This window comes from Gemmatimonas sp. (assembly GCF_031426495.1).
Classification (GTDB): domain Bacteria; phylum Gemmatimonadota; class Gemmatimonadetes; order Gemmatimonadales; family Gemmatimonadaceae; genus Gemmatimonas.
Genome location: NZ_JANPLK010000083.1, coordinates 57,672 through 113,535 on the forward strand (window position 1 = coordinate 57,672; position 55,864 = coordinate 113,535).

Consider the following 55,864-nt stretch of genomic DNA (forward strand, 5'->3'; position numbering starts at 1 on the left):
GCCGCGATCGAGAGCTTCAAGGCACGCGACGCGGAACTGCGCGACATCGTGCTGACCACGCTGGGCACGAAGCCCGTCGAGCAGCTCACCGACATGGCCACGCGCGAACAGTTCAAGGTCGAAATCATAAAGGCGGTGGACGAGCGCTTCGGCAAGAAGTCGGTGAAGCGCATCTACTTCCCGCAGTTCGTCGTTCAGTAAGTCACGCCGCGCCGACCACACGATGAGCTCCGAAACTCTCAGCCAGCATGACATCGACCGCCTCCTCGGTGGCGGCTCCCGCCAGTCGCCGACGGCGGCAGCGGCGATGGACGTGCAGGTGTACGACTTCCGTCGTCCGCACCGCGTCTCCAAGGAACGCCTTCGCACCCTCGAAGCGATGTACGAGCGCCTGGTGAAGGGCCTGGAAGCGTGGCTCATCTCGCGTGTGCGCGGACAGATCGAAGTCCGACTACAAAGCGTCGAGCAGTTCTCGTTCGGTGAGTTCACGCTCTCGCTGCCGATGCCCTGCTCGTCATTCATTTTCGACATCACGGGCACGGGGCAGAAGGGCGTCATCGACGTCGGCCCCGAGTTCAGCACCTACATCATTGATCGCCTGTTCGGTGGCGAGGGCACGGGCAGCGCGCTCACGCGTGCGCTGACCCCCATCGAGCGGATGGCCGTCCGGTCAGTCGCCGACAAGGTCAGCGGACTCCTGCAGGAGATCTGGCAGGACCATGTCGCGATGGATCTCAACATCACGGGCTTCGAGTCGTCGCCCGAAATCCTGCAGGTCGTCAACCGCGAAGACCCCGTACTCGTGGCGAACGTCGAGTTCACCACCGGCAACGTGAGCAGCCTGCTCCTGATCTGCCTGCCCTTCTCGGTGCTCGACAAGTTCTTCACGTCGAGTGGACAGCAACGCAATGCGCTGCTCACCACCAGCGATCAGGAACGCGAGACCACGCGCCTTCGCAGCGAGACCGCGCTCCGCGCCACGAAGGTGCCGCTCACGGCGCGCCTTCCTGACTTCCAGCTCTCGATGCGTGACATCGCCGGCATTACCGAAGGCACCATCATCCCCACCGGCATTCCGACCGACGCGCGCGTCATTGTGCGCGCCGGCACGCAGGAACGCTTCATCGGCCATCCGGGCCGCGTAAGCGGAAATCTCGCGGTGCGCATCCTCGATGCCGTACCCAGCGCCACGACCTCAGACCCACGGACGACCTCCGCATGAACCCCGCCGAAATCGACGCGCTCGTCGCCAGCGCGCAGGCCGCCAAGGCGGCTGGTCAGCCCATCTCGTCGCTCATGGACGAATCAGCCACGCCCTCCGCGGCGCCGGTGCGCGCACCGCAGCTCACCGAGTTCGAGCAGACGATGATGAGCACCACGGAGGTGCCGATCGGCATGCTCCTGGATCTCACCCTCCCCGTCTCCATCGAACTGGGTCGCACCTCGATGACGGTGCAGGAAATTCTGCGCCTCGGTCGTGGCTCCGTGATTCAGCTCGACCGACTCGCCGGTGAGCCCATCGACATCTATGTCGGCGACCGCCGCTTCGCGGAAGGCGAAGTCGTGGTGCTCGGCGAACACTTCGGCGTGCGCATCACGCGCGTGCTGGCCAATCCGGCCGCCTCCAGCGCTGCCAACGCCGCGTAAGACCTGACATGCTGACCGCTGCACTCGGTGTCGTCGCTGCTCTCGCCTTCGTCCTCGGACTTGGCGCCGTCTGTCTCTGGGCGCTCAAGCGCTTCGGAGCCGGCGCCCTCGCCTCGAAAACGCGTGTGCCGTTGGAAGTCGTGCAGCGCATTCCGCTGGGCCCGAAGACGGGGCTCGCCGTGGTGCGCGTGGGAGAACGGGTGATGGCGCTCTCGGTCGGCGAAGGTGGTGTCCGTCAGCTGTTCGAACTCGATGAAGTCGACCGCCAGCGCGTGATTGCGACCAGCACGTTGCCGGTGCCGATGGTCTCCAGCGCGGCTGCTTCCGCGTCGTTCTCCATGCCGACCGCACTGCCTTCGGCCTTGCCGGGCATGTTCGGCGCGATGTTCCGCCGCTCACTCAACGCCACGAATGTGCAGGCCGCGATGTCGGAGGCGGATGCCGAGCACCTTGGCGCGTTCTTGGTGCCCAGTGCGCCGCGCGTCGCCGTGTTGCCGTTCTCGTCGGCCGAGCCGAGCGAAGTCCCCGCATTTCTGACGGCCGCCGTGACCACGCGCCGCGGAGAGGCGATCACGTATACGCCGCAGTCGGCGACGTCTTCCACGCAGCAGGCCGATCGCGACTTCCGGGCGATGCTCGGCATTTCGTTGGGCGGCGCGACGCGTCTCGCGACCTTCGCCGCCGCGATGTTCCTGCTCGGCGCCACGTCGCTGAGCGCGCAGGCCGCAACCCAGAGTACGCCGCCGCGGCCGGCCACGCCGGCAGCCGCGGCGGCCGCGCCCACGCCACTCCAAGCACCGGCACTGCCGGGTGCCCCCGCGACGACGACCACGCTGGCCGCGCCGACGGCACCGGGTGCGCCCGACTTTTCGCTGCCGGCCTCGCTGCAGAGCGTGACGCAGGACCTCGTGCAAAAGGCCGCGGCGGCAGAAGCGGCCACCAAGCCCGCCGCCGCAAAGCCCAAGAGCCGCAATTCGCGCCTGGGCGCAACGCCAGGCGCCGACAACGGGGCCGTGCTGACGGCGCAGGCCGCCGCGTCGCGCCGTCCGATGTCACAGATGGTGGACGACTCGGCCCGCGACGCGAGCGGACGCGCCAACACCGCGTCACCGGCGCCGGTCGGCACCGACGATGCGATCATGCGCATGATGCCGCAGATGGATGTGAAGCTCGGCGGCGACGGCGAGACCGGTGGCCTGCGCCTGAACGGCACCGTCGGCATCGTGGTCATGATGGGGCTGCTCACGCTGCTCCCCACCCTGCTGCTCATGATGACGGGCTTCACCCGCATCCTGATCGTGCTGCACTTCCTGAAGCAGGCGATGGGTACGCAGAGTGCGCCGCCGGCGCACCTGCTGGCCGGCATGGCGCTGCTGCTGACGGGCTTCGTGATGACGCCCACGCTCACGCAAGTGAATCGCCAGGCTATTGAGCCTTGGCTCGAAGGCAAGATGACGCAGGTCGAGATGATGAAGACCGGCGTGAAGCCGATGCGCGAGTTCATGCTGCGTCAGACCCGCGAATCGGATCTCAAGACGTTCGTCGAAATGAGCCGGATGCCGCGCCCGAACACCGTGGACGATGTGCCGCTGCACGTCTTGATGTCGGCCTTCGTGGCCAGCGAACTGCGTACGGCCTTCCAAATCGGATTCGCCATTTATCTGCCGTTCATCATCATCGATGCCGTCGTCGCCTCGGTGCTCATGAGTATGGGCATGATGATGCTGCCACCAGCGATGATCTCACTGCCCTTCAAGTTGTTGCTCTTCGTGCTGGTCGATGGATGGACGCTCACCATCACGAGCCTCGTGCAGAGCTTCAAGTAGTCGCCGTCGGGAACGCGTCGGCGATTCCCTGATCGTTGCGGTCTCTAACGAAGAAATCATCTCAATGATCGGACCGTCCGTCCGAATGCGCTCAAGTGAGTAGGCCACTGCTCCGTGATTCGGAGATGTCCAGGATTGTACAGAAGCGAGACAACGAAAATCGGGGCGACGCTGCCTCCACACCGCAAGCGACACGAGCCGGAGTGGGCCGTGTCTTTCGCTGTGTGCGCCCCATCAAGGGCACCTGCGGCTTTCTCCGCGACGGATCGCTCGGTGTGTCCCCCGATCTCACATCTGCGCGACTGCGACTGAATCACGTGATTCGCGGCATGCTCATTCACATCGAAGCGCCCGGCCGCGCGACACGCTGCCGGAGACCTGCTCTCTCGGCCTGCCCGTCGTGGTGGAAGGCGCCGATTACCGCTTCCGTTTCCCCGGCTCCGCGCCGGTGCGCCGGTCCACGTTCAAGGCCGATGACGAGCTGATCGTGGTGACGGTGATGGCGCGGGCTTAGCGGAGGTTGGTCAGCCGGCACTGAAACGGCAAACACCCTAGTAAGCAGGGAGGAGGGTATCTGGAGGCAGGAGGGAGGGAAACGCGCGCAGTTCCTCCACCCTGCCCCCTGATACCCTCCCCCCTGCTTACTAGGGAGTTCGCCGTTCGCGATCCCGCGGCAACTCGTGCCGCTATCCGCCGCTCCTGCACTCGGCAAATCTTGCCGAACCACCGTACTCGGTCAAAGCAACCGATTCATCATCAAGCGGTAAACCTAATGAATACAATGCGTTAGCCAACTCTGTGATCCGGATCGCCGTTGGTACGGCCCCTGCTTTAACTGAAGCTCGACAGTTCTCTTTTCTCGAGCCGACCCGGATGTCTCACCAACTCGTCATCGACTTGTCCCGCCAAGCAATCATGACCGCGCTCATGATTGCCGCCCCGATGCTGCTCATCGCCCTCGGCGTGGGTCTCGTCGTGTCGATCATCCAGTCGGTCACCCAGATCCAGGAACAGACCCTGGCCTTCGTTCCGAAGCTCGTCCTCGTGGGCGGTGCCTTCATCGTCGGCATGCCGTGGCTGCTCCAGATCCTGATCCGCTACACCACCGAACTCTTTCGCGGCATCCCCGCGATGGTCGGCTGAGCCGGATCGATTTCGTGAATCCTTCGACGGGCCTCTTCGGCCTCCCCGACTTCTTCGCTCCCGGCGTCGCGACAGCCTTCGTGCTGACCGCGCTCCGCGTGGGCGGGCTGTTGCTCGTCGCCCCGGCGTGGTCGGCCAAGAGCTTCCCCATGAAGCTCCGCACCGCCGTCCTCGTCGTGTTCGCCACGCTGCTCATTCCGAGCGCCTCCGCCACCGCCGATCTCACCGCGCTCCGCATCACGCCGGTGACGTTCCTGAGCGAAACCATCATCGGCTTCGTGATCGGCTTCGCCGCCGCGATCATCGTGGCCGGCGCCGAGTTCGCGGGTGAGCTGATGACCAACTCGATCGGTCTGTCGGGCATGGCGATTCTCGATCCCGTCAACAACACGCAGGGCGCCATCCTCGGCACCTTCATGCAGATGCTGGCCGTCACGCTGCTCCTCACCGGCGGCGGTCATCTCATCATGCTGCAGGCCGTCGCGCAGAGCTTCGTCTCGATGCCGCTCGGCGCGCCGCTCGATCTGCCCAGCGGCATGCTGGCCGTCACCATGGCCGGCACCACGATCTTCGCGACCGGCGTGCAGTTCGCGGCGCCGGTAATCGCCGCCATTCTCGTAGCCAACATCGCGCTGGCGATCCTCGGACGCGCCGCGCCGCAGTTGCAGGTCATGAGCCTTGCCTTCCCGCTGCAGATCGGGATCGGCCTGCTCACCTTCGCCGGTTCGATCGGCCTCGTCGTCCACGCGCTCGCCGACTGGACGCCGGCCTACGCCACGACGCTCGACACTTTTGCGCGGGCGGTGCACGTCGCCCCTGCGCCGACGACGGGGCGTTGATCCATGTCTGATTCAGATTCCGGCGAAAAGACAGAAGCGCCCTCTGGTAAAAAGCTCGACGACGCGCGCAACAAAGGCCAGATCGCCAAGAGCCCTGAGCTCACCACCGCCGCCTTCCTCCTGGGCTCCACGCTCACGATGACGATGGCCGGACCGCCGCTCTGGCAGTTCCTGCTCGATACGATGGGCAACACGCTCGCCAACGCGGGCAACCTCGAGCGCGGCGGGGCGTCAGCCATTCCATTTCTGCAGGCCATCGGTTTCCGCACCATCGTCGCGATGGTCGGCATGATGGCGGCCCTCGCCGTGATCGCGATTGCGGTGCAAGCGATGCAGACCGGCGGCTTGCTCACCACCGAAACCCTGACGCCGAAGTTCAGCCGCATCAATCCGATGAACAATCTCGGACGGCTCCTCGGCAAGCAGTCGATCGTCGAACTCGTGAAGGCGCTACTGAAGCTCAGCATCGTGGCGTGGGCCGTGTACTCCACGCTGGCCGATGCTTGGCCCGACGTGCAGGGTCTCGCGCTCGACAAGTCGCCCGCTGCACTTATGCAGGTCGTAGGAAAGTACGCCATCGCGCTGCTCAAGAACGCCGGCTTGATGTTCCTCGTGCTCGCCCTCGCCGACTTCGCGTGGCAGAAGTACAGCACCACTGAGTCGTTGAAGATGACGAAGCAGGAAGTGAAGGAAGAAGCGAAGTCGCAGGAAGGCAATCAGGAAGTAAAAGGACGCCGCCGGCAGATCGGTCGCGAGCGCATCCGTCGCCAGATGTTCGCCGAAGTCCCCAAGGCCGATGTCGTCATCGTGAACCCGGTGCACATCGCCATCGCCATCAAGTACGACCCCAACGTCGCTCCCGCGCCGTACGTGGTCGCGATCGGCCAGCGCAAGATCGCCCTGCGCATCAAGGAACTCGCCTTCAAGCACAACGTGCCTGTGATCGAAAACATTCCCCTCGCCCGCGCGCTCATCGTCGTGGCCAAGGTGGGCACCGTCATTCCCGTCGAGATGTATCTGGCCGTCGCCGAAGTGCTCGCCTTCGTGATGCGTCAGCGTGAACGGTTCGGCGCCTCGTGGCGTGGAACGGCCGCCGCATGAGGAACGCCTAAGTGACCAGCGCAGCTCTCCCCATTTCGCTCCCGGTAGAACCCGGCAAGAAGGCGGAAGTCGCCCTCGCCCTCGCGGTCGTGCTCATTCTGGCACTGATCGTGGTGCCCTTGCCACCGCTCATGCTGGACCTGTTTCTCGCCGCCAGCATTGGTTTGTCGCTGGTGGTGTTGCTGGTGTCGTTGTACACCACCGATCCGCTCGACTTCAGCAGCTTTCCCGCGCTGCTGTTGCTACTCACGCTCTTCCGCATCGGCCTCAACGTCTCGTCCACGCGTCTCATTCTCACAGAGGCGCACGCGGGCAAGGTGATCGAAGCGTTCGGCAACTTCGTGATCGGCGGCAACTACGCCGTCGGTATCGTGATCTTCCTGCTCCTGATCGGCATCAACTTCATCGTCATCACGAAGGGTGCCGGCCGTATCGCCGAAGTCGGCGCGCGCTTCGCACTCGACGCGATGCCCGGCAAGCAGATGGCGATCGACGCCGACCTCTCGGCCGGCCTTATCGACGAGAAAGAAGCCCGCACCCGCCGCGACGTGATCTCGCGCACCGCCGACTTCTACGGCGCGATGGACGGCGCCTCGAAGTACGTGAAGGGCGACGCGATCCTCGGCATTCTCGTGGTCGCCGTGAATATCATCGGCGGCATCTTCATTGGCGTGATCCAGAAGGGCATGCCGCTCGAAAAGGCCGCCAGCACCTACACGCTCCTGACGGTCGGCGACGGCCTCGTGTCGCAGGTGCCGGCGCTGATCATCAGCACGGCCGCGGGTCTCATGGTCACCAGCGCCGCCGGGAACGAGCGCATGGGCACCGTGCTCAGCAAGCAGCTCGGCGCGCATCCGCGCGCCATGTGGATGGTGGCCGGTGTGCTGTCATCATTCGCGTTGATTCCCGGCCTGCCGATGTTCCCCTTCCTCGCCTTGGCCGGCGGCGCGGCGTTGCTCGCCAAGATGTCGGAGAAGGCGGTCAAGACGCGCAACGAACTCGCCCAGTTCTCCGCCGCGCCGATCGAAGAAATCGAAGCGCCGGCGCCGAACGATCCCATGCGCGACCTGCTGCAGATCGACCCCATCGAACTCGAAGTTGGCTACTCGCTCATCCCGCTCGTGGACGAAAGCCAGGGTGGCGATCTCCTCGAACGCATCGGACTGCTGCGCAAGCAGGCGGCCCTCGAACTCGGCATTCTGGTGCCGGCCATTCGTATTCGCGACGACATCCGTCTGCCGGCCAACGAGTACGTGATCAAGCTGCGCGGCTCCGAAGTCGCGCGCGGCGAAGTGCTCCCGCGCTTCGTCATGGCGCTCAACACCGGTGGTGTGGTCGAAGAGATCCAGGGCATGGATACCGTCGATCCGTCGTTCGGCATGCCCGCCAAGTGGGTCTCGATGGGGCAGCGTTCCGACGCCGAAGCGCGCGGCTACGTGGTCGTCGAACCGACCACGGTGGTGGCCACGCACCTGCTGGAGACGCTCAAGAACAGCGCGGCCGATCTGCTCGGTCGTCAGGAAGTGCAGGAAATGGTCGAGACGCTCAAGAAGTCGCATCCGGCGCTCGTCGAAGAGATCATCCCGAACAAGGTCTCGCTCAGCGTACTGCATCGTGTGCTGCAGCGGCTCCTCCGCGAGCGGGTACCGATTCGCGATCTCGTCACGATCCTCGAAGCGATCGGCGACGGCGCGGATGCCACCAAGGATCCCGAAGCGCTTACCGAAGTGGTGCGCAAGTCGCTCACCAACGTCATTGCCCGCCTGTTCGCCGATCAGAGTGGTGTCGTTCGCGGTATCACCATCGGCGGTCGGCTCGAGTCGGCGCTGCTCGGTCTCTTCTCGCCGCGCTCGTCGAACGTCAACGCGCCGGTGCTCACACCGGAATCGCTGGCCGGCCTGCTGCGCGATCTTAATCAGATGGCCAGCACCTACTCGGTGGATGGCCGTCCGCTCCCGCTTATCACGCCGCCGTCGCTGCGTGTGGGCGTGCGCCGCCTGATCGAACCTGTGTTGCCCAGCCTCCCGGTGGTCTCCCTCGCCGAGCTCCCCGCGCAGATCACGCTGAGCAGTGTTGCCACCTGGGAGATGAACTGATGCACTTCAACACGGCCGAACGTTTTCGTGGCGTCGACCTCTCGCGCGTGGCCGATCGGGCCCGTCGCACGCTCGGCGACGATGTGATGATTCTCCATACGCGCACCGTGCGTGACGGTGGGGTGCCGATGGTCGAAGTCATGGCCGCGCCGTCCACCGCGATCGATCGTGTGCGCGCGCGCCTCGAGCCCACGCCGTTCCCAACCAACATGCGCCAGGCCGACGGTCGTCCGTATTGCATCGCGTTGGTCGGTCCGACGGGCGCCGGCAAGACGACGACCGCGGCCAAGCTCGCTGTGCGCCGTGGTATGTTCGGCGCGGCGCGTCCGGGCCTGCTCACGATCGATACCTATCGCGTGGGTGGCATGGAGCAGCTGGCCACGTATGCCGACCTCGCCGACGTGCCGTTCGAAGTCGTGTATGACGCGCGTGAAGTGGACGCCGCCATGAAGCGTCTCTCGGGCGCCTGCGATGTGATCATCATCGACACGCCGGGCCGCAGTCCGGCATCGGCCGAGCTCACCGAGCGCTGGCGTTCGCTGCTCGACGCGCTCGATCCCGACGAAGTGCATCTCGTGATTCCGGCGTCGTTGCGCGCCGACCTCGCGGTCGACATCGGCCGCGCCTATCGCGCCACCCGCAATCACTGCGGTGCCACGCACCTCATTCTCTCCAAGGTCGACGAAGTGCCGCGTGAATCGGGCATCAGCGATCTCGCGCTGTCACTCGAAATGCCGACGCGGTGGGTCACCGACGGACAGGACGTGCCCAGCGATCTCAAGCCCGGTGTGCCGCGGTTGCTGCGCGCCTGGGGACTCTCCGCTGATGCGGAGCCGGACTGGATGCCCGCATGAGCGGCTATCAACTCATGTCGCCGCCGCGTGGAACCGCGAGTGTGTCGCAGGTCGACGCACTGCTGGGCCGCGGCCCGCGCCACAGCACGCAGCAGGGTGGTGCGCCGAGTGGTGCGACGACGCTGCTGGTGGCCAGTGGCCGCGGTGGCAGTGGCACGTCGCTGGTATCGGCCTTGCTGGCCGTTGCAGCAGCCGGTGATGGTCGGCGCGTGTTATTGATCGACGCCGATGATTTTGTCGGACCGCTCGCGCTCACGTTGGGCGTGCAGGCCCGCGCGTCCTGGCAGGATCTGCGCGGCGGCCGCGTGTCGCCGACCGACGTGGCGACGCCGGTCAGCACCACGCTGACCCTCGTGGCCGGCGGCGCGGCGCGCCTCGCCGCCGACGGTCTCGCGCTGTCCGCCGCCGAACGTCGCGCCTGCATGCGCCGGCTCGGCGTTCTGGCTGATGGAATGGACCTCGTCGTCATCGACTGTGGGGCGCGCATCGACACCGTGCTGGCGGCGATCACGCCGCACGCCGACGAACGCCTCATCGCCGTTTCCGCCGGCAGTGATCCGGTAGGCCTTGCCTCGACCTACGCGCTCTGCAAAGCGGTGCACTCCCGTCACGGTGCCCTTCCGATGGACGTACTCGTCAATCGACATGAAGGGAGCGAAGCCGCTCGTTGCTTCGACGCCATCGACGCCGGTGCCCGTCAGTTTCTCGGAGTTTCACTGCGCCTTGCCGGCGCTGTTCCAGCTGATCCGACGCTCGATGCCGCGCTACGCGCGGGAATGCCTTTCCCGCATGCGGCCGCCGGTTCTCCGGCTGCGATTGCTGCTCACGAAGTCGTGATGCGCGCGCTGGCGACTGCTTCACTCTCCCGTTCTGGTACTTGACCGTGACTCTCGTTTCTACGCAAGGCTCTGCCACCATGCACACCAAGCTTTGGCAGTCATACCAGGCCGGCAACCAGACGGCGCGCGATCGACTTCTCGAGGAGCATCTCGGTCTCGTTCATCATGTGGCCCGTCAAGTGTCGCGCACGCTCGCCGTCCGCGCCGATTTCGATGAGCTGGTCAGCGCCGGGACGATCGGCCTGATGACGGCGCTCGAAGGCTTCGACTTCTCGCGCGGTCTCGCCTTCAGCACCTTCGCCGCCCCCCGCATTCGCGGTGCGATTCTGGACGAACTCCGCAAGCAGGATCATGTGCCGCGCTCGATCCGTCGCAAGACGCGTGAAATCTCAGCTGGCCGCGAGTCGTTTCAGCGCACGCATGGCCGTGCCCCCGACGACAAGGAACTGGCGCAGCATTTGAACGTGGACATGGACACGCTCTGGCGCTGGCAGGCCGACGTGGAAGGCGCGCATCACATCCCGCTCGACCGTACGCCGGGCGAGCGCGAGAACACGGCACCGGTGCCGGCCGAAACGCTCAGCAGCGGCGGCGACAGCGATGTCGAGGACAGCCTCACGCACGAACAGGAAGTGTCTCACCTCAAGGATGCGATCATGCATCTCAAGGAGCAGGAGCGCGTGGTGTTGTCGCTGTACTACTTCGAAGAGCTCAAGCTGCACGAGATCGCGAAGGTGCTCGAATTGACCGAGTCGCGCGTGTCGCAGATTCGCTCGAAGGCGCTCAGCAAGCTGCGCGTCGAGCTCACCCCGCTCCGTGAGAACGTGGCATGAGCGCGTTTAGCGGCAGCGCGCTCCGTGAGTCGATGCAGATGGTCGGCATCGGGCTCGGCGTCACGGTGATCGGCCTGATCGTTGGTGCCGTCGTCGTGTCGCCCGCCGTTTCTCACGAACAGCGTCTGCTCGGCATCGGCTCCCTCTTCGGTATCGCCGCCGTGGTCCTCGCCGCCCGGCTTGTGATCCGCGGCCTCCGCGCCCGCCCTACCAAGACCACCCGGCAGGCCCGCCACACCCCGGCCCCGACGATCACGCTGCGCGGCGGCAAGTCGTCGCGCACCCCGCGTGCCGTCGCCGCCCTCGCCGCCGCCGGCGCTGACCCCACCGAGATCGCCTGGAAAACCGGCCTTCCCGTGGATGCCGTGTCCATGCTGCTCGAGATCTCCGGCTCGCGCATGTCGGCGGTCTGAGCGACTGCCGCTGAACCAACAAAAGCAACAGCTACAGCGGGAACACGGAATGGACGGATGACACGAATGACACAGATAAGCACAAGCGATTTTTTCTTATCTGTGTAATCGGTGAAATCCGTTCCCTCCGTGTTCCCGCTGTTGCTTTTCGCTTTTCCGGCGCCGTCTCACCACCGCCCCCCTACGGCAACAACCGCCGAGGGCTCCGAACCACCCGGGCACGAGCGGCAGCTATTGCCGCCCTCCGGTCTCCCCGGTGACCGAGAACGGCACCTCGCGAAAGCATTCAAGCCCAAGTATCACAACAACTTAACAGAATTACCCCGGTCGGGCAATTCGTGGCCCGACCGTTGCTTTTTACCCTGGTGAGTTCGTGTACCCTTTCCAAACCACGACCATGCCCGGACCCGTTCGAACCAATGGAATGAGCAGTGCCGCCGCCGCCATGCAGATGCTGGAGCGGAAGCAGCAGGTGCTCGCCAACAACCTCGCCAACGCCTCCACCCGCGGATTCAAAGCGGAGACGGCGTTCGCCCGGCTGATGGACAACCAGCTCGCCAAGACCGACACCGCTCTCGATCTCACAGCGGGATCGCTGACCGAGACGCACAACAGTCTCGATCTCGCCGTCGAAGGGGACGGGTTCTTCGTCACCAACACCCCCAACGGCGAGCGCTTCGTCCGCAACGGCAGCTTCCGGCTCGATTCGGACCGCCAGCTCGTGGATGAACGCGGCAATGCGGTGCTCGGTGAAGAGGGGCCCATCGTACTGCCCACCGGCACCGTCGAGATCGGAGCGGACGGCACCGTCAAAGTGAATGGACGGGTACTGCAGCGACTGCGGCTCGAGCGCGTGGCCGATGGCGCGCAGCTCCTGCACGAAGGTGGCACCCAGTTCGTACCCGATGCCTCGCGCCAGACGATCCCGCCGGCCGAACGCACCGTGAAACAGGGATTCCTCGAGGAATCCAACGTCAACACGATGTCGGCGATGACCGACATGCTCGCCGTGCTGCACCGCTACGGTGCCGCTCAGAAGGCGCTTTCGACCATCGATGCCGCGCGCGGGACGTCCGTGAACGACCTCGCCAAGCCCGTTTAAGGAGAATAGGACATGGATCCGGCACTTCGCGCCGCCGCTACCGGCATGATGGCGCAGCAGACTCGCACTGAAGTCATCGCCAATAACCTCGCCAACGTGAACACGCCCGGCTTCAAGCGGAGCCGGGCACACTTCGAGGACCTGCTGTACCAGACCGTGCAGGATCAGGCCATCCTCGGCGAGACCGCGACCAACACCACCGCCGCCATTCAGGTCGGACGTGGTACGCGACTCTCCGGCGTGCAGCGCATGCACGAACAGGGACCGCTCGAACAGACCAACCGCAATCTCGACGTCGCGATCGAAGGCGAAGGCTTCTTCCAGGTACAGCTGCCGAACGGCGAAACCGCCTACACGCGCGACGGCAGCTTCCAGATCTCCGATCAGGGACAGCTCGTCACGAGTGCCGGCTACGGATTACAGCCGCCGATTCAGATCCCGATCGACTCGGCCGAGCTCACGATCTCCAACACCGGCATCGTCTCCGTGCGTCGCGGCAACGACATCGAACCGACCGAACTCGGTCGCATCGAGATCGCGCGCTTTGCGAATCCCTCGGGACTCATGTCGCTCGGTCAGAACTTGCTCGCGCCCACCGCCGCCTCGGGACAGCCCGTGGTCGGCTTCCCGAACGACGAAGGCATGGGACGCCTGCAGCAGGGCAGTCTGGAAGGCAGCAACGTCGAAATCGTGACCGAAATGGTCGAGATGATCGCCGCCATGCGCGCCTATGAGATCAACTCGAAGGCCATCAAGACGGCCGACGAGATGGGTCAGATCGCCAACAACATCACCCGATAGTCCGCCTCATGAAACTCGTGTTCATGCGACTCCTGGTCTCGATGTTCATGCTCGCCGGCGCGGTCTCCGTGCTCGGCGCGCAGGAACGCACGATCACGGTCTCGGTGGCGGCGCGTGCTCTCGCTCGCGGCGACACGCTGCAGGCCGGCGACATCGCGACCATGGACACGACGATCGTGTGGCGCTGGAACTCCGTTGCCCCGGATACCACGCGCGCGCTGCCCGGCTGGGTCACGCGCCGCAACATCGCCTTGGGCGAAGTGTTGCGCGCACCGGCCGTGATGCCGCCGCCCGTGATCACCAGCGGTACACGCGTCACGGCGATCTGGCAGGATGGCCCGCTGCGCGTGGTCGTCACCGGCATCGCGACCAACACCGCCGCCATCGGAGCACCGGTCGGCGTTCGCATCGATCCCACACGCAGGCTCGACGGCATTGCTGCCGGGCCCAATACCGTTCGCCTCCGTTGAAGACCCATCAGGTGAGGACCGTCTCTATGCATCCCACGCGTTTGCTCGTCACCACGAGCGTCGCTGTTGCTCTCGCCCTCTCGGCACATCAGCTGTTTGCGCAAGCCGCGCCGGTCACCGCGAGCGCCACCACCGTGCCACCCGTCGCGCCGATCAAGCCGCGTGAATCGTGGACCGCCGATCGTCGCAACTTCGCCGTCGGCGACATCATCACGATTCTCATCGACGACTACACGATCTCGACGGCGGTGAAGGAGAATTCCGCCTCCGACAACCGCACGCGCGGCTTGTCGGTGAACGCCAAGCTGCCCACCAGCTCCAAGCAGGTCGGCATCGATTCGCGCAACAGCGCCGATCAACAGCAGCGTGGCTCGGCGCGCCGTGAGAATCGCTTCCAGAACGAAATGAGCGTGCGCATCGTCGCGGTGGGGCCGAATGGTCTGCTGCAACTCAAAGGCACGAAGAAGATCGACATCGACAAGGCGCTGCAGGACATCGTCTTCACGGGCTGGGTGCGCGCGCAGGACGTGTCCACATCCAACGTGATCGAATCGAGCCGCGTGGCTGATGCGCAGCTGGGATACGCCTCGCCGGGACCGCTCGGCAAGCCGAAGCAAGGCATCATCACGAAGGTGCTCGGAGCGCTCTGGCCATGACCACGATGCAAGTACGCCACCTCGGTTTCAAGATCGTCCGCACCATGCTCGTCACTGCCGGCTTGCTGTTGTTGCCGGTCATGGCCCGCGCGCAGAACGACATCAAGATTCGTGATCTCACGAGTGCCGAGGGTGCGCTCCCGGTGCGCCTGGTGGGCTACGGACTCGCCGTCGGACTCGATGGCACCGGTGACCGCGCTATCGGCGGACAGACCGCCGGCCCCACGATTCAGAGCGTTATCAACATCCTGCGTCGCTTCAACATCGAAGTGCCGGCCGATCTCATTCGTATGCGCAACGTCGCGGCCGTGCTGGTGACCGCTGAAGTGTCGCCGTATCTGCGCGCTGGTGGCCGCTTCGAAGTGAACGTCGCCTCCATGGGTGATGCGCGCTCGCTGCGTGGTGGCACGCTCTACATGACGCCGCTCGTGGCCGATGCCAGTGGCGCGCCACTCGCGTCGGCGCAGGGTTCGCTGTTGGTGAGTGATGGCGGTGCGGCCACGCGCTACATGCCGTCGCATGAAACGTCGGCGCGCATTCCTACGGGTGGCGTGCTCGAAGCCGATCTCCCGCGCCCGGCCATCGTCGCCACCTCGCGCTTGCTGCTGCGCGAACCCGATCTTGGTACGGCCACGCGCATCGCCATCGCCATCAACGCCACGTACGGCGATAAGACCGCCACCGTGGAAGACGAAGGCTCGGTGATCGTGACGCTGCCTGATTCCGTGCAGAAGCCGACCGCGCTGGCCCGCATTCGTGATCTCGCCGTCAAGCCGGAGTCGCGTCCGCGCATCATCATCGACGGCAAGGACGGCACCGTGGTGGCCGGCGGCGAGATGATCGTCGGCTCGGCAACCGTGAGTCACGGCGCCATCACCCTGGCCATTGGTACCGAAACGGCCAACGACACCACGGCGATTCCGGGCAGTGTCCGCCTGCCGGCTGGTATTCCCGTGCAGCGTGTGGCGTCGGCCCTGCATGCCGTGCGGACGCCACCGAATGAGATCGCCGCCATCTTTGCCGCCCTCCGCGAAGTGGGCGCTATCACCGCCGAGGTCATCGTTCGATGATCGACCGCATCAATGCCCGTAGCATGCAGAGCGCGAGCGCGCCCGCGGCCCCACTGTCCGCGAAGGATCAGCGGGACGCCACGCTCATGAAGTCCGCCAGTCAGCTCGAAGGCATGTTCGTCCAGCAACTTTACAAGGCGATGCGCGAGACCGTTCCGCAGCAGGAAGGAATCGTTTCAGGTGGGGCCGGAGAGGACATCTTCACCGGACTCCTGGATCAGCACCTTGCTGCCGAGACTCCCAAGCAGTGGGAGCATGGGATCGCGCAGGCGCTCTACCGACAGCTGCGTCACGGCCTCCCCGCTGACGCACCCCAGGACTCCGTGACCACTCCTGATTCAAACACCCGCTGATGTCGACGATGACACTCTTCCCACAAGAACCCGCACCCCGCCTCGGCGTACCGACCGGGGCACTGCTGGATGCGCTGCACGATGCGCTGATCAGCGAGCGTAAGCTGCTCGATGATCTCATCGGGCAGATGCGGCGCCAGCGCGCGTCGGTCGCGGCGGATGACATCGAAGGCGTGGATGAAAGCACCTTTGCCACGCACCGCATTCTCGCCACGCTCGGTCAGGCGCGTACGCGTCGCCGGCAGCTCAACATCCTGCTGGGCGGGTCCGAAGACTGCACGTTGCGCGAACTCGAAGACATGCTCGGCGACCAGGTCGACACGCGACTGCGCGATGCGCGGTTGCGTCTTACGCAGGCCGCCGATCTCCTCACTCGCGAAGTGGGCATGAACCGCAAGCTGCTTCGCGAAGCGCTGACCAATACTGACCAGCATGTGCGCACCCTCGTGGGCGCCCCTGCCCTGCCCACCACATATGCCACCGAAGGGTTGGCCGCGCCCACCAGCGGTGCGCCTCGTGGTGTGCTCGTGAACCGGACCGCCTGACATGTCCTCCGGCCTGTTGAGCATTGCGCGCACAGCGCTTCTCACGCACCAATCCGCGCTCCAGACGATCTCGCAGAACATCGCGAACGCGGAGACGCCGGGCTATTCGCGCCAGGAAGCGATACTCGCCGCCAACGTGCCGGTTCGCATGCCGTACGGCAACGTCGGCACCGGCGTACATGTGGAAACGATCATCCGCAAGCGCGACCTGCTGCTCGACGATAGCTACCGCTCAGCCAGCACGCTGGCCGGCGGTGCCGAAATGCGTCGTGATCTCCTGGGTCAGGTGGAAAGCGTGTTCGGCGAACCGAGCGACGCCGGCATGGCCAGTGCGCTCGACGCGTTCTGGGGCTCGTGGAGCGACCTCTCCGCGTCGCCGAGCAGCCTGTCGGCGCGATCGGTCGTGCAGCAGCGTGGTCGCCAGGTGGCGCAGCTGTTCAACGAGTACGACACGCAGCTCACGCAGCAGCGCACGTCGACGCTGGAGCGACTGCAGAATACCGTGAGCACGATCAACTCGATCGCCACGCAGGTGGCTGAGTTAAACACGCGCATCATCACGTCGGAGAGCAACGGCAACACCAACAACGACTTGCGCGATCTGCGCGACATGAAGCTCGACGAGCTCTCGAAGATCGCCGGCACGCGGGTTATTCCGCAGCTCGACGGCGGTGTGTCGGTACTCATCGGCAATTCCACGCTGGTGCAGGGGGATACGGCGCGTCCGCTTTCGCTGAAGCTGGAGATGCCGGATCCCATGCCGGCCACGCCGCTCACCGATGTGAACGTGCGGATTCAGCTCGGCAACTCACCCGACCGCCTCGCGCCCTTGGCTGGCGAGCTCAAGTCGATGGTCGACGTGTTGAATGTCGATATTCCCGAGGCGCGCAGCCGCTTGGATGCCATGGCCGCGCAGTTCACGACCGCTGTGAACAACGTGCACACCACCGGCTACTCGTTCACCGGCAATACGGTGCCGGGTACCGCCGCCGGCAACTTCTTTGCCGCGGGCACCGTCACCAACCCGGTCACTGCGGCGACGATCCGGGTCGACAGCGCCATTCTGAACGACCCGCTCAAGATCGCCGCCAGCGGCAACGCGAACGGTCCGACCGACAACAGCGTGGCGCAGGGGCTGGCTGGCCTGCGGATCGTCGATGATACGGTCAACTGGACGTCGAGCACCGGTGCCACCGAGTCGGGCTCATTCTTAAGCTTCTTCCGCAGCATGGTCACGCGAATCGGCATTGATTCCGCCGCCGCGACCGACAATGCCACCGTGTACCGCAGTCTGGCCGATCAGGCCGACGCCCGCCGCCAGTCGGTCAGTGGCGTGAGTACCGACGAGGAACTGGTGAACATGATGCGCGTGCAGCAGTCTTATCAGGCGGCCACGAAGATGATCAAAGTGGCCGATGATATGATGCAAACGCTTCTCTCACTGGTCTGATACGCGATGCTCATCCTCGGACGTCGCGAAGGCGACTCGATCATCATTGACGGCGGGATTCGGATCGTCGTCGTGTCCTGCGACCGCGGCGGCGTCCGCATCGGCATCGATGCGCCCAGCCACGTCAAGATTCTGCGCGGCGAGATTGCCGATCAGGTCAAGTCGGAGAACGAGCGGGCGGCCGCCCCGGTGGCCACGGCATGGCTGGCCGCGCTTGGCGCGCCGACGAGTGCGCCGGCACCCGAGCCGGACGCCTGATGTCTGCGGGCGCGTTAGCCGATGCGGCGCGAGGCCTTCAAGGTGGGCAGCTCGATGAGGCAGCCGTAGGGATAGGCGTGTCCGTGTCCGTTGCTCCGCGCCAACAGCCAGCTGATCGCGCCCGCGTCGAGCGCCAGCGCATCGGCGTCGCCCTCACCAGTGCTGCCGTCGGTGGACACCTCGATGCGCACGACATCGCCTTCGGTGGAGAGCGCCATGCGGACACTCGCCCGCGCGGTGCCGTCGCGGCCCGTTGCCACGCGACAGGCTGCCGTCATGGCCACACACAGCGCGTGCTGCAACGCCAATGGATCGGCTCGCACCGGCTGCACGTCGTCGGCGACCACCACGGTACAGCCCACGTCCCGGTATTCGGGATGGTGCTCGAACAGCGCCAGGGCAGCGCGCACACTGTCGCCGGGCATCAGGGGCTCGAGATCGGCGTCGTCACGTCGCGGCAGCTGTCGCAACTGCTCCAGCAATCCGTCCAAGCGGTCGGCATCCATGCGCAATCCGGTGAGCACGCGCTCGTCGGGAACACGCGTCGAATCGAAGAGCGCGGCGATGGCCGAGACCGTCGCCACGCGATTGCTGAACGCATGTGCCAACCCGCGAAGCAAATCGTCATGTACCGAGAGCCAGCGCGCCGCCCCCACGTCGCTGCTCACGTCTGATCTTTCCACTCGCACTCCAGGATCTGCCGCGTGTTTGTCATCATAGGCCTGGTCATCGTGATGGGCTCCGTCATCGGTGGCTATTTGATGCACCATGGCGAGTTCGCCGTGCTCATCCAGCCCAACGAGTTTCTCATTCTCGGTGGTGCGGGACTTGGCTCCATGATCATTGCCAATCCGCCCGCGGTCCTGAAGGGTGTGGTGTCGCAGGCGCTTGGCCTGCTCAAGCCGAATCCGTTCGGTGCCACGGCCTATGCCGAACTGCTGCAGGTACTCTACGAGATCTTCCAGAAGGCCCGCAAGGATGGACTGGTCGGTCTTGAGTCGCACATCGAAAATCCCGAGTCCAGCGACATCTTCCAGAAGTATCCGTCGTTCATGGGCAACCACCACGCGGTGTCGCTGTTGTGCGATACGCTCAAGGTGCTCCTCACCGGCACCGTGGAAGACCATAATCTGGCCGAGATCCTCGACGTCGACCTCGAGAAGCATCATCACGAGGCGATGCTGGTGCCCAGCGCCGTGACCGCCGTCGGCGACGCCATGCCGGGTTTCGGTATCGTGGCCGCCGTCCTCGGCGTGATCATCACGATGGGCTCGATCGGTGGCGCCGCCTCCGAAATCGGTGAGAAGGTCGCCGCCGCGCTCGTCGGAACGTTTCTCGGCATTCTGCTCGCGTACGGCGTGTTCGGTCCGATCGCCAAGGCGATGGAGAATCGCATCGCCGCCGAACATGACTACATGCTCTGCGTGCGCACCGCGCTGCTGTCGTTCGCTCGAGGCGACGCACCGATGACCGCCGTGGAATTTGCCCGCCGCAACGTCGAACCGCACGAGCGCCCGAGCTTCACCGAGCTCGAAGAGCTGACGCGCAAGAAGGCCGCGTAATACCATGGCTCCGCGCGGTGGCAAGAAGATCATCATCGTCAAGAAGAAGGTCGCCGGACACGGCGGCCATCACGGCGGCTCATGGAAGGTGGCGTACGCCGACTTCGTGACCGCCATGATGGCGTTCTTCATGGTGATGTGGATTCTTGGCATGGACGACAAGACGAAGCAGGCCATCGAGGGCTACTTCGCCAATCCCGTCGGCTACAAGAAGGGCTACGGCGCCGGTTCGAGTCCGCTCTCCACTGGCACCGCGCCCACCAACGTGCAGAAGACGCCGCTGCGCATGATCGTGCGCAGCACCGAGCAGCGCACGTTCGAGCAGCTCAAGAACGCGATCCTCGAAAAGGTCGCCGCGAACGATTCGCTGAAGTCACTCAAGGCCCTGGTCGACGTGCAGGTCACGAACGACGGCCTGCGCATCGAGCTCGTGGAAACAGGTGCCGGCGACGTGTATTTCCCGACCGGCTCGGCCAAGATGAAATCGCCGACGATGCTCGCCCTGCAGCTGATCGGCACCGAGCTCGCCACGCTGCAGCACCCCGTGATTCTCGAAGGCCATACCGACGCCGCGCAATTTGGCGCCGCCGGTGGCACCTACGGGAACTGGGAGCTCTCCGCCGATCGCGCCAACGCCGCCCGCCGCGTCCTCGAAGGCGTCGGATTGAACGAAGGGCGCATCGTGGAAGTGCGCGGCTACGCCGCCACCAAGCCGCGTATCCTCGATGATCCGCTTTCGGCTGCCAATCGGCGTATCTCGATCCTGCTGCCGTTCAGCGTGGTACCAGATGGGGCCGCGGACGCCGCGACGATGGCGCAGTACAAGACGGACTCGATGCGGGCGAATATTTCGAAGAGGGTTGCGCGGTAAGGGCGAAGTAGGGAGTACGGGGTCGGGAGTATGGGGTCCGTACTCCGTACTCCGTACTCCATACCCCTTACTCCATACCCCGTACCCCGTACCTCTTACTCCGCCGTTGTTGTAAGCCGTTGCGTAGCCCACAAAGCGGCATCGGCGTACAGCCCCGCGAGCTCGGCCCGCAGCGCGATCGCCACGCTGTCATCGGCATCGACCTCGGCCCACTCACCGCGTTCGTACGCGTCGGCGAGGCGCAGAACCGGCGCATGCGGTCCGGTACCTTTGAGTAGCGCGTCGCGCACATCCACGCTGACCGGGAGCCGCTCCAGCACGGAGTCCATCGGCAGACCGAGCAGCGCGTCCATGCGCGAGAGCAGTCCCACCAGGAAGCGCGCCGACGGGTCGCCGGAGAGTCCGTGCGCGGTCACCGTTTCGCAGAAGCGGCCGCGCACGAGGGCGTTCACCACGGCCTCGTGGGCCACCGGGCTCTGGGCGCCGACGGTGGCGATGAGCATGATGAGCATCCAGCGCGACAATGCCTCACGGCCGATGAGACGGATCGCGTAGGGAATCGAATCGACTGAGCGGGCCCCGAACGAGGCCGAGTTCACGATGCGCAGCAGCGAGAGCGAGAGCGACGGATGGCTGCGGAACGCTTCCTCGAGCGCGGAGTCCGTGACATCGGGCTCGTTGAGCAGGGCCATGATGTTGAACACCGTGGCGTGCTGCACGTTGACGGCGCGTCCGTCGAGTGTTTCCGGGCGACTGAACACATAGCCCTGAAAGAGCACGCACCCCATCGTCTCGCAGGCGTGCAGCATCTCGGCCGTTTCCACCCGCTCGGCGAGCACCGTGAGCCCCCGCGCGTTGAGCCGCGCCACCGTGGGGGCGAGTTCCTCGGCAGTTTTCCCGAGGACATCCAACTTCACGATACTGGCAAACGGCAGGAGCGGGTCGAGCGACGGGCGCGAGTCATAGTCGTCGAGCGCCAGCCGATACCCTTCCGCCACGGCACGCTCGCAGGCGTCGACTACCGCCGCGTCGCCGTCGATCGTTTCGAGCAGTTCCAGCACCACCGCCGTCGGGTCGAAGATCTTGTAAAGTTCGCCCAGCAGGTGTTCTCGGGTAATGTTCACGAACGCCGTAGTGCCCGCGGTCAGCCGATCGAGGCCGATCGACAGCAGGGCGTGCAACGCCGTATCGCCGCACATGTGCGATTCCGACAGGCCAGTCGCCTGCGTGGCATCCCGGTGCGCCCGATACAACAGCTCATACGCCACCCGTCGTCGATTGGTATCGAAGATTGGCTGGCGCGCAATGAACACGTGTTGCGCCGTTGGTGGCGGCGTCACGTCGACTTCGGTGTAACTCATACGGGACCCGGGTTCGTCATCATACCATCGACTATCGTCGTGATCATGCGGCAACTTCAATCCGAACGGCCAGCAGGGATAAAGCGTTTCGTCGTGCGGCACAGTATCGCACGGTGTCTGACTTTATCAATGTTTGTGATGGCCGGATGTCGCGATCGTGATGCACAGACGTCGGCCGTCGACTCGCTGCTGGCCCGGGATCTCACGCTAGCCGCCGGCGACGCGCCGGTCCGGCCGCTTCCCGCCCAGATCGGTGACACCGCTCTTGCTACCCCGAGCGCTCCCGCTCGGACCACGCCGCAAACAGTTCCCCAAGCAGTTCGCCCTTCTTCGCGCCCTTCGCGTGCTCCGCGACCTTCGCGTCAAGCGGTAGAGCCCGCCTCGGCACCAGCGCCCGTCGCCGAGGCACTATCCACGTCACCAGCCACGACACCGGCCGCAACCCCAGGCCCGACCCGCGGTCTCGCCTCCGGCACCGCACTTTCCGGAAAGACCAACGCCGCCATCTGCTCGCTGGCCAATCGCCCCGGCGATCGCATTGTGGCTGAGCTCGCCGAGGCGGTGAACGGACCCGACGGCGCGTCGCTCCCGGTGGGTACGCCGATCCTGGTGGAGATGGCGCCGCCCGCCGCCGACGGCCGCTTCGTGTTCCGCGTGCGCAGCGTGCAGGTGAACGGGGAACTCGTGCCCGTGCAGGGCACCGTGCGGGTGGGCGACGATGTGGCCATCACCGAGCGCCAGGTCTCGAAGGGCGGCGACAAGGGCAAGGTCATCACCGGCGCCATCATCGGCGCCATCGCCGGACGCGTGCTCGGCGGCGGCACCCGCGGTACTGTCATCGGAGCTGCCGGCGGTGCCGCCGCGGGAACCATTGCCGCCGCCCGCAATTCACAGACGGAGCGCTGTCTTCCCGCTGGCGCGTCTCTCACCGTCACGCTCTCCGCACCACTCGTTTTTCCGTAGAATTCTGAAGAGTACGCCGTACTCCTTACCCCGTACCCCGTACTCCCTACTGTTTGTTCATGATTGACGTCATCGAGTACACCAAGCTGTATGGCGACACTGTGGCCGTGCAGTCGCTGTCATTCCGCGTGGCTCCGGGCGATGTGCTCGGTCTGGTCGGCCCCAACGGCGCCGGCAAGACTACCACGTTGCGCGCCCTCGCCGGCATTCTGCAGCCCACATCGGGCAGCATTCGGATCGCCGACATCGACCTGCACACCGATCCCGTGACCGCCAAGTCGCGGCTCGCGTTCATCCCCGATGAACCGCAGCTGTTCGACTATCTCACCGTCACCGAGCATCTGCAGTTCGTGGCGCGCCTGTATGGAGTACACGACGCGGCCCCACGTATTCCCGTGTTGCTCGAAGAACTCGAGCTTACGGCGAAGAAGGATGCCCTCCCGACCGAACTCTCACGCGGCATGAAGCAGAAGCTGGCCATCGCCTGCGGCCTGCTGCATCAGCCGTCGGCGTTGCTGCTCGACGAGCCGCTCACCGGACTCGATCCGGTCGGCATCCGTCGCATGAAGGAGACGATCGCCGCACGGGCGCGCGAGGGCGCGGCCGTCATTCTCAGTTCGCACCTGTTGCATCTGGTGGAAGAGCTGTGCACGCGCCTGCTGGTGATTCGCAAAGGACAGGCGGTGGCGCTGGGCACTATCGCCGAGATCGTCGAGTCGCGTCCCGATCTGGCCGGTCGGTCACTCGAGGAGATGTTCATCGCCCTCACCGGCGACGACACCGCCTCGTGAACATGACGCCTACGGCTGTGCAACAGCCCGCGCCGGCGCCGGCCATGCTGTTCCTGTATCAGCGCACCGTCCGGAATCGCCTACGCCAACAGCTGGCGCGCGCGAAGAGTCCGCGCTATCTCGCGGCCGTCGTGATGGGCATGCTCTACATCTGGTGGGCGCTGTTCCGCAATTCACGGTTGGGCGGCGGACCGCTCGCGAAGATCGTCGAAACCGATGTGGCCGTGCCGATCGCCAGCGCCCTCATGTTGTTGTCGGCCGCGCGCTGGTGGGTGTTCGGTGGTGAGCGCAGCGCCCTCGCCTTCACGCCGGCCGAAGTGCAGTTCCTGTTTCCCGCGCCGGTGAGCCGACGACAGCTCGTGCATGCGAAGCTCGTGCGCATGCAGCTCGCGATTCTGCTCAACACGTTCATCTTCAGCGTCCTGCTCCGCGGCAGCGGCGGTACGGTGGAAGGATGGCAACGCGGTCTGTCGCTGTGGATGCTGTTCTCCTCACTCGCTCTCCATCGTCTGGGCGCCTCCATCGTGCACGCCAACGCGATGGAGCACGTCGGCAAAGCACGTCGTCGGCTCATTCTGCCGCTCATCGTGTTCGGTGCGGTCTTGGTGGCCGTGATCTACGGCGTCGTGACGGCGTGGCCGCTGCTGAAGGTGGCCAGTCTGTCGGGCACCAAGGCCGTGCTGCTCGCCGTCACCGATGCGCTTCGCACGCCCGTTCCCGCCGCCGCGCTGTGGCCGGTGCGCGCCGTGCTCGAACCCGTCTTTCTTGGGAGTGGGGCGAAATGGCTCGCGGCCATGCCGTGGGCCGTCGCGATGCTGCTGCTGCACTACTTCTGGGTGGTTCGGCTCGACAAGGCGTTCGAAGAAGCGGCGCTTGAAGCCACGCAGCATCGCGCCGAGCGACTGCATCGCTTCCGCACATCGCAGATGGGTAACTCGCGCTCGCGGAAGGGCAAGCTGGCCAAGGTGCCGTCGCTCGCGCTGACCGGTCGTCCGGAAATGGCCATCGCCTGGAAGAACGTGGTGGCCGCACTGCGCGGTGGAGCATGGCGTACACAGCTGCTCACGTTCACCGTCGGTCTGGCCGTGCTCGCCGCCGTCACGCGCTCGGCCTCCGACCGCGCCGGCGATGTGTTCATGGGCGTCACCTTCGGGTGGGGCGCGATGCTGCTCTTCATCGGCCCGTTGTGGATGCGCTTCGACCTGCGGCTCGATTTGCCGCGTTTGGCGATGCTGAAGACGATGCCCCTGCCCGGTTGGCGCATCGTGGCAGCAGAGATCGCAGCCGTGACCACGTTGCATTCGATCACGGTGTGGTCACTCATGGTCGTGCCGCTCGTGATGTTTCTGCAGGAGCCGGCGATGCTGGCGGAAAGTGGCGCCACGATCCCCATTATCGTGTCGGTGATCGTGGGCGTGCCGATCTTCAACGCGCTCATGTTCACGATTCAGAACGGCACGGCGCTGCTCTTTCCGGCGTGGGTGCGACTGGGCACCGAGGCGCGCGGGTTCGAAACGATGGGGCAGAACCTGCTCACCACCGGCGCCACCACGCTGGTGGCCGCGATCGCCCTGGTGTTCCCGGTCGGCTTGGGCGGACTGGTCCTCTGGTTCACCAACGACTGGGGTGGCTGGTCGGTGCTCGTCGCCACGGTGCTGGCCTGCGCCGTGGTCGTGGCCGAGCTCTGGCCGATCTTGTTCTGGCTGGGTGGCGTATTCGAGAAGATCGATGTGAGTGAAGTCGCGGCCTCCACCTGACGTCGCCCTTCCCGTGCGATGCTTTGGTGCCTAACCTGCCATGCCGGGGTATATCCCCGATGCAGGATTCACGAACCGTGTAGATGAGCCATGCCGGCTGACGAATTCAAAGCGCCCGACGACGAAACACCCGACGAGACGCCGGACGACGACGACACGCCCGAGTCCCCCGACGACGACGAAGGGGCTGAGGACGAAGACGACGACGACAGCGACTACGGCGTCACCGACAGCATCGGCACCGGTGATGTCGATGGTGAGGCGAAGCCTGCCGTTTTCGTGACCACGCGCGAGCCGATCGCGCTGGTCGTGTCGCGCCTGGACGACCCGCGCGCGCCGGAGTCGTCGGCACTGGCCGCCTACATTGACGGCCGCATGGTGGCCCGCAGCGCCATGCCGCCGGAAGCCATCGAGCGGCTCGTCGATCTCAAGCTGTTCGAAGAGCCGGTCGCCCTTGGCCTGTTCGCCTACGAAGAGGCCCCGGGGCTGCAGTGCCGCCTGTTCGCGCTGGTCCCGCGCGCCTCGCTCGATTCCGACGCGCACTCGTCGGAACCGTGGAAGGCAAGCGTGCCGAGCTACGAAGCGATGCGCGACGCCGAAGACCAGATGGATGACGACATGGACGACGATGACGACGAGGATGGCGACGACGAGTCACCGTTCGAGACGATCCTCCTCGGCCACATCGTGCGCTTCGCCAAGGACCGCAAGTATCCGGACAACCTGGCCGAAGAAGCGGTCGATATTCTGACGCGAATCATTCACGGGGCCGAGCCGTTGGAAGACGCGGACCGGAAGGCGATCGACGACTTGCTGGGATCGCTTTAGGAGTGCTGGCGGATAGACCGTAAACTGCTGGTTCACGCGAAGCGCGCAAAGGGCCGCGAAGGCACGCGAAGAACTGCAGAAAGTCACACGAATGACCCGCCGTCGGATCGCCTCGACGGTGGGTCATTTTCTTTTTCGACAACAGACAACGCGCTGTTTGCTTTCCTTCGCGTCCCTTCGCGGACTTCGCGCCCTTCGCGTGAACGAGCTGTTACCGAACCCAGCCGATCAGTCAAAAGCTGGCGTAACACCAAGAATCCAGCTAACTGTTGCCTCGCGTCTGACCTCAACCTCACTCCAGCCCTCCACCAAGCATGCGCCTCACTCGCCTGCTCTCCGCCGCCGCCGTTGTCGCCCTCGCGGTCACCACGCCCCGAGTCTCGGCGGCCCAGCTCGCCGACACCAAGATGCTTACTGCCGATGCGGTCAAGAGCCTGCTCTCGAGCGCCGAGGCCACCGCGAAGCAGAACAAGTGGAACGTGTCCATCGCCATCACCGATGCCGCCGGTGACCTGCTGGGCTTCCTCAAGCTCGACAATGCCAGCACCGGCTCCGTCCAGATCGCGCAGGGAAAAGCCCGTACCGCCGCCCGCTTCGGCCGGCCCACGAAAGTGTATGCCGACCGGATTCTGAGCGATACGCTTACGTTCCTTTCGGTCGACGGACTCGTCGCTCTTCAGGGCGGCTTGCCCATTCTGGTCGGCGGCAAGGTGATCGGCGCCGTCGGGGTGAGCGGAGCCACCAGCGCGCAGGACGAACAAGTCGCCGCGACCGCAATTGCGGCTGTCATCAAATTGTGAGCACGTCGTGAACTCCCGTGGGCCCTCATTGCGCGGCTAGATTCTGAACACTCTGACTTCCGACGGTATCGACACCCCCGACCTGCCGCATGCACTCGCGGCACTTCGCGACAGCAACGCACGGTATCGCGTGCTGGCCGACACCATGTTGCATGGTGTCGTCCATCAGGCCGCGGACGGTCGGATCATCGCCATGAATCCGGCCGCCGAGCGCATCCTCGGACAGTCACGGGCCGAGATGCTCGGCAGCACCTCGGAGCATGCCGAACAGCACACCGTGCGGGAAGACGGCTCCGTTTTTCCTGCGGCGGAGCATCCCTCGATGCGCGCGCTGGCCACTGGCGTCGCGGTCCGCGGCGTGATCATGGGGGTCTACAATCCGCGCGAGCGACAGCGCCGGTGGATCTGCATCGACGCCGTTCCCATCATGCATGCGGATGCGCCAAAGCCGGTGGAGGTGTACACCGTCTTCGAAGACATCACGGAGCGACGCGCCACCGAACTCGCACTAAAAGCCCGCGACGCACACTTCCGCCTGCTCGTCGAGCACATGCCCGACCTGTACCTGCGGACCAACCTGCACACCGGGCACTACGAGTACGTCAGTCCGGCCAGCATGAAGATGTTCGGCTTCTCCGCCGAACAGATGATGCAGAAGGACTTCGTGCATTTGCTCGATATGGTCTACGAAGACGACGGGCCCGCGGTCATCGCCGCCATCGAGCGGCTCACGCGCGATGGTCGCGCCGAGTCGGAGTTTCGCAGCCTCTCGAGTTCGGGCGACTTGCGCTGGTTCTGGTCGATCATGACCCTCGTGCCAGACGAGCAGGGCGCGCCGATGTATCGGGACACCTTCGTCCGCGAGATTACCGATCGGAAGCGCATCGAATTGGAGCTCAGCGACGCGGTGGATCAGAAGAACCGCTTCATCGCCACCCTGGCCCACGAGCTGCGCAATCCACTCGCGCCACTCGGCAACGTGGTCGCGCTGTTGCAGGATCCCATCTCGCCCGCTCGACTGCTCTGGTGTCGCGACATCATCGAGCGTCAGGTCACGCAGATGGGGCGCCTGCTGGATGACCTGCTCGATTTGTCACGCATCACGCACGGCAAGATCACGCTGCAGCGCGAACAAGTCACGCTCACCGCCATGCTCGAGCGCGGCATTGAAATGGCGCGCCCTGCCATCGAGGCTTGCCGCCACGATCTCGTGGTCGATGTGTCGAGTGAACGCTTGCATGTATACGGCGACATCGTGCGGCTGGCGCAGGTATGCTGTAACCTGCTCACGAACGCCGCCAAGTACACCGACGCCGGCGGAATCATCACGCTGCGCATTCTGCGCGACGGACTGCACGCCGTGATCGAAATCGAAGATACCGGCATCGGCATCGCCGAAGCGGATCTCGAACGCGTGTTCGGCATGTTCAGTCAGGTCGACACCACCCGTACGCGCTCCGGCGACGGCCTCGGCATCGGCCTCTCGCTGGCGAAAGGCATCGTGGAACTGCATGGCGGAGAGGTCGAGGCGCGCAGCGCCGGACTCGGGCACGGCAGCACGTTCAGCGTTCGGCTGCCGCTGGCGATGTAACAGCGCGCGCGACTATCGCTGCTCGTCGTGTCCGCGAAAACCGATGCGTTGATTCACCGCGCGTCGTGCGTCGAGCGACATGTACGACCAGCCTCCAATCTCCGCGAGGGTACGGCGGCAACCACGGCACTCACCGTTGAGGTCGATGACGCAGACCTTGATGCACGGGGAGGTCGCCGGAACAATCGAAAGGGACGAGTCGCTCATCCGAGAAATTTAGTCAACTGCGCCTCCACTTTCTTCGCGGTTCGCTGGCTAGTATACCCCATGAGTCATGCCTCCGGCGCCACCGTACTCGGGGCTGCTTCGTTTCTCGCCGACGGTGGCGAAATGGGACGGCGCATCCGGGATTTCGATTGGGCCGCGACGTCGCTGGGCGAGGCCGAGCGCTGGCCGGCACCGCTCAAGACCATCGTGCGGATGATGCTGACCACGAATCACGCGGTGTTCGTGTTCTGGGGGCCCGATCTCATCTGCCTCTACAACGACGCCTACAGTCGCTCGCTTGGCAGCGAACAGCACCCGTCCATCCTCGGTATGAAAGGCCCGGACGCGTGGGCCATTGCCTGGGATGTGATTGCGCCGCAGATCGCGCTGGTCACATCCGGACAAGGCGCCACGTGGCACGAGAACCAGCGCATTCCGATCCAGCGCCACGGTCGGCTCGAGGAAACGTATTGGACCTACAGCTACGGTCCCATTCACGACGACGGGGCGCCCAATGGCGTAGGCGGTACGCTTGTCCTCACCACCGAGACCACCGAGCATGTCTTCGCGCAGCGACGGCTGCAGTCGGGCGAGGCACGGTGGCGATCGCGCTTCGAACAGGCGCCGGGCTTTGTGGCGATTCTTGAAGGCCCGACGCATTGTTTCGAGTTTGCCAATCCGCCGTACCGTGAATTGATCGGTGGACGCGATTGCATCGGGCGCAACGTGATCGACGTGCTGCCCGAAGCTGAATCGCATGGCTTCCTTGCGCTACTCGACCGCGTGTATCACGACGGCGTGCCGTTTCTCGGCACAGCTGTTCCGCTCACGCTCACTGCACCGTCAGACGGCATCGCGCGAACACGCTATCTCGATTTCGTCTACCAGCCCATTCGCGACGACGGCGGACGCATCACCGGTGTCTTCGCGCATGGGTCCGACGTGACCGATCGCGTGAACGCGAGCAGCGCACTGATCGACAGCGAAGCGCGCTATCGGGCCTTGGCCGAGCAGTTGCCAGGTGGTGCCGTATTCGTGATCGACGAATCACTGCGCTTCGTCATGGCTGGTGGCGAGGCATTGCTCACGGCCGAACGGGTGCCGCAGGATTTCGTCGGTCGCACCATCGACGAAGTCTTCGACGCCGGGACGGTGGCCGCGTACGCACCGCACCTTCGCGACGCGTTCAATGGCAACGCGTTCGAAGTCGAACACCGCACGTTCGGCCGCTACTTCCTCACGCGAGGCACGCCACTGCGCACGGTGGGCGGCACAGTGTATGGCGTGTTGGCGGTCTCCAGCGATATCACCGACCGCAGACGCGTGGAGAATCAACTGCGCACGGCCAACGGCCGGCTCGCCGGCGTGATGTCGGCGGCGGAGATCGGCGTCTGGTGGTGGGACATGGACACCACCGTCGTCGGACACGATCGCAATCTGGCGCGACTGTACAATCTTGGTGACGTGGTCACATCCACACTGGAGCAGCACACCGCGAACATCGCGGCCGAAGACTGGCACATCGTGGAAGCCGCCGTCGTCAACGCGAAAGCCACGGGAACGTTCTACATTCGCGAGTACCGCATCCGCGACGCCGACGGCCAGGTGCGATGGCTCGGCGCGAGAGGACGCGTGGAGCGTGACCCCGTGAGCGGCCACGATGTGCTGACCGGACTCGTCATCGACATCACCGACCTCAAGGTGCTCGAGGAGTCACTCAGGGCGTCGGACCGGCAGAAAGACCGTTTTCTCGCGATGCTCGCACATGAGTTGCGCAATCCGTTGGCGCCGCTGCTGAACGCCGTCACCATGCTCGAGGCTGATCCGATCTCGAGCCGCGATCTCGCCTGGTGCCGCGATGTGATCGGCCGGCAAACGCGCCAGCTGGCGTTCTTGCTCGACGACCTGCTCGATATTTCACGCATTACGCATGGTCGCCTGTGGCTCGAGCGACGTGACGTGTCGCTCAGCAGCATCATCGAGGCCGCCATCGAGACCGTCACGCCGATCCTCAACGCGCGCGAACATCGTCTGCACATCGATGTGCCGGACGAACCGCTGTCGCTGTACGTCGACCCCGATCGCATGGCCCAGGTCCTGGCCAATCTGCTCGGCAACGCCGCCAAGTTCACGGAGCCGGGTGGCGACATCGAGCTACAGGCCCGCGAGTGCAACGGCGTCGTGGAAATCGTCGTGCGCGACAGCGGCATCGGATTAGCCGCCGATGATCACGAGCACATCTTCAGCATGTTCTCACAAGTCGACCCAGCCGCCGGCCGCCCACGGAGCGGACTCGGCATCGGGCTCTCCCTCGTGCGCGGCCTCGTCGAACTGCACGACGGCGACATCAGCGTACACAGCGACGGACCCGGTCACGGCAGCGCCTTTACCATACGGCTCCCCGCGCTCGCGAGCTAAGCGATCGGTTACGACGCCGGCTTCACCGCACTCCATGCCGGGCACGACGGCGCCTGTCCCGCCGGCCGCGGCGCCCCATCGGCACGCGGAATCGTATCCGCCACCTGCATCAGCTCCACGTCGAAAATCAGCGTCGCCCGCTCCGGAATCACCGGCGGCCGCCCCTTCTCGCCGTACGCTAACTGCCAGGGAATGATGAGCCGGCGCGACCCGCCCACGTGCATGCCCTGAAAGCCCAGATCCCATCCCGCGATCACGCGACGGAATCCCTGCGGAAAGCTGATTGGGTCTTTTACGCGTCCGGCGTTAGTGGTATCACGCGACGAATCGAACTTCTTGCCGTCGACAGTCCACCCCGTGTAGTGCGCATACACACACCGCCCCGCCGTGAGCGGCGTGCCAGCACCGACCACCAGGTCAATCCCATCGAGCGAGAAGAGCGACACCGCCTTCCCCTCCACCGCCGGAATCGGCGGCGCATACCGCGGCGCCCGAGCACACCCCGCGATCACCACCACCGTCATCACAACAGCAAGCGTAAGTCTCATACCCTGAACACTACCCCCTCCCCCCAAGATTTTCACCCAAAGCCCACAGCCCACAGCCCAAAGCCCCACAGCCCACAGCCCACAGCCCAAAGCCCAAAGCCCACGGCCCAAAGCCCCACAGCCCAAAGCCCAAAGCCCTGTAACATTCCCCCTCCCCACGGCATTCATGAGACAATCCACCCCATCATGACTGCTCCTGCCGCCTCCCGCCGAGTGACTGACCAACCGACGCACCTGATCGATCAGGTGCGAGCCGGTGATCCGCACGCACTCGGCCAACTCTACGACGAGTTCGCGCCGCGACTGCTGCGCGTGGCCCACCAACTGCTGGGCTCACGCGAAGACGCCGAAGACGCGGTGCACGACATGTTCCTCGGGCTGCCTGAGGCGCTGCGACGCTATGAAGAACGTGGCGCGCTGCGCGCGTGGCTCACCACCCGCACCGTGCGCGTGGCACTCATGCGACTGCGCCGCGTGAAGCGACGTCGCGAGGACACACTCACCGACATCGGGCACGCAGCGCCCAACACCGCCGGCGACCTCGGCGACGCGAGCGAACTCGAACGCGCCATCGCCATGCTGCCCGACACGCTGCGAGCCGTATTCGTGCTGCGACAGATCGAAGGTTTTACCCATCCCGAGATCGCCACGATGCTCGGCATCTCCGAAGGCAACTCGCGTGTGCGCCACACCCGCGCCCTCGAACAGCTTCGCGCCAGGATCACCAGATGACCACGCCCTCTCCCCTGCACGCCGCACATCCCTCCATGGCTACGTGGCAGGATTATGTGAGCGCACCGCTCTCGGCGCGTGACCGCGCGCTGACCGATCATCTGCAGCGTTGCGCCGAGTGTGAGCGTACGGTGCAGTTCCTGACTGAGCTCGACGCGCGCGCGCAGCAACTGCCGCTCGAGGCCGCACCAACGGCGTTGCGCGCACGGATACTTGCATCGCGTGCTGCGGGCGTTCGTGTGCTCATGCCGGAGCATGTGGATGCGTTTGGTGATGACGATATGACCGACGATGTGCCGACAGTGGCCGCGCAGGTAGCGCGACGCACGCGTTGGCGCATTCCCACCACCATCGCCGCCGGCATCGCGGCGTGGTCAGCCATCGCCTTGTTCCGCGGCACGCCGGTCATTGAAGCGGGCATGATCTCCGGCACCATGACATTGTCCACCGCGCTGCCCAAGGCCGGCGAAGTGGTCAGCGTGCGTTACAATGCCGGCGCGCTCTTGGGGCGGCCAGCCGCACTGCGATTGCGCGCGCGCATTCGCACGACGCGCGGAGAGAGCTACAACGTGGGCGTGCCGGTCGTGGAGATTGCCACGCTGCAGCGCACCACCGGCAACGAATACGTGGGTCGCTTCACGCTGCCCGACTCGGTGGTCTTTGCTGCGCTTGCCGTAGAAGACACGGCCGCGCTGGCGGTCGACGATCTGGGTAGTCGCGCCTGGGAGGTTATGCGGGCCGGTGCCAATGGGGCGCCGCTGCTCTCGGCATTGGATCAGCGCAACCACGATCTCATGGGACGCGGCTGGGAAGAAGGACTCGCCACCACGCGTCGCATGATGCAGCTGTATCCCGATTCGCTCGGCGCGTGGAACTGGCTGCAGAGCTTCGAGTCGTGGATGTCACTCGAAACCGACAGTACGCGCGGCGCGCATCGCCGAGCGTTGGCCATGTTCGATGCGCGCCATCGCACGATGCGCGATCTCTCGCCGGAGTTGATCGGCGCCACCTTCTGGTACACACGCCGTGCCGACAGCGTGGCCAACGCCTATTGGCGTGAACGACTGCTGCGTGAAGCACCGACGCAGTCGTTTGCAGTGCAGGATCGCATGCTCACGATTGCGTCGCGCGAACTGCCTACGCGTCGCGACACCACCACCGCGCTCGCCGGGCTCGAACAGTTGTGGCCCGATGTACCCGCCGATCGCGCCTCGCAAGTCATCTCGGCCGCACTGCGCCTGCTGCCGCCGGCCACTGCCAACCCCGTTGACCTACGGCGGTGGGCCGACCGCCTCATCGCGGTCGACTCATCGCCAGCCACCGCGCGCTACGTCGCGGTGCGACTGCTTGCCGCTCCCGCATGGCGCGACGAAGGCAAGCGCCACTTACGCGCGGAGATTGCGCGACTGGCCAACGCGCGCACCCAGCTGCGGGCACTCGACGAATCGCGCACCGAGCAGGTGGAGCGACTGGCCCGCTCGCAGCGACTCGCATTAGCGCAGCTCGGTCGTGCCTTGGCCGACGACGGCGCCCATCGCGCGGCGCTCGACACGCTGGCGTTGGCATCGGCTGCCGGCTGGGATCTGTCGGTATTCAACACCGTGCGCGAAACGAGTCTCAAAGTCGGCGACAGCAGCACAGCACGCACGATGTCGGCGCGCATCAGCGTCGACCCCAGCACCACACCGTCGCGACGCGAGTCGTTGCAGTCAGCGGGCGTGGCGCAAGTCGGCACCGCAGCGTGGGCTGAGCTCGTGCGCAGTGCCCGGCGCGATCTCGCCACGCGCGTGATGGCCGGCGCCAAGCGTCGGGTACTGCCTGCTGTCTCGCTGCGGGCGCTCGACGGCAGCAGTGCTCCGCTGCGTTCGCTGTTGGCGCCGCAGGTTACCGTGGTCGTGTTCTGGAGTACCGACTGTGGCCCCGCCGTCGACGCGCTCGGCGAGATTCAGGCGACCGCGGCCGCATTGGCGAAACGCGGCATTCGCACCATCACCGTAGTCGAACAGCCTCAGAGTACGCCGGCGCTGCAAAACGTGCTCCGCACCAAGTCGTTCACGCTGCCGGTGTATCTCGATGTCGGCGGCGTCGCGAGCAAGGCGTTCAACAACTGGGGCACGCCACAGGCGTATCTGCTCGACGCCAAGGGGAACGTGATGTTCGGTGCGACGTCGGACTTGGAGAGCGTCGCGTTGCGGGCAGCGGCGATGGTGCTGGCGGCGGAACTGGGGCTATGAGCGCGTGCTGAGGCGAGACGCCCAGCTGGTTGCGAGTATAGTCTGACTAGACTAGTCTTTTTGTATGGCAGACGAATACTCGCTCTATGAGGCCAAGGCGAAGCTGTCCGCGCTGGTGAAGCAGGTGCGCGAGGGACGCACCGTCATTATCACCGTTCACGGACAGCCAGCCGCCGAGCTGCGCCCCATTGATCCCGCAACGCGTCCGCAGACGCTAGACGAGCGGCTCGCCGAGCTGACAACGCGCGGTGTGTTGCTGAAGCCAAAGCGTGCCTCACTCGGAGATACCAGCTGTCCCTTCGGACCGCGGAAGACCGGCGCCTTGCAGCGATTTCTGGACGATCGCGAATGACGACCGCCTATCTCGATAGCTCCTGCGTCGTCGCGGCAGCATTCGGCGAGCCGGGTGCCCGGCCGATGTTGACGCGTCGCCGGAGCTTTGCGTTGGTCGTCTCCTCGACACTGCTCGAAGCTGAAGTGTTCAGTGCGCTTCGTCGAGAGCAGCGTGATCTCACCGATGCGTTCCATGCGGAGGTGGCGCTCATCGCTCCGGACCGCTCACTGTCCGATGAGATTGCTCGAGTGCTCGAGGCAGGGGTCGCGCGCGGAGCGGATTGTTGGCATCTGGCCACCGCACTGTATCTGGCACCCGATCCGTCCGAGCTCACCTTTCTCACCCTCGACCTCGCACAACGAAAGGTGGCGAAAGCCCTCGGTTTTCAGGTGTAAGCGAGCCGATCGGGTACCGACGGTGGCGCGATCATTGCTCCCCGAACCGTGATGCAGGAATGCGCCTGTCGACTCGTCGTGTCGACAGGCGCTCGTCACGGAACGCCGCGCCCCGGGAGCACGCGACATGTCACTACACGACGAGTACGATCTCAGCCGCCGACATTTTCTAGTGGTCGGTGCGACCGCTGCGGCAGCATCGCAGCTCATACCATATGCAACAGCGGAGGCCGCAACGAGCGAGACCGCCGCAGTGCCCGGCGCGAACGCGCTGATGAATGTCTCGCTCAATGTGAATGGCAAGACACACCAGCTCGCACTGGACACGCGCACCACATTGCTGGATGCGCTCCGTGAGCGGCTAAAGCTCACCGGCACCAAGAAAGGGTGCGACCACGGTCAGTGCGGGGCCTGCACCGTGATCGTGAACGGCGCGCGCATCAACTCGTGCCTCACGTTGGCCGTCATGCACGAGCGTGACACGATCACCACCATCGAGGGCCTCGGCACTCCCGACGCCATGCACCCGATGCAAACGGCGTTCGTGAAGCACGATGGCTATCAGTGCGGATACTGCACACCGGGGCAGATCTGCTCAGCCGTGGCCGTGCTCGACGAAATCAAGCAAGGCATTCCGAGCCATGTCACAATGGATCTCATGGCCAAGCCCGCCGTCACAGCGGTCGAGCTGCGCGAACGTATGAGCGGCAACATCTGTCGCTGCGCCGCCTACTCCAACATCGTCGACGCGATTGCCGACGTGGCGGGAGCCACCACATGAAGCCGTTCACCTACGAGCGTGCGCTCACGCCGGCCGCTGCTGCCGCCGCCGCGGCGAAGAACCCGAAAGCCAAGTTCATTGCCGGCGGCACCAATCTGCTCGACCTCATGAAGCACGAGATCGAGACGCCAACGCACCTGATCGATGTGAACGGGATCGGCCTCGATAGCATCGAGCCCACTGCAAACGGTGGCCTACGTATCGGCGCGCTGGCACGCAATACCGCCTTGGCTGCCAACGAGCTCGTGCGGCGCGACTACAGCCTGTTGTCGCGTGCGCTGTTGGCTGGTGCCTCGGGACAGCTGCGCAACAAAGCCACCACGGCGGGCAATCTGCTGCAACGCACGCGCTGCTCGTACTTCTACGATACGAACCAGCCCTGCAACAAGCGGCAGCCCGGAAGTGGATGCAGCGCCATCGGCGGCTACAGCCGGCTGCTCGGTGTGGTTGGCGTGAGCCGCGCCTGCATCGCCACGCACCCGAGTGATATGGCGATTGCCCTTCGCGCGCTCGACGCCACCGTCGATACCGTGCTCCCCAGCGGCCGCACGCGCCAGCTGCCGATCGCCGACTTCCATACGCTTCCGGGTAGCACGCCGAACATCGAGACGGTACTGCAACCCGGCGAGTTCATCACCAGCGTCACGTTGCCCAAGCCCGTTGGCGGCACCCATGTCTACCTGAAAGTGCGCGACCGTGCCTCGTATGCCTTCGCGCTCGTATCCGTTGGCGTAATCGTGCAACCCGACGGCACCGGCCGCGTCGCGGTGGGCGGTGTCGCCCACAAGCCATGGCGCCTGGAAAGTGCAGACGCGGTACTGCCGAGCGGCGCCAAAACGGTAACGAAGAAGCTGCTGGCCGGTGCTACACCCACCAAAGAGAACGCCTTCAAGCTCAAGCTGGTCGAGCGCGCGCTCGGCGCGGCTATCGCGCAAGCCAAGGGAGCTCGCTCATGAAACACGACAAGCCGGCGACCACCAATCCGATCGATCAGCTCAAAGTCATCGGCAAGCCCATCGAGCGCATCGATGGCAAGCTGAAAACGACCGGTACCGCGCCGTATGCTTACGAGCGTCATGACGCCGCGCCCAATGCCGCGTACGGCGTGGTGGTGGGTGCGTCAGTGGCGAAGGGCAAGATCTCGTCGATCGATACGGTGGCCGCGAAGGCATCACCGGGTGTGCTCGCCATTGTCACGGCCTCAGATGCCGGGAATCTGGGCAAGGCCAAGCGCAATACCGCCAAGCTGCTGGCCGGTCCCGATGTGCAGCACTATCACCAAGCCGTGGCCCTTGTGGTCGCCGAGAGCTTCGAGCAGGCGACGGCGGCGGCGCAGCTCGTACGCGTGCAATACCTGAAGGCGTTAGGATCGTTCGACCTGGCCGCCGCTAAAGCTGCGGCTATCAAGCCGCCACCAAGCAACGGCGTACCACCCGACACCGCCGTCGGCAACTTTGCCAGTGCGTTCGCGAGCGCGGCGGTGAAGTTGGATGCCACCTACACCACACCGGATCACGCGCATGCGATGATGGAGCCGCACGCTACCATCGCGTCGTGGAGCGGCGACAAGCTGACTCTCTGGACCTCCAATCAGATGATCGACTGGGCGGTGAGTGACTTGGCAGAAACGCTGATGATCCCGAAAGCGAACGTACGTCTGGTGTCGCCGTACATCGGGGGTGGCTTCGGCGGCAAGCTCTTCCTGCGCGCCGACGCACTCCTCGCGGCCCTCGGGGCGCGAGCCGCCGGCCGAGCCGTGAAAGTCACGCTGCAACGGCCGTTGTTGTTCAACAACACCGTGCACCGGCCCGCCACGATTCAGCGCATTCGCCTTGGCGCGTCGCGTGACGGCGTAATCAGCGCCATCGGCCACGAAAGCTGGTCGGGCGACCTGAAGGGCGGCCAGTCCGACGCCTCGGTCAGCCAGACGCGACTGCTCTATGGCGGCGCGCATCGCATGACGACCACACGCCTCACCGTGCTCGACCTCACGGAGTCGAACGCCATGCGCGCACCGGGCGAGGCGACTGGGCTCATGGCGCTCGAAATCGCCGTCGACGAGCTGGCCGAGAAGCTGAAGATGGATCCCATCGAGCTTCGCATTCGCAACGACACGCAAGTCGATCCCGAAAAGCCCTCGCGTCCGTTCTCGCAGCGTTCGTTGATCGAATGCTTGCGCACCGGGGCCGAGCAGTTCGGGTGGAGCAAGCGCAACGCGCGTCCTGGCACCGTGCGTGACGGTCGCTGGCTGGTGGGGATGGGCGTGGCAGCGGCGATTCGCGGCAACCCGGTCACCAAGTCGGCGGCGCGCGTACGACTCGACAAGGCGGGTGTGATCACGGTTGAGACGGACATGACCGACATCGGAACCGGCAGCTACACCATCATTGCGCAAACCGCCGCCGAAACGATGGGCGTGTCGCTCGACAAAGTCGTTGTGAAACTGGGCGACTCGACCTTCCCCGTGTCTGCCGGTTCGGGCGGGCAGTGGGGCGGCAACAGTTCAACCTCTGGCGTCTACGCCGCGTGCATGAAGCTGCGCGAAGCCATCGTACAGAAGCTCGGACTTTCCCCCGACGCCGTGTTTACGAATGGCGAGGTTCGGTCCGGCAGCACGCGCACGTCGTTGGCGAGCGCGGCCGGTGACAGCGGCATGGTGGCCGAAGACTTCATCGAGTTCGGCGATCTCGACAAGACCTTCGAGCAGTCGACCTTCGGTGCGCACTTCGTCGAAGTCCTCGTCGATGCCGCAACGGCCGAGATACGTGTGCGACGCATGTTGGCCGTGTGTTCGAGCGGACGCATTCTCAACCCGACAACGGCGCGCAGTCAGGTGATCGGCGGCATGACCATGGGCGTGGGTGCCGCGTTGATGGAAGAGATGGTGGTCGACACGCGTCGTGGCTTCTTCGTGAATCACGACCTTGCCGGATACGAAGTACCGGTGCACGCCGACATCCCGCATCAAGACGTGATTTTCCTGCAGCAAACCGACCCGGTGTCATCGCCGATGAAAGCCAAGGGTGTTGGTGAGCTTGGGATCTGCGGCGTCGCGGCAGCCGTGGCGAACGCCGTGTACAACGCCACCGGTGTGCGTGTGCGTGACTATCCGATCACCCTCGACAAATTGCTGAGCGGGTTGCCAGACAACATCTCAGCAGAGTAGGAGCGGGCGCGATTCTTGAATGAGCGATGTGCACGCGAATCTGTAGCGGCTCACCGCGTCCCTCTCATGCTGGAGTCTGTGATGGTACCAACCTGCTCCCGAATCACCGGCGTACTGACTCTCCTCTCACTCAGTATCGCCGGCGTCGCATGGCCCGTGAACAGCGTGCACGCGCAAGCCGCCACGGTCACCTTCGACGCACTCACCGAAAGCTCGCCGGGCGCGGGCATTCGGTTCGTTCCGAACTGCTATGTGGAAAGCGGATTCCAGTTCACCGTTGTTGGCGTGCCCTGCACTGGAACGACCGCGACGGATGCGTTCGTTGCCGGCAGTGCAAACAGTCCGATTTTTGATGGTTCGACGACGCCGTCGTTCCTGCTCAACACGAGCTTGGGATCGCTCATCGACGTCACACGTGTGGGCGGCGGTCAGTTCTCCTTTCTGTCGATCGCACTCGCACCGTACTTCGAAGCGAATACGACGGTGACGTTCACGGGAACGCGGGCCGGGGGAAACGTCATGCAATCGTTCGACCTGCTCGGCATGCAGACGGGCTTCCTGACGGTCATGTTGAATTCCACGTTCAACAACCTCACGAGCCTTCGTCTGACCGCGAGCAATCAATTTGCCGAGCCACTCGTGAAGTTCGATAACGTCGCGCTCGTAGGCACGCAGGTCGTGCCGGAGCCCTCGACCGTTTTGCTTTCTGCGGCTGGGCTGGCGGGTATTGCATTGCTTCGACTCCGCCGGAGGACACGCGCATGAACTTCGAAGAGACATTGGGTCGGCGAAACTTTCTGCGCAGTGCAGGCCTCTCGGGAGCTGCACTGGCGCTCGCGGGCTGCTCCCTCGACGGAGCGGAGCTGTTTGCACCGAAGTTGGAGCCGTCCCGTGCCGTGGTTGGGGCCGACGGCAGCATCACGCTCGACTTCTCCAACGATATCGACGTGCTCAACTACGCGTACGCGCTCGAGCAGCTCGAGGCCGCCTTCTATGTCAGTGTGGTGACCAACGCACAGTTCTCAACGATCTTCGCGGCGAATGAACAACGTGTGCTTCGGGATGTGCGCGATCATGAGGTCGTTCACAAGGACTTCCTGGCGGCCGCGCTCGGCAGCGCACGCATCCCCAACCTCACACCGAACTTCAGCGGGATCAATTTTGCGAATCGATTAAGCGTCTTGCAAACGGCCCGTACGTTCGAAGATCTCGGGGTGAGCGCGTACAACGGTGCGGCCCGCTATCTGTCGAGCACCGCGTACCTCGGTGTTGCCGGGAAGATCGTGTCAGTCGAAGCGCGCCACGCATCGGCTATTCGTGACCTGTTGAATCCCCGAAGCGGCGACTTCGCACCCACTGCCTTCGACGCGGCGAACACGCCGCAAACCGTTCTTGCCGCCGCCGATCCGTTCATCGTCGAGAGCATCACTGCCACGAACACCTAGGAGCGACGACATATGTCCAAGCAGTCAGACGCAGTGTCAGCGCTCACCGTCATTGATGCGGACGTGGCGGCTCATCTCGTATCGCGCCGCCATGCCATTACAAAGGGGGTCACGACCTCCGGGCTCGTCATGGCCGGGCTTCGCATCGGCACCGTACCCGCCGCGCTGGCGGCACTCGCTACCGATGCGTACGGGCAGGGCCGACTTCCCACGGTGGTCAGCGGCGTACTCAACTTCGCACTCCGACTCGAGTATCTCGAAGCCGAGTTCTACAACCTCGGCGTGGCCGCGTCGAATCTCATACCGGCGGCCGATCGACAGATCTTTACCACGATCCAAGCGCACGAGAATGCGCATGTGCAGTATCTGCGTGACACGTTAGGCACCGCGGCGCGACCGAAGCCGGTGTTCGACTTTACCGCCGGCAACGGCGCGGGCAACGGACCCTTTGCCGACGTGTTCACCAACTACAACACATTCAAAGCGGTCGCGCAGGCCTTCGAGGATACCGGCGTTCGCGCCTACAAGGGACAGGCGCCTGCACTTCAGCCATACAAGGACGTGCTGCAAGCAGCGCTCACGATCCATTCGGTTGAAGCACGGCACGCGGCAGAGATTCGCCGACTTCGGGGCAACTTCGCCGACAACGAGCCGAACGAAGGGTGGATCACCAACGCGGATACCGATATCCCCGGTACCGCCGCCGTGTACGCCGGCGAGGCGAACACCACGCAGCTCGGTCTCAATGTCACAACGGTCACCAGTGTGTCCGCCAAAGAAGTGACGGAGGCATTCGACGAACCGCTGACGATGGCCGCCGTGCTGGCCATCATCGATCCGTTCATCGTGTAAGCACAACGTGCAGCGCGCGCTCTGCTCAGGCGCGCTGCACAGGCATCCCCTGTCGTGTCCTTTCTTCCAAGAGTGAGTCACATGTTCAATAGTCCACCAACTCGCGCCCTTGTCGTGGTTACGCTGGCCGGCGCCGTTGGCCTCGCCGGATGTGCCCGCAACGACCTCGCCCGCAACGACTCGATGACCGCCGCCGGCACGCTCTCCGACTCGGGCGAGATGTCGCTCCCGCGTACCCGCACCACGGCCGCCAACACCGAGATGCAGAGCGTGCTCGATCAACTCGGCAGCATGGGCGGCAAGCCCATCGAGTCTCTCACGCCGACTGAGGCGCGCCGGCAACCGACACCGGCAGCCGCGGTGGCCATGGTCATGGCAAAGGCCGGCAAGGACACCATGCCGATGGCGATGGTGCCGGGCGTGGCGAGCATCGATCGTACGATTCCCGGCCCCGCCGGTGCCATGCCCGCGCGCATCTACACACCCACGGGCCCCGGACCGTTCGCGGTGGTGGTGTACTATCACGGTGGCGGTTGGGTGATCGCCGACAAGAATGTGTATGACGGGGGCGCGCGCAGCATCTCGAAGGAAGCGAACGCGGTCGTGGTGTCGGTGGATTACCGCCTCGCGCCCGAGCACAAATTCCCCGCGCAGCATGACGACGCACTGGCGGCGTACGCGTGGGTGGTGAAGAACGCGGCGAGCATCAAGGGTGACCCAAACCGGATCGCCATTGCCGGCGAAAGCGCCGGTGGCAATCTCGCGGTGGCCACGGCCATTGCGGCGCGCGACGCCAAGATGCCGATGCCCAAGGCCGTGATCGCGGTCTATCCCATCGCGCAGCCGGATACCACCACCGCGTCGTACGTGGAGCACGCCAACGCCAAACCGCTCAATCGCGCCATGATGGGCTGGTTCGCTCGGCATGTATCCCGTACGCCGGCCGACCTGCACGACCCGCGCATTCATCTCACGAACGCCAACCTGGCGGGGCTGCCTCCCGTCACGATCATCAACGCACAGATCGACCCGTTGCTCGAGGACGGCGCGATGCTGGAACAGGCACTCAAGGCCGCCAACGTGCCGGTGGAGCGTCGGATCTACGACGGTGTCGCCCACGAGTTCTTCGGCATGGGAGCCGTGATCTCCAAGGCGATGGACGCTACGCAGTACGCCGGGGCACGGTTGAAGGCAGCCTTCGGGAATTGATCACGCGAACGGTACGGCGTGCTCAGCCCGCCGTACCGTCCGGCCATTCCACCCACGTGAATTACCGTCTACAATAGGGAGTTCCCGCCACCCCTACTGAGGACGGTATGACCCGTTACGTCGTTCGCCCGCTTCTAACGCTGGCACTGCTCGCTGCGCTGCCGGCGCTCTCGTCGGCTCATGCGCAGGACGCCCCGCCGCCTCGCCGCGGTGTCGTGATCACCGACACCGCCCGCGCCCGTGCCCTCTTCGTGAGCAAGGACCCCGCCGATCTGGCCGGTTGTGGCGCCAACTGTGACCGCGACATCAAAGCGCGCATGGCTACCGACAGCGCATACGAAGCACGGGCCAAGGGCGTCGTGGACTTCAAGAAGGTCACGTACAAGAGCCGCGCCGATGGCCTCGAGATTCCGGCCTACGTGTTTGCGCCGCTCACCAAGAATCCCGCCGGTCATGCGGCGCTGGTGTGGGTGCACGGCGGCGTGCACTCCAATTGGGGACTCGGCATGTGGCCGTTCGTGCGCGAGGCCGTGCAGAAGGGCTACGTCGTGATCACGCCCAACTACCGCGGCAGCACCGGCTACGGCAACGACTTCCATCGCAAGATCGATTACGGCGGCATGGAAGTGGACGACGTGTACTCGTCGATCGACTACCTCAAGACGCAGCCGTTCGTCGACATGGACCGACTCGGCATGATGGGTTGGAGCCACGGCGGCTTCATCACCTCGCTCAACCTCACGCGTGAGGGGCAGCCCTTCCGCGCCGGTGCGGCGATGGTGCCAGTCACGAATCTCATCTTCCGCTTGTCCGATCACGGCCCCAGCTACCAGCGCGACTACGCGGCCGAAGAAGGGATCAAGGGGCTGCCGTTCGAGAACGTGCCGGAGTATATCCGTCGCTCGCCGGTGTTTCACCTCGAGAAGCTGAACGTGCCACTGCTCGCGCACGTGGCTACCAACGACTGCGACGTGTACTTTCGCGAGAACCAGCAGTTCATCTACACGCTGCGCGCGCTCAAGCCTGATCTGGCCGAAACGAAGATTTACGTGAACCCGCCCCAGGGTGGTGGTGGCTGCGGCCACACCTTCAATCGTCGCGTGAATGCGTCGAGTACGCAGAGCGACGACACGCCCGAGCAGATCGATTCGTGGAACCGCGTGTGGACGTTCTTCGAGTGGAACCTGCGTCCGAAGAGCGTATTGCGCGTAGACAATCAGGAGTGGATGCGCGATCCGCGCCTGGCGAGCCCGCGTGGTCCGGTGCCGCCGCAGTAGGCAGCGTGATTGGTGCTGCCGTCGGAGCGTTCCGGCGGCAGCCACGCTGGCGGTAGCCACGCTGGCGGCAGCGACGGTTACGACACCCGGATCACGACCCCTCTGGTGCGGAGCGTCCGCAGGATGCCGTACCAGAGCGCAACGAACGCCAGCGCCCAGGCCAGTGACGCCACGCGCGAGTCCACGCCGACGGACTCCAATACGCGCGTGACCGCCATGCCAGTGCCGACGCGATGGCCATCGAGCTTCCATTTGATGCTCGACCGAAGAATGGTCGCCACCAATTCACTGCCCACGTACGCAATCATGGGATTGAGCCCGAAGGCGAGCGCAGGCCTGAGCCACCGCGCCTGCTCACGCCCGTGCACGAGTGCGGTGATACCGGCCAACAACACGCCCGCGATGCCCGCAGTGAGCAGCACGTAGGAGCCAGTCCACAGCGGCTTGTTGATGGGCAGCACCACGCCCCACACGAGGCCCACCACGATCAGGCCAACACTCACGCCAGCCAGCCCGCGCGCACGCGCCGACAAGGGCCGCGTGGACGTCAGCCAGCGACCAACGAGGACGCCGATCAGTACCGTTGCGGTGGCCGAAAGTGTGGAGAGCACTCCTTCCGGCTCATATGGCACCGCGCGATCCCAGAGATGCCAGCCGAGGCCGAATCGCGTCCAATCGAAAGCGGCGCGATCCACCCACGCCGATAAGGTGCGACCCGGCTCGTCGAGGAGCTGCGCGCCAATCGCCCCTTCGCCCGGGACGGGCACGAGCGTGAGCGCGGCCCAGTAGCTCAGCAGAATCCCCACAATGATCAGCAGCACCGTGCGCGACGACGCCCGCCGACTCAGCAGCGCGGCCAGCCCGTAGGCCACCGCAATGCGCTGCAGCACGCCCATCACGCGCAGGTCGGCGGCGCGTGCCACGATGTGACCCAGGACGGGAGACAACCAATCCGGTCCGGCCACACGCGACTTTTCGAAGAAGGGCCAGGCATTGAGCAGCAGACCCATGCCGAACAACAGCACCACGCGGCGCAGCGTCGTTCTGCCAGGGTTCGCGTCTCGCGTCGTGACGCCTTGCGTCGTAGCGCGTGGCATCGAGGTGAGATGCGTCGTGATGCCCACCACGAACAGAAAAAATGGAAACACCAAATCGGTGAACGTGCAGCCATGCCACGCGCTGTGTCGCAACGGCGAGAACACCGCCATCGGATCACCGGCATTGTTGACCAACAGCATTGCCGCGACGGTGATGCCACGGAACACATCGATGGCGACGACCCGGTCAGCCGCCACGGTGGCTCGCGCGCCACGACGAGAACCAGGACTCGAACTGCGCACCGACCGTCGCGTTGTCGAAGCGTTCACGCACAAACGACATACCGGCCGCGCCCATGTTCGTGCGCAATGTGCCATCGGCCGAGAGCTCACCGATCGCGCGGCCCCACGCGTCGATATCACCCGGGGCCACCAAACGTCCGGAACGTCCCACGTCCATCGTTTCCGGAATACCGCCGATGTCACTTCCCAGCACGGGGATACCGCACGCCTGCGCCTCGATCAGCACGCGGCCGAACGACTCGCGTTTAGTCGACGGCAGCGCGAGGAGATCGAGCGCGGAATAGTACGGGTGCACGTCATCCGCCCACGGGTGCCGCACGTGGCGCTCCGGCGCGTCAGCGGAGCGGATGATGTCGTCCAGCTCGTGTTCGCAGAGGCCGCTGCCAAGCCACAGCGCATGCACGCGCGAATCTCGCGCCATCGCCTGATTGAGCGCATGCGCGAAGGGAATCACGCCCTTATTCCGTTCCAATCGACCGATGAAGCCAACCACGATCGCATCGTACGGCAAGCCAAGCGTGGTCCGCACGGTGGCGCGTGACGCGACGTTGGGATGAAATGCGCCCGTATCGACGGAGTTGTACAGCACGTGACTGCGCGAGGGCGCCACCCCGCGGTCGGTAATCCACGCCCGCAGATCGTGCGACGGCACAATGAAGTCCCAGCGAAGCCTCGTCAGGATGAGCCGATTGACACGCTTGAGCCCCGCGTGATGCAGGAAGAACGCCGCCGGCACACCGCACTGCGTGGCCACCACACCCGTACCCCAGTAGTCGCGCTCGAAGGTGGCGAACACCGCGTCGGCGCCACGCTGCGTGATCGCGCGACGTACGGTGCGCATGGCACTCGCGCGATACGTGCTGGTGAACGCCGCGTCGTGGAGGGTGATTCGCGGGTCGGCCTGCAGCGTACCCCACAGTGCGCTCCCTGCTTGCGCGACGACGCTGATCTGATGGCCGGCGTCCGCGAGCGCACTGGTCAAACTCACCAGATGCGCGGCGGCACCACCCACGTCGGGCAGTGTCGCCACAAACACGAGTCGCAACGCGTCGCGCATCGAATCTACGGTGCGCTCTTCGAGAACGAGCCTTCCGCTCCAGCGAGCGCGACCGAGCCGTTTTTCGCGCGGGTACTCGACCGCACGCGGGCGAACAGCGAGTCCACGCGCATCGGCGAAATCGCCGCGCTCCACGCGAAGATCGCCGGCGTCTTCCCACGCTTCGGCGTGGCCACCCGCGCCCCACTGTACCAGATCGTCACACTATCAGGCGACGTGACCGCAAACGTCGAGCGGTACACGGCCGCCGAGAACGGCGCGAACTCACCGGGGGCGAGCACGGATGACGGATACGTGGTCCACGTGAACCCATCGCGGCTCGTGGCCAGGAACAGGCTGCTCGTCATGCATCCACGGCCGCTCTTGTACGCGGCCGTGAGCGCCCAATACTCGCCACGTGATTCGATGTACTGCACATCGAGATGCCACGGCACGTAGCCGGGCTGTCCCAAGCCACTCGCCTTTCGCGATGACCACGTGATGCCGTCGGCGGATCGGCGCACCGTGACGCGCGACGCCTTGGCCGAGCAGCCCGACGTTCCCGCGTCCACCTGATACATGCGCCAGTCGCCATCGGCCGTGCGTACCACGCTCGGCGACACCACGTACCGACCGGAATCCGCCGCGACTTTCGTCGGCACCGACCAACGCCTGCCGTCGTCGCTCGTCATCAACCAGACGTTGTCGGCCACGTGCGTCGTCTTGCCGTTGGCGCCGCGTGCATGCTCCACTTCGCGATAGTACATCCACAGGGCACCCGTGCGCGGCTCGAACACCAGGTCCGGGTCGGACAAGTAGCCACGCGTGGTGCGCGCGAGGGGATTCGTCACGCTGAGCGGCACATCCCACGACTCGCCGTCATGGCTCGCGAATACCGACGGATTCTCCAGTAACGTCGAGCTGCGCGCGTACGGCGTGAGCGTGCTCCACAGCTGATAGCCGTTCCAGGTCTCCGGGAAGCGCACGACGTCGGGGTGTACCACCTCGCCCGATCCGTCGTAGGTCTGAAAGGCGAGCGCCTGCGGCCCCGCAGGGCCCAGCGCGGCCGGAGAGGCAAGCGCCAACGCGCTCGACGGCGTGGCCAGTGCACTCACGGTGGGGGAGGCAACGGGCTCGTTGAGCGTGGGCGCGTCACACGCCGCGAATTCGCCGATCACGAGGAGGGCGACGAGCGGCAACGAGAAGGACGAACGGACAACGACTTTCAAAGCGACGCCGGTGACAAAGAGTGGCGAAACAGCAGCGTAGATGGACCTTAGCCAATTCTGTGTCGCGGACCTAGCCCTCCGCATGAGCACGGCACGCTAAGATTCTGTGATAATCGGTGCGTGCCGGTGGTGAAACGGCGAAACATCGGGCTCGGCGGCTGCGTACCGAGCTGTTCAAGACTTCTGATACCGCCTTCGTCCGTCTGAACAATGCCCTTCCGTTCCGAACAGTATCAAACGATGCACCGCTGGTCCCCGGTGATGATGCGGATGGCGGCGGTCTCGGCCGCGATCTTCGGCCTTGCCGTGATCGGTCTGGTGGTCGACGATCGTCTGATCACCGGCGCGCCGGCATGGCTCAAACCGGCCAAGTTCGGGGCGTCGGGGGCGATCTATCTGGTCACGATGTCGTTCATGATGCGCGACCTGTCACCGACGCCCACTGTCCGCGTTGCGAAGTCGCTCATCGCCTGGATTCTGGCGCTCGAAACCGCCGTGATCGCCGTACAAGCCGCGCGCGGTACCACGAGTCATTTCAACATCGATACGCCGCTCGATGCAGCGATCTTCAGTTCCATGGGCTTGGGCATCGCCACGGTGTGGATCATGTCGGCGGTGCTGCTCTGGAAGCATCTGCGTACACCGGCCGCCGACCGCACCATGGCGATGGCACTTCGCCTTGGCCTCGCCCTCAACATTGCCGGCGCCGGCGTGGGCTGGACGATGACGCAGCCTCGGCCAGCACAACTCGCCGCCATGCAGCGCGGCGAACGACCGTTTCGGGTGGGCTCCCACACCGTTGGCGCACCCGATGGCGGAGCCGGCCTAGCACTCACGCAGTGGAGCCGCGAGCACGGCGATCTGCGGATTCCCCACTTCGTCGGCATGCACGCCTGGCAGTTGCTACCGTTGCTCCTGCTCGGCCTTCGGCGTGTGCGCACGGCCAGCCATGATGGCACCGAGCGCGCAACCATACTCGTGGCGTCGACGGCCTGCGCCGCCGTGTTCATCGCGGCGTTGGTTCAGGCGCTCGCTGGCCACCCACTGATTCCCCCGTCCACGAGCTGACCATGTCCGATGCGCAACTGTTTCAGTATGCCAATACCACCGCGCTCCTGAGTTGGATCGTGCTGGCCGTACAGCCCAAACGCACCGCAGCGACGCTGCGCTTCGTCGTGCCGCTCGCGATGGCGGTGCTGTACATCTGGGCCTTGTCCACCGCGCCGGCCAATCCCGATGGCGGGTTCGGATCACTGGCGCAGGTCAAGGCGCTCTTCACGCAAGACCGCGTGATCCTTGCCGGGTGGGTGCACTATCTGGCCTTCGATTTCTTCATCGGGTGCTGGATGGTGATGGACGCGGCCGAGCGCGGCATCAAGCATCTGCTGGTGATCCCGTGCATGCTGCTGACGTTCATGTTCGGGCCGGTGGGGCTGATGCTGTACGTCGGCTTGCGAACGGCCATCAGTGGGCGCGCTGTGAAGACCGCGTAGGCCTGCGCTACGCCGCGCTTCCCGCCCACGGCTTGATCCGTTTGAGTTCGGCGGCAATCGCCTTGGCGGCGACCGCGGTGTCATGCGCTGCCTGTGCCCGCAGCCAATAGCCGTTCGAGAGTCTGAAGAAGCGACAGAGACGAAGATCCGTATCGGCCGTGATAGCACGCCGCCCGGCCACGATCTCGCCGATACGCTGCGCCGGCACGCCAATCTCCTTGGCGACACGATACTTCGTGATTCCGAGCGGGAGCAGGAACTCCTCCCACAGGAGCTCGCCCGGCGTGACCGGCTTGAGTTTACGCGGCATGACCTGTCTCTCAGTGAGCGTCTCGTTTTGGGTCTCTTCTGCCCCCCGGTGCAATAGTAACGTCTGCCGTTACTAACGCCAAACGAGACTATCCTTAGCTGGGAGCGAAGCAGCAGCGGATTCGTAGCGGACGCAAGCAATTGATGACACACGTCCGGGCAATCGGGTGAACCGTGTGTAATGCCAGCCGCCCTGCTCTACTCCAGATATTTCGACGAGCAGGTTCTGAGAAAGCGTCCGTATCTACAGAAGTCGTGGTGCGAAGACGTCGTCCGTTCACCAGTTCGATGGGAGCGACAACCTGACGGTCGTTATAGATTTTGGGGACAGGTCGCCGATCTTGGCAGTCGGTATCTCCGGGTTGTGCTCCTTGATGATGGTCGGACTGTCCATAACGCCTTTCCCGATCGCGGATTCGTACCATGAAGCTCAATTATTTCCCTGAAACGGACTCGCTCTACATCGACCTCATTGACCGGGCGAGCGTAGAAAGTCGCGAGGTATCCGCTGGGGTGGTGCTCGACTACGACGCGGAAGGGCGCATCGTCGGCATCGACATCGACCACGCCAGTCAGACCGTCGATCTGCTTCGACTTGAGCTGCAAGCTCCACACATGGCCGTCGAGCGCACGGTCGCGTAGCAGCGAGCTCGCGGCCAACGTGGGCGAACAATGCTGCACGATTGTGCGTAGGGACGAATCGTTCCCGTGAGCCGGAACATCCTGGTGGTGCTGGGGTGATGCCCTCAAGAGGGAGCCCATGCTCCCGTCACGGTGACGTCATCGCGGTTCCGACCGGCTGTCAGATCCCAATACCAGCATTCGGTATTCCCCAATCAGGAGACGTACTGTGAAGCAATTGCTGCTCGTGGTCCTCGCGTCGATTACCATGGCCTGTGTATCCACCAACGCCACGCTGCTCAATCCCACGCCGTCCGGACGCGCGCCCATCGCGGAGAATCAGGTCCGCATTTTCCGTACGGCGGCGCAAGTAATGGGTAAGTACGAAGAAGTCGCCCTGCTCAACTCGACCGGTGAATCCAACTGGACGAACGAGCAGAAGATGATGGAGTCGATGCGCAAGAAAGCCGCGAGCCTCGGCGCCAACGGGGTCATTCTCGACGACATCAAGGAGGCCGGCGCCGGGGCCAAGGTCGCCGCTGCGGTGTTGGGCACGGGCACGCAACGAAAGGGTCGCGCCATCGCGATCTTCGTGTTCCCGGACTCGGCCGCGAAGGCCCCGTAGTAGACAGCTGTTTTCTATACATGAAGGCGGGATATGCATAGAAAGGGCTGCGTTTCTATGCATATCGTGCGCTGGGCGCATCACGACATCATCGTCGCCCTGCTCAAAGACATGGGGTTGCGACGCCCGCTGCCGGGCATGGGCGCGCCCCCGTCTCTCGCGCCCCGTAGCAAATTGACAGTATCGCATATATGCGATAAATCTTTGCGGTTCTCCGATGCCCCAGTATGCCATTCGGCTGTATCGGGAGCGGGACGGGCGAATCCCCTTCCACGACTGGATCGTGTCGCTCGCTCGGCAGAGAAGGACATACGTGACGACGGCCGATCGCCGGTCCTATCACCAACAGATCGCTTCCAGATATGCCTTTGCGAAAACAGCCAGCACCGCGGAACGACGGCACGTCCGCGATCGATGAGCTTTTTGGCGAAACGCCCGGTTGGTCCGGCGCGATGGGCGCCGCAGAGGTAGCCGTCGGCGTCGCACAAGCCATCTACGACCTCCGCGAACGACACGGGCTCACCCAGAAAGCATTGGCGGCGCGCATTGGTACGACCCAGTCCGTCATCGCCCGCCTCGAGGACGCTGACTACGAGGGTCACTCCCTGCGCATGATTGCGCGAATCGCCGCGGCTGTCGGCGAACGCGTCACCATCGCATTCAGCGGAGAGACCGAGCGCACGGTCGCCTAGGACTCAGTGGCTAGCACATGACGCAAAACGGCCCGCGAGATCACATCGATCAAGCGGGCCGTTCAACTAACAACTCCAAACTTCAACGCAAAACTCCAAACTCACCAGCGATCCACCGGCTTAATACCGAGGCCTCGTCTTCCGAGGTACCTTCCCACAATTCGCCGGCCAGTTCGCCGGCCATGTGCCCGGTGACCGATCGCGCTTGATGAACTCCGGGTCTTCACTCGCCAGGTACACCATCAGCGCGGCCAGCGTCGCGTTGTGCTTCACATCGTCGAACACGATTTTGTCGTACGTGTCGCGGTTGGTGTGCCACGTGTACGTGCCGTAGTTCCAGCCTACCGCACCCATGCCGAAGCTCGGGGTGCCGAAGCAAGCGAACACGGCGCCGTCGGTGCCGCCCGGGTTGCCGGTGGGCACGTCATTAAAGCTCCACGACACCACGTTCGCGCTCATGCTGTCGGTGAAGAAACCCGGCAGCTGCGTGTACCACTGCTTCAAGTGACGGCCGATGTCGGTGAGCCCCGAGCTCGACAGCGACTGCACACGTCCCGTGCCGTTGTCCTGATTGAAGAGCCCCTGCAGCCCCTTCATCACTTCCGGATGGTCTTCCGTGAACGCGGTGGAGCCGTTGAGGCCCTGCTCTTCGCTGGCCCAGTGACCCACCATGATCGTGCGCTTCGGATTCGGATACGCCTTCTTCAAGATGCGCATCGCTTCCATCGCCATCAGCGTGCCCGTGCCGTTGTCGGTGGCGCCGCTGGAGCCGTCCCACGAATCGAAGTGCGCCGACAGCATCACGTATTCATCGGGCTTCTCGCTGCCCTTGATCATCGCGATCGTGTTGAACGCCGGCTGTTCGCCGAGCAGTGCGGCATCGAGGTCGAGCGTCACCATCGGCTTCTGATTGTTCTCGGCCAGACGATACACGAGTGAATAATCTTCACACGTGAGCCCCACCGCCGGCGCCGTCGTGTTGTACGTCTCGAACACTTCGATCACGCCCCACCCGCCGGCGCCGCCCGCGCCACCGCCGCCGAAGCCACCACGGCCTGCTGCCGCCGCGGCGAGGCTCGACGCCGGTCCACCACCACGATCACTCGCGCCTGCCGGACGCTGACCGCCAGGGCCACCAGGTCCGCCAGGGCCACGACCACCGCCCGCGTTCTGCGCGGCGAACGGATTCGCGAAGCCCGAGAGCTTGTTGCGTGACGTGATCATGCCCACCACGCCCGCCTTCTCGAGACGCATGCCGAGGGTGCCCGTGCCGAGCCCCATGCCATAGCCCGTGCCGCGATAGAGCTTCGTGCTGTCGGGGCGGCCATTGGCGCCCGTCATCACGGCCCAATCTTGTTGTGTCTGCGCGACCAGCGTGTCCATGCGCGCCTTCGACTCCGGCGTCGCGAAGCGCACCCAATCTTCACTGGGGCGACAGGTCGGATACGCCGGCGACAGCAGCACGATCTTGCCACGCGCCTTCGGCAACCACGCCACGAACTCCGTGCTGTCTTTGAACTTGGGGAGGACGATCGCCTCGGCCTTCACCGGCTTGCCCTTCGTGCCCGGGCTCCAGGCCAGCATCGTGCCTTCCAACGAGCGCGTGCGCGGTGCCACGAGATCGATGTGCGACACGCCACGCCGCCATCCACGCCAGGTGCCGTAGTTCTCACGCTTGGCGTCGATGCCCCACGACTTGTACTGCGCGATGGCCCAGTCGCTGGCAGCTAGCATCCCTGGACTTCCCGTAAGGCGCGGACCGATGGAATCCAACAGCGCCTGACCGAGGGCTTCCACGCGGGAGGAGTCCATGCCGATCTGCCAGATGCGCTTGATCGCGGGGTCGTCGGTGGGGAAGGTGGTGGGGCGCTGGGCCTGCGCTGGTGTGCTTGCGGCTAGGCCGACGGCGGTGGCGACGGCGGCGAGGGCCGCCGAGCGCCGGATGGTGGAGGACATGGGTGGGGACGAGTGGGTCGTGGTGGGAGCGGGGATGCCGCAGAATGCAGCCGACGATGGGGGAACGCGAGTGGCGGGGCAACTGGCGCGGCTTTCGTGCTTTCGGTATATTTTCGGTATCTATTGCCATAGTCGATGTTGCCCGCTCCCGTCTGTCGGCGAGTGCGACCGACGACCATCTTCTCTGCCATGACTGCAACCACCCTCACCTCCGGCGTGGCACACGACGAACTCGTGGCCACCGTGGCGCTGCTGCAGTCGTCGACGCTCGTGAAGACGCATCTGGGTGCACTCATCGAGAACGTCGGATCGGCGGTGGAATTGCTGCGGGACAGCTTCGCCCAAACAGCGGCGGCCGCCGGTCAGCCTGAGCTGTTTGAGCCCATTCCCGAGGCCGTCCAATCGGCGGCGGCCAACGAAGTGGCATCGTGGAGCGAGTACGCGTATCACGCGTCCACGGTGCTCGACTGCTCGTATCCGGACATGCTGCGCACGATCTTCAATCGCCCGCCGCTGCTCTTCACCGAAGGCGACGCGTCGGTGTTGAATACCGTCGGCGTCGCGATCGTCGGCACGCGAAAGGCGAGCACGCTCGGCATTCGCCGTGCGACAAAACTTGCACGCGAACTGGGCGAGCGAAAGCTGACGATCGTTTCAGGGCTTGCCGCCGGCATCGACTCGGCGGCGCATCGTGCCGCACTTGACGTCGGCGCGCGAACGATCGCGGTGGTGGGCACGGGCTTGACCAAGGTGTATCCGAAAGAGAACACCTTGCTCGCGCGCGAGATTGTCGCAAAGGGTGGGGCGCTCGTGTCGCAGTTCCTGCCGCGCACCGCGCCGCACAGCGGGAACTTTCCAATGCGAAACATCACCATGTCCGGATTAAGCGTCATCACGGTGGTGGTGGAAGCGTCGAACACGTCAGGCGCTCGCATGCAGGCGCGTGTCGCGCTCGAGCACGGACGCTCGGTCTTCCTACTGCAGTCGCTCGTGGAGCAGCACACCTGGGCGCGAGAGATGGTAGACGTTGGTGTTCGAGGGATGCGCGCGCGGGTGCTCCGCGATGTGGAAGAACTTACGCGTAATCTCAACCCGAGCTTCGCACCTCGCGCGTTCGCGATCGCCTGAGGCATGGCGCACGAACCGCCGTACGAAGCGATCGAGGATGCACTCGCGGTCGTGAATCGCGAAGCCCGAGGTGTGCTGTCGCAACTTCGTGACGACGTCTGTGCGTACTGCTTCGGACCGAAGGGGCCAGGTTTTCCGCATTGCTTCAGTTGCAATAAGCTGATCCAATCCGGCGCGCCGAAAACTTTACTCGGACGTGTTGTTCCGGTCTCAATGGCAATAAGTCCGGGACCGTGGTACAACCGCATGTCACGCTACAAGCTGGCTGACACCGACGATATGTATCTCGTGGCCGCCGCAGCGTATGCCGCCCTCGAGGCGTATCGGTCCGAGCTTGTGAGTATGCTAGGGGGAGTGATCGACGCAATCTGCGTGACGCCGTCGACGCGCGGTGTCGCGGATGGCAAATCGCTGCGTCTACTGAACAGCATGGAGCTGATCAGTGACGCCACGCGACCCGTGGTGCCACTGATGCATCACGTCGACGGCCAGCCGAAGATCCGCAACACATTTACGCCGCAGCTGTTCGATGGTGATCGTTCGCGCATTGAAGGCCGTCGCATCATCCTTGTCGACGACACGTGGGTGACGGGAGCCGCAACGATCAGCGCGGCGGCGGCGCTGCAACGGCTCGGGGCAGCGTCTCTCGTGATCATGCCGATTGCCCGACGTCTCGAAACGGCGAGCATCTTGAGCGTTGCCTGGGGGCCGGGATACCTGAATACAGTCGAAGCGTGCGGCTGGAACGCAGTGGGTCTGCAATGGCCGCGAGGATAGTGAACGGGTCGTAACAGCGATAGCCGCCGGCTAGATATCCGCCTGTCGTACGCTATTCCGGATGCGCGCAAACGCCTGCGGCCCAGGCACGCCCTGGCCTTCGTCCACCTGCGCGAGGCCGACCGCGACCGCTTGCCGGATCGCCTCCAACTTGACCAAGCGTTCTTCGTCGCGCTCACGCATGCAACGCAACGCCTCGCGGACCACCTCGCTCGCCGTACTGTAGAGGCCTTCCTTGAC

Annotated in this window: 60 protein-coding genes (2 of these 60 only partly in view); 49 read left to right on the forward strand and 11 right to left on the reverse strand. The window is 64.7% G+C overall.

All coding sequences use genetic code 11. The features are described 5' to 3' along the window. The 21 genes from RMP10_RS21730 to RMP10_RS21830 form a co-directional block, all read left to right on the forward strand. Positions 1 to 201, forward strand: partial view of a flagellar basal body-associated FliL family protein gene (locus RMP10_RS21730; protein ID WP_310572173.1) — the 3' portion only. It extends 369 nt beyond the left edge of the window; the window shows 201 of its 570 coding nt (coding positions 370-570); the start codon falls outside the window, past its left edge; the stop codon is at positions 199 to 201. Between the two features lie 22 nt (positions 202 to 223). After that, on the forward strand, positions 224 to 1,222 hold the full coding sequence (locus RMP10_RS21735; protein WP_310572174.1) for a FliM/FliN family flagellar motor switch protein: 999 nt from the start codon (positions 224 to 226) through the stop codon (positions 1,220 to 1,222). Next, entirely contained in the window at positions 1,219 to 1,647 is a 429-nt protein-coding gene (gene fliN / locus RMP10_RS21740; RefSeq protein WP_171225891.1) for a flagellar motor switch protein FliN, read from the forward strand. Before RMP10_RS21735 ends, fliN begins: the two co-directional genes overlap by 4 nt. A gap of 8 nt (positions 1,648 to 1,655) precedes the next feature. Then, positions 1,656 to 3,473: a flagellar type III secretion system pore protein FliP gene (gene fliP / locus RMP10_RS21745; RefSeq protein ID WP_310572175.1), complete on the forward strand. Its 1,818-nt coding sequence runs from the start codon at positions 1,656 to 1,658 to the stop codon at positions 3,471 to 3,473. An 873-nt stretch (positions 3,474 to 4,346) separates the two neighbouring features. Further along, positions 4,347 to 4,616 carry a flagellar biosynthesis protein FliQ gene (fliQ, locus tag RMP10_RS21750; RefSeq protein WP_171225899.1) on the forward strand — a complete coding sequence of 90 codons (270 nt, stop codon included), beginning with the start codon at positions 4,347 to 4,349 and terminating at the stop codon, positions 4,614 to 4,616. Between the two features lie 14 nt (positions 4,617 to 4,630). Beyond that, positions 4,631 to 5,455, forward strand: coding sequence for a flagellar biosynthetic protein FliR (locus RMP10_RS21755; RefSeq protein WP_310572176.1), 825 nt, complete (start codon positions 4,631 to 4,633; stop codon positions 5,453 to 5,455). Between the two features lie 3 nt (positions 5,456 to 5,458). After that, positions 5,459 to 6,556, forward strand: a complete 1,098-nt coding sequence (locus tag RMP10_RS21760) for an EscU/YscU/HrcU family type III secretion system export apparatus switch protein (RefSeq protein WP_309671632.1) — start codon at positions 5,459 to 5,461, stop codon at positions 6,554 to 6,556. 11 nt (positions 6,557 to 6,567) lie between these two features. After that, positions 6,568 to 8,652: a flagellar biosynthesis protein FlhA gene (flhA, locus tag RMP10_RS21765; protein WP_309671634.1), complete on the forward strand. Its 2,085-nt coding sequence runs from the start codon at positions 6,568 to 6,570 to the stop codon at positions 8,650 to 8,652. Then, positions 8,652 to 9,506 carry a hypothetical protein gene (locus RMP10_RS21770; RefSeq protein ID WP_310572177.1) on the forward strand — a complete coding sequence of 285 codons (855 nt, stop codon included), beginning with the start codon at positions 8,652 to 8,654 and terminating at the stop codon, positions 9,504 to 9,506. The genes flhA and RMP10_RS21770 overlap by 1 nt, the downstream gene beginning before the upstream one ends. After that, positions 9,503 to 10,387, forward strand: a complete 885-nt coding sequence (locus RMP10_RS21775; protein WP_310572178.1) for a cellulose synthase operon protein YhjQ/BcsQ — start codon at positions 9,503 to 9,505, stop codon at positions 10,385 to 10,387. Before RMP10_RS21770 ends, RMP10_RS21775 begins: the two co-directional genes overlap by 4 nt. A 35-nt stretch (positions 10,388 to 10,422) precedes the next feature. Continuing rightward, positions 10,423 to 11,178: a FliA/WhiG family RNA polymerase sigma factor gene (locus RMP10_RS21780; protein WP_310572179.1), complete on the forward strand. Its 756-nt coding sequence runs from the start codon at positions 10,423 to 10,425 to the stop codon at positions 11,176 to 11,178. Further along, complete coding sequence (locus RMP10_RS21785; RefSeq protein ID WP_310572180.1) at positions 11,175 to 11,591, forward strand: hypothetical protein; 417 nt, start codon at positions 11,175 to 11,177, stop codon at positions 11,589 to 11,591. The genes RMP10_RS21780 and RMP10_RS21785 overlap by 4 nt, the downstream gene beginning before the upstream one ends. A 424-nt stretch (positions 11,592 to 12,015) precedes the next feature. Beyond that, on the forward strand, positions 12,016 to 12,693 hold the full coding sequence (locus RMP10_RS21790) for a flagellar hook-basal body complex protein (protein WP_310572181.1): 678 nt from the start codon (positions 12,016 to 12,018) through the stop codon (positions 12,691 to 12,693). Positions 12,694 to 12,705: 12 nt separating this feature from the next. After that, positions 12,706 to 13,494: a flagellar basal-body rod protein FlgG gene (gene flgG / locus RMP10_RS21795; RefSeq protein WP_309671640.1), complete on the forward strand. Its 789-nt coding sequence runs from the start codon at positions 12,706 to 12,708 to the stop codon at positions 13,492 to 13,494. Positions 13,495 to 13,502: 8 nt separating this feature from the next. Continuing rightward, positions 13,503 to 13,964: a flagellar basal body P-ring formation chaperone FlgA gene (gene flgA / locus RMP10_RS21800; RefSeq protein WP_310572182.1), complete on the forward strand. Its 462-nt coding sequence runs from the start codon at positions 13,503 to 13,505 to the stop codon at positions 13,962 to 13,964. 26 nt (positions 13,965 to 13,990) lie between these two features. After that, positions 13,991 to 14,620 carry a flagellar basal body L-ring protein FlgH gene (locus RMP10_RS21805; protein ID WP_310572183.1) on the forward strand — a complete coding sequence of 210 codons (630 nt, stop codon included), beginning with the start codon at positions 13,991 to 13,993 and terminating at the stop codon, positions 14,618 to 14,620. Next, positions 14,617 to 15,690 (forward strand): flagellar basal body P-ring protein FlgI, encoded by a 1,074-nt coding sequence (locus RMP10_RS21810; protein WP_310572184.1) that lies wholly within the window; start codon positions 14,617 to 14,619, stop codon positions 15,688 to 15,690. The genes RMP10_RS21805 and RMP10_RS21810 overlap by 4 nt, the downstream gene beginning before the upstream one ends. Then, on the forward strand, positions 15,687 to 16,043 hold the full coding sequence (locus RMP10_RS21815) for a rod-binding protein (RefSeq protein WP_310572185.1): 357 nt from the start codon (positions 15,687 to 15,689) through the stop codon (positions 16,041 to 16,043). The genes RMP10_RS21810 and RMP10_RS21815 overlap by 4 nt, the downstream gene beginning before the upstream one ends. Positions 16,044 to 16,051: 8 nt before the next feature. Further along, positions 16,052 to 16,588, forward strand: coding sequence for a flagellar export chaperone FlgN (gene flgN / locus RMP10_RS21820; RefSeq protein ID WP_310572186.1), 537 nt, complete (start codon positions 16,052 to 16,054; stop codon positions 16,586 to 16,588). Between the two features lies 1 nt (position 16,589). Beyond that, the gene (gene flgK, locus RMP10_RS21825) at positions 16,590 to 18,038 is read left to right on the forward strand and encodes a flagellar hook-associated protein FlgK (protein ID WP_310572187.1); all 1,449 of its coding nucleotides are present in this window, start codon (positions 16,590 to 16,592) and stop codon (positions 18,036 to 18,038) included. Positions 18,039 to 18,044: 6 nt separating this feature from the next. After that, positions 18,045 to 18,296 carry a carbon storage regulator gene (locus RMP10_RS21830; protein WP_310572188.1) on the forward strand — a complete coding sequence of 84 codons (252 nt, stop codon included), beginning with the start codon at positions 18,045 to 18,047 and terminating at the stop codon, positions 18,294 to 18,296. A 14-nt stretch (positions 18,297 to 18,310) separates the two neighbouring features. Here RMP10_RS21830 and RMP10_RS21835 read toward each other — a convergent pair whose 3' ends face one another. Next, on the reverse strand, positions 18,311 to 18,964 hold the full coding sequence (locus RMP10_RS21835) for a hypothetical protein (RefSeq protein ID WP_310572189.1): 654 nt from the start codon (positions 18,962 to 18,964) through the stop codon (positions 18,311 to 18,313). A 36-nt stretch (positions 18,965 to 19,000) separates the two neighbouring features. Between RMP10_RS21835 and motA the strand changes: the two genes are divergently transcribed. Next, positions 19,001 to 19,858, forward strand: a complete 858-nt coding sequence (gene motA, locus RMP10_RS21840; RefSeq protein WP_309671649.1) for a flagellar motor stator protein MotA — start codon at positions 19,001 to 19,003, stop codon at positions 19,856 to 19,858. Between the two features lie 4 nt (positions 19,859 to 19,862). After that, the gene (locus tag RMP10_RS21845; RefSeq protein WP_310572190.1) at positions 19,863 to 20,729 is read left to right on the forward strand and encodes a flagellar motor protein MotB; all 867 of its coding nucleotides are present in this window, start codon (positions 19,863 to 19,865) and stop codon (positions 20,727 to 20,729) included. A gap of 95 nt (positions 20,730 to 20,824) precedes the next feature. On the opposite strand, the gene RMP10_RS21850 is transcribed toward RMP10_RS21845, so the two are convergent. Together RMP10_RS21850 and RMP10_RS21855 are read right to left on the reverse strand one after the other, a co-directional pair. Further along, entirely contained in the window at positions 20,825 to 22,090 is a 1,266-nt protein-coding gene (locus RMP10_RS21850; protein WP_310572191.1) for an HDOD domain-containing protein, read from the reverse strand. Positions 22,091 to 22,452: 362 nt separating this feature from the next. Continuing rightward, positions 22,453 to 22,629: a hypothetical protein gene (locus RMP10_RS21855; protein ID WP_310572192.1), complete on the reverse strand. Its 177-nt coding sequence runs from the start codon at positions 22,627 to 22,629 to the stop codon at positions 22,453 to 22,455. Between the two features lies 1 nt (position 22,630). On the opposite strand from RMP10_RS21855, the gene RMP10_RS21860 reads away from it, so the two are divergent. From RMP10_RS21860 to RMP10_RS21885, 6 genes are all read left to right on the forward strand, one after another. After that, on the forward strand, positions 22,631 to 23,053 hold the full coding sequence (locus RMP10_RS21860) for a hypothetical protein (protein WP_310572193.1): 423 nt from the start codon (positions 22,631 to 22,633) through the stop codon (positions 23,051 to 23,053). 59 nt (positions 23,054 to 23,112) lie between these two features. Beyond that, positions 23,113 to 23,844: an ABC transporter ATP-binding protein gene (locus tag RMP10_RS21865; protein WP_310572194.1), complete on the forward strand. Its 732-nt coding sequence runs from the start codon at positions 23,113 to 23,115 to the stop codon at positions 23,842 to 23,844. A gap of 2 nt (positions 23,845 to 23,846) precedes the next feature. Further along, the gene (locus RMP10_RS21870) at positions 23,847 to 25,601 is read left to right on the forward strand and encodes a putative ABC exporter domain-containing protein (protein ID WP_310572195.1); all 1,755 of its coding nucleotides are present in this window, start codon (positions 23,847 to 23,849) and stop codon (positions 25,599 to 25,601) included. A 90-nt stretch (positions 25,602 to 25,691) separates the two neighbouring features. Further along, positions 25,692 to 26,429, forward strand: a complete 738-nt coding sequence (locus tag RMP10_RS21875; protein ID WP_310572196.1) for a hypothetical protein — start codon at positions 25,692 to 25,694, stop codon at positions 26,427 to 26,429. A gap of 314 nt (positions 26,430 to 26,743) precedes the next feature. Then, positions 26,744 to 27,229, forward strand: coding sequence for a heme-binding protein (locus RMP10_RS21880; RefSeq protein ID WP_310572197.1), 486 nt, complete (start codon positions 26,744 to 26,746; stop codon positions 27,227 to 27,229). An 82-nt stretch (positions 27,230 to 27,311) separates the two neighbouring features. Next, positions 27,312 to 28,820, forward strand: a complete 1,509-nt coding sequence (locus tag RMP10_RS21885) for a PAS domain-containing sensor histidine kinase (protein ID WP_310572229.1) — start codon at positions 27,312 to 27,314, stop codon at positions 28,818 to 28,820. Positions 28,821 to 28,832: 12 nt separating this feature from the next. Here RMP10_RS21885 and RMP10_RS23480 read toward each other — a convergent pair whose 3' ends face one another. Then, positions 28,833 to 29,027 (reverse strand): DUF1289 domain-containing protein, encoded by a 195-nt coding sequence (locus RMP10_RS23480; protein WP_345785838.1) that lies wholly within the window; start codon positions 29,025 to 29,027, stop codon positions 28,833 to 28,835. A 60-nt stretch (positions 29,028 to 29,087) separates the two neighbouring features. Between RMP10_RS23480 and RMP10_RS21890 the strand changes: the two genes are divergently transcribed. After that, a complete protein-coding gene (locus tag RMP10_RS21890; RefSeq protein ID WP_310572198.1) occupies positions 29,088 to 31,445 on the forward strand; it encodes an ATP-binding protein in 2,358 nt (785 codons plus the stop codon). Positions 31,446 to 31,453: 8 nt separating this feature from the next. On the opposite strand, the gene RMP10_RS21895 is transcribed toward RMP10_RS21890, so the two are convergent. Beyond that, complete coding sequence (locus tag RMP10_RS21895) at positions 31,454 to 31,993, reverse strand: FKBP-type peptidyl-prolyl cis-trans isomerase (RefSeq protein ID WP_310572199.1); 540 nt, start codon at positions 31,991 to 31,993, stop codon at positions 31,454 to 31,456. Positions 31,994 to 32,179: 186 nt separating this feature from the next. Here RMP10_RS21895 and RMP10_RS21900 point away from each other — a divergent pair, with 186 nt between their 5' ends. The 12 genes from RMP10_RS21900 to RMP10_RS21955 all read left to right on the forward strand — a co-directional run bounded on the left by RMP10_RS21900 (position 32,180) and on the right by RMP10_RS21955 (position 44,418). After that, positions 32,180 to 32,725, forward strand: coding sequence for a sigma-70 family RNA polymerase sigma factor (locus tag RMP10_RS21900; protein ID WP_310572200.1), 546 nt, complete (start codon positions 32,180 to 32,182; stop codon positions 32,723 to 32,725). Continuing rightward, positions 32,722 to 34,959 carry a TlpA disulfide reductase family protein gene (locus tag RMP10_RS21905; RefSeq protein WP_310572201.1) on the forward strand — a complete coding sequence of 746 codons (2,238 nt, stop codon included), beginning with the start codon at positions 32,722 to 32,724 and terminating at the stop codon, positions 34,957 to 34,959. Before RMP10_RS21900 ends, RMP10_RS21905 begins: the two co-directional genes overlap by 4 nt. Before the next feature lie 64 nt (positions 34,960 to 35,023). Beyond that, entirely contained in the window at positions 35,024 to 35,311 is a 288-nt protein-coding gene (locus RMP10_RS21910; RefSeq protein WP_310572202.1) for a type II toxin-antitoxin system prevent-host-death family antitoxin, read from the forward strand. Then, on the forward strand, positions 35,308 to 35,688 hold the full coding sequence (locus RMP10_RS21915) for a PIN domain-containing protein (RefSeq protein WP_310572203.1): 381 nt from the start codon (positions 35,308 to 35,310) through the stop codon (positions 35,686 to 35,688). The genes RMP10_RS21910 and RMP10_RS21915 overlap by 4 nt, the downstream gene beginning before the upstream one ends. A 127-nt stretch (positions 35,689 to 35,815) precedes the next feature. Continuing rightward, a complete protein-coding gene (gene paoA, locus RMP10_RS21920; RefSeq protein WP_310572204.1) occupies positions 35,816 to 36,469 on the forward strand; it encodes an aldehyde dehydrogenase iron-sulfur subunit PaoA in 654 nt (217 codons plus the stop codon). Beyond that, a complete protein-coding gene (locus RMP10_RS21925; protein WP_310572205.1) occupies positions 36,466 to 37,425 on the forward strand; it encodes a xanthine dehydrogenase family protein subunit M in 960 nt (319 codons plus the stop codon). The genes paoA and RMP10_RS21925 overlap by 4 nt, the downstream gene beginning before the upstream one ends. Next, entirely contained in the window at positions 37,422 to 39,635 is a 2,214-nt protein-coding gene (gene paoC, locus RMP10_RS21930; protein WP_310572206.1) for an aldehyde oxidoreductase molybdenum-binding subunit PaoC, read from the forward strand. Before RMP10_RS21925 ends, paoC begins: the two co-directional genes overlap by 4 nt. 156 nt (positions 39,636 to 39,791) lie before the next feature. After that, positions 39,792 to 40,400 (forward strand): PEP-CTERM sorting domain-containing protein, encoded by a 609-nt coding sequence (locus RMP10_RS21935; RefSeq protein ID WP_309671927.1) that lies wholly within the window; start codon positions 39,792 to 39,794, stop codon positions 40,398 to 40,400. Further along, complete coding sequence (locus RMP10_RS21940; protein ID WP_309671929.1) at positions 40,397 to 41,080, forward strand: ferritin-like domain-containing protein; 684 nt, start codon at positions 40,397 to 40,399, stop codon at positions 41,078 to 41,080. Before RMP10_RS21935 ends, RMP10_RS21940 begins: the two co-directional genes overlap by 4 nt. Before the next feature lie 12 nt (positions 41,081 to 41,092). After that, on the forward strand, positions 41,093 to 41,932 hold the full coding sequence (locus tag RMP10_RS21945) for a ferritin-like domain-containing protein (protein WP_309671930.1): 840 nt from the start codon (positions 41,093 to 41,095) through the stop codon (positions 41,930 to 41,932). Positions 41,933 to 42,013: 81 nt separating this feature from the next. Beyond that, positions 42,014 to 43,141, forward strand: coding sequence for an alpha/beta hydrolase (locus RMP10_RS21950; protein WP_310572207.1), 1,128 nt, complete (start codon positions 42,014 to 42,016; stop codon positions 43,139 to 43,141). Between the two features lie 107 nt (positions 43,142 to 43,248). Then, entirely contained in the window at positions 43,249 to 44,418 is a 1,170-nt protein-coding gene (locus RMP10_RS21955) for an alpha/beta fold hydrolase (RefSeq protein WP_310572208.1), read from the forward strand. 77 nt (positions 44,419 to 44,495) lie between these two features. On the opposite strand, the gene RMP10_RS21960 is transcribed toward RMP10_RS21955, so the two are convergent. Genes RMP10_RS21960 through RMP10_RS21970 form a run of 3 tightly spaced genes read right to left on the reverse strand, consistent with a single transcriptional unit; the run spans position 44,496 to position 48,023 of the window. Next, entirely contained in the window at positions 44,496 to 45,713 is a 1,218-nt protein-coding gene (locus tag RMP10_RS21960; protein WP_310572209.1) for a heparan-alpha-glucosaminide N-acetyltransferase domain-containing protein, read from the reverse strand. Beyond that, on the reverse strand, positions 45,703 to 46,815 hold the full coding sequence (locus tag RMP10_RS21965; protein ID WP_310572210.1) for a glycosyltransferase family 4 protein: 1,113 nt from the start codon (positions 46,813 to 46,815) through the stop codon (positions 45,703 to 45,705). The genes RMP10_RS21960 and RMP10_RS21965 overlap by 11 nt, the downstream gene beginning before the upstream one ends. Before the next feature lie 5 nt (positions 46,816 to 46,820). Then, on the reverse strand, positions 46,821 to 48,023 hold the full coding sequence (locus RMP10_RS21970) for a sialidase family protein (protein ID WP_310572211.1): 1,203 nt from the start codon (positions 48,021 to 48,023) through the stop codon (positions 46,821 to 46,823). A 240-nt stretch (positions 48,024 to 48,263) separates the two neighbouring features. On the opposite strand from RMP10_RS21970, the gene RMP10_RS21975 reads away from it, so the two are divergent. Together RMP10_RS21975 and RMP10_RS21980 are read left to right on the forward strand one after the other, a co-directional pair. Next, entirely contained in the window at positions 48,264 to 49,091 is an 828-nt protein-coding gene (locus RMP10_RS21975; protein WP_310572212.1) for a hypothetical protein, read from the forward strand. A gap of 2 nt (positions 49,092 to 49,093) precedes the next feature. Further along, positions 49,094 to 49,516, forward strand: coding sequence for an ABA4-like family protein (locus RMP10_RS21980; RefSeq protein ID WP_310572213.1), 423 nt, complete (start codon positions 49,094 to 49,096; stop codon positions 49,514 to 49,516). 7 nt (positions 49,517 to 49,523) lie between these two features. On the opposite strand, the gene RMP10_RS21985 is transcribed toward RMP10_RS21980, so the two are convergent. Continuing rightward, positions 49,524 to 49,826, reverse strand: coding sequence for a HigA family addiction module antitoxin (locus tag RMP10_RS21985; protein ID WP_310572214.1), 303 nt, complete (start codon positions 49,824 to 49,826; stop codon positions 49,524 to 49,526). A 422-nt stretch (positions 49,827 to 50,248) separates the two neighbouring features. Here RMP10_RS21985 and RMP10_RS21990 point away from each other — a divergent pair, with 422 nt between their 5' ends. The 3 genes from RMP10_RS21990 to RMP10_RS22000 all read left to right on the forward strand — a co-directional run bounded on the left by RMP10_RS21990 (position 50,249) and on the right by RMP10_RS22000 (position 51,763). Beyond that, positions 50,249 to 50,467, forward strand: a complete 219-nt coding sequence (locus tag RMP10_RS21990) for a DUF2283 domain-containing protein (protein ID WP_310572215.1) — start codon at positions 50,249 to 50,251, stop codon at positions 50,465 to 50,467. A 208-nt stretch (positions 50,468 to 50,675) separates the two neighbouring features. After that, positions 50,676 to 51,071 (forward strand): hypothetical protein, encoded by a 396-nt coding sequence (locus RMP10_RS21995; protein WP_310572216.1) that lies wholly within the window; start codon positions 50,676 to 50,678, stop codon positions 51,069 to 51,071. Positions 51,072 to 51,433: 362 nt separating this feature from the next. Next, positions 51,434 to 51,763, forward strand: a complete 330-nt coding sequence (locus RMP10_RS22000; protein WP_310572217.1) for a helix-turn-helix domain-containing protein — start codon at positions 51,434 to 51,436, stop codon at positions 51,761 to 51,763. 120 nt (positions 51,764 to 51,883) lie between these two features. Here RMP10_RS22000 and RMP10_RS22005 read toward each other — a convergent pair whose 3' ends face one another. Continuing rightward, positions 51,884 to 53,719: a M20/M25/M40 family metallo-hydrolase gene (locus RMP10_RS22005; protein ID WP_310572218.1), complete on the reverse strand. Its 1,836-nt coding sequence runs from the start codon at positions 53,717 to 53,719 to the stop codon at positions 51,884 to 51,886. Positions 53,720 to 53,908: 189 nt separating this feature from the next. Here RMP10_RS22005 and RMP10_RS22010 point away from each other — a divergent pair, with 189 nt between their 5' ends. Together RMP10_RS22010 and RMP10_RS22015 are read left to right on the forward strand one after the other, a co-directional pair. Continuing rightward, on the forward strand, positions 53,909 to 54,847 hold the full coding sequence (locus RMP10_RS22010) for a DNA-processing protein DprA (protein ID WP_310572219.1): 939 nt from the start codon (positions 53,909 to 53,911) through the stop codon (positions 54,845 to 54,847). Between the two features lie 246 nt (positions 54,848 to 55,093). Beyond that, a complete protein-coding gene (locus RMP10_RS22015; protein WP_310572220.1) occupies positions 55,094 to 55,624 on the forward strand; it encodes a hypothetical protein in 531 nt (176 codons plus the stop codon). 30 nt (positions 55,625 to 55,654) lie between these two features. On the opposite strand, the gene RMP10_RS22020 is transcribed toward RMP10_RS22015, so the two are convergent. After that, positions 55,655 to 55,864: the 3' portion of a type II toxin-antitoxin system ParD family antitoxin gene (locus tag RMP10_RS22020; protein WP_310572221.1), read on the reverse strand. 48 nt of this gene lie beyond the right edge of the window; 210 of the gene's 258 nt are visible here — the last part of the coding sequence; the start codon falls outside the window, past its right edge — the gene reads right to left on this strand; its stop codon occupies positions 55,655 to 55,657.

Coding starts and splice junctions, on each gene's coding strand:
- RMP10_RS21865 (WP_310572194.1), top strand. CDS start 23,113: ATGATTGACGTCATCGAGTACACCAAGCTGTATGGCGACACTGTGGCC.
- RMP10_RS21985 (WP_310572214.1), bottom strand. CDS start 49,826: ATGCCGCGTAAACTCAAGCCGGTCACGCCGGGCGAGCTCCTGTGGGAG.
- RMP10_RS21980 (WP_310572213.1), top strand. CDS start 49,094: ATGTCCGATGCGCAACTGTTTCAGTATGCCAATACCACCGCGCTCCTG.
- RMP10_RS21915 (WP_310572203.1), top strand. CDS start 35,308: ATGACGACCGCCTATCTCGATAGCTCCTGCGTCGTCGCGGCAGCATTC.
- RMP10_RS21880 (WP_310572197.1), top strand. CDS start 26,744: ATGCGCCTCACTCGCCTGCTCTCCGCCGCCGCCGTTGTCGCCCTCGCG.
- flgG (WP_309671640.1), top strand. CDS start 12,706: ATGGATCCGGCACTTCGCGCCGCCGCTACCGGCATGATGGCGCAGCAG.
- RMP10_RS21760 (WP_309671632.1), top strand. CDS start 5,459: ATGTCTGATTCAGATTCCGGCGAAAAGACAGAAGCGCCCTCTGGTAAA.
- RMP10_RS21900 (WP_310572200.1), top strand. CDS start 32,180: ATGACTGCTCCTGCCGCCTCCCGCCGAGTGACTGACCAACCGACGCAC.
- RMP10_RS21855 (WP_310572192.1), bottom strand. CDS start 22,629: ATGCGATCGCCGGGGCGATTGGCCAGCGAGCAGATGGCGGCGTTGGTC.
- RMP10_RS21785 (WP_310572180.1), top strand. CDS start 11,175: ATGAGCGCGTTTAGCGGCAGCGCGCTCCGTGAGTCGATGCAGATGGTC.
- RMP10_RS21990 (WP_310572215.1), top strand. CDS start 50,249: ATGAAGCTCAATTATTTCCCTGAAACGGACTCGCTCTACATCGACCTC.
- RMP10_RS22005 (WP_310572218.1), bottom strand. CDS start 53,719: ATGTCCTCCACCATCCGGCGCTCGGCGGCCCTCGCCGCCGTCGCCACC.
- RMP10_RS21910 (WP_310572202.1), top strand. CDS start 35,024: ATGGCAGACGAATACTCGCTCTATGAGGCCAAGGCGAAGCTGTCCGCG.
- RMP10_RS21790 (WP_310572181.1), top strand. CDS start 12,016: ATGAGCAGTGCCGCCGCCGCCATGCAGATGCTGGAGCGGAAGCAGCAG.
- RMP10_RS21780 (WP_310572179.1), top strand. CDS start 10,423: ATGCACACCAAGCTTTGGCAGTCATACCAGGCCGGCAACCAGACGGCG.
- fliN (WP_171225891.1), top strand. CDS start 1,219: ATGAACCCCGCCGAAATCGACGCGCTCGTCGCCAGCGCGCAGGCCGCC.
- RMP10_RS21925 (WP_310572205.1), top strand. CDS start 36,466: ATGAAGCCGTTCACCTACGAGCGTGCGCTCACGCCGGCCGCTGCTGCC.
- paoA (WP_310572204.1), top strand. CDS start 35,816: ATGTCACTACACGACGAGTACGATCTCAGCCGCCGACATTTTCTAGTG.
- fliP (WP_310572175.1), top strand. CDS start 1,656: ATGCTGACCGCTGCACTCGGTGTCGTCGCTGCTCTCGCCTTCGTCCTC.
- RMP10_RS22000 (WP_310572217.1), top strand. CDS start 51,434: ATGCCTTTGCGAAAACAGCCAGCACCGCGGAACGACGGCACGTCCGCG.
- RMP10_RS21940 (WP_309671929.1), top strand. CDS start 40,397: ATGAACTTCGAAGAGACATTGGGTCGGCGAAACTTTCTGCGCAGTGCA.
- RMP10_RS21975 (WP_310572212.1), top strand. CDS start 48,264: ATGCACCGCTGGTCCCCGGTGATGATGCGGATGGCGGCGGTCTCGGCC.
- RMP10_RS21955 (WP_310572208.1), top strand. CDS start 43,249: ATGACCCGTTACGTCGTTCGCCCGCTTCTAACGCTGGCACTGCTCGCT.
- RMP10_RS21905 (WP_310572201.1), top strand. CDS start 32,722: ATGACCACGCCCTCTCCCCTGCACGCCGCACATCCCTCCATGGCTACG.
- RMP10_RS22015 (WP_310572220.1), top strand. CDS start 55,094: ATGTCACGCTACAAGCTGGCTGACACCGACGATATGTATCTCGTGGCC.
- RMP10_RS21895 (WP_310572199.1), bottom strand. CDS start 31,993: ATGAGACTTACGCTTGCTGTTGTGATGACGGTGGTGGTGATCGCGGGG.
- RMP10_RS21770 (WP_310572177.1), top strand. CDS start 8,652: ATGCACTTCAACACGGCCGAACGTTTTCGTGGCGTCGACCTCTCGCGC.
- RMP10_RS21945 (WP_309671930.1), top strand. CDS start 41,093: ATGTCCAAGCAGTCAGACGCAGTGTCAGCGCTCACCGTCATTGATGCG.
- RMP10_RS21850 (WP_310572191.1), bottom strand. CDS start 22,090: ATGAGTTACACCGAAGTCGACGTGACGCCGCCACCAACGGCGCAACAC.
- RMP10_RS21805 (WP_310572183.1), top strand. CDS start 13,991: ATGCATCCCACGCGTTTGCTCGTCACCACGAGCGTCGCTGTTGCTCTC.
- fliQ (WP_171225899.1), top strand. CDS start 4,347: ATGTCTCACCAACTCGTCATCGACTTGTCCCGCCAAGCAATCATGACC.
- flgK (WP_310572187.1), top strand. CDS start 16,590: ATGTCCTCCGGCCTGTTGAGCATTGCGCGCACAGCGCTTCTCACGCAC.
- RMP10_RS21830 (WP_310572188.1), top strand. CDS start 18,045: ATGCTCATCCTCGGACGTCGCGAAGGCGACTCGATCATCATTGACGGC.
- RMP10_RS22010 (WP_310572219.1), top strand. CDS start 53,909: ATGACTGCAACCACCCTCACCTCCGGCGTGGCACACGACGAACTCGTG.
- RMP10_RS21775 (WP_310572178.1), top strand. CDS start 9,503: ATGAGCGGCTATCAACTCATGTCGCCGCCGCGTGGAACCGCGAGTGTG.
- flgN (WP_310572186.1), top strand. CDS start 16,052: ATGACACTCTTCCCACAAGAACCCGCACCCCGCCTCGGCGTACCGACC.
- RMP10_RS21870 (WP_310572195.1), top strand. CDS start 23,847: ATGACGCCTACGGCTGTGCAACAGCCCGCGCCGGCGCCGGCCATGCTG.
- paoC (WP_310572206.1), top strand. CDS start 37,422: ATGAAACACGACAAGCCGGCGACCACCAATCCGATCGATCAGCTCAAA.
- flgA (WP_310572182.1), top strand. CDS start 13,503: ATGAAACTCGTGTTCATGCGACTCCTGGTCTCGATGTTCATGCTCGCC.
- RMP10_RS21875 (WP_310572196.1), top strand. CDS start 25,692: ATGCCGGCTGACGAATTCAAAGCGCCCGACGACGAAACACCCGACGAG.
- RMP10_RS21845 (WP_310572190.1), top strand. CDS start 19,863: ATGGCTCCGCGCGGTGGCAAGAAGATCATCATCGTCAAGAAGAAGGTC.
- RMP10_RS23480 (WP_345785838.1), bottom strand. CDS start 29,027: ATGAGCGACTCGTCCCTTTCGATTGTTCCGGCGACCTCCCCGTGCATC.
- RMP10_RS21810 (WP_310572184.1), top strand. CDS start 14,617: ATGACCACGATGCAAGTACGCCACCTCGGTTTCAAGATCGTCCGCACC.
- RMP10_RS21735 (WP_310572174.1), top strand. CDS start 224: ATGAGCTCCGAAACTCTCAGCCAGCATGACATCGACCGCCTCCTCGGT.
- RMP10_RS21890 (WP_310572198.1), top strand. CDS start 29,088: ATGAGTCATGCCTCCGGCGCCACCGTACTCGGGGCTGCTTCGTTTCTC.
- RMP10_RS21815 (WP_310572185.1), top strand. CDS start 15,687: ATGATCGACCGCATCAATGCCCGTAGCATGCAGAGCGCGAGCGCGCCC.
- RMP10_RS21965 (WP_310572210.1), bottom strand. CDS start 46,815: ATGCGCGACGCGTTGCGACTCGTGTTTGTGGCGACACTGCCCGACGTG.
- RMP10_RS21950 (WP_310572207.1), top strand. CDS start 42,014: ATGTTCAATAGTCCACCAACTCGCGCCCTTGTCGTGGTTACGCTGGCC.